Origin of the sequence: Streptomyces sp. ITFR-6 (genome assembly GCF_031844725.1) — a bacterium.
Classification (GTDB): Bacteria; Actinomycetota; Actinomycetes; order Streptomycetales; family Streptomycetaceae; genus Streptomyces.
Window position 1 is genome coordinate 517,379 of record NZ_CP134612.1, and the last position, 56,043, is coordinate 573,421.

Annotated in this window: 53 protein-coding genes and 1 pseudogene (1 of these 54 running past the window's edge); 22 read left to right on the forward strand and 32 right to left on the reverse strand. The window is 71.0% G+C overall.

Features of this window, described 5'->3' with window-relative positions:
- Positions 1-111 precede the first annotated feature (111 nt).
- From RLT59_RS02170 to RLT59_RS02180, 3 genes are all read left to right on the forward strand, one after another.
- On the forward strand, positions 112-243 hold the full coding sequence (locus RLT59_RS02170) for a hypothetical protein (protein ID WP_311301772.1): 132 nt from the start codon (positions 112-114) through the stop codon (positions 241-243).
- A 15-nt stretch (positions 244-258) separates the two neighbouring features.
- Positions 259-1,026 (forward strand): bestrophin-like domain, encoded by a 768-nt coding sequence (locus RLT59_RS02175; RefSeq protein ID WP_311301773.1) that lies wholly within the window; start codon positions 259-261, stop codon positions 1,024-1,026.
- A gap of 164 nt (positions 1,027-1,190) precedes the next feature.
- Complete coding sequence (locus RLT59_RS02180; RefSeq protein ID WP_311301774.1) at positions 1,191-1,745, forward strand: hypothetical protein; 555 nt, start codon at positions 1,191-1,193, stop codon at positions 1,743-1,745.
- 92 nt (positions 1,746-1,837) lie between these two features.
- On the opposite strand, the gene RLT59_RS02185 is transcribed toward RLT59_RS02180, so the two are convergent.
- The gene (locus tag RLT59_RS02185) at positions 1,838-2,488 is read right to left on the reverse strand and encodes a hypothetical protein (RefSeq protein ID WP_311301775.1); all 651 of its coding nucleotides are present in this window, start codon (positions 2,486-2,488) and stop codon (positions 1,838-1,840) included.
- 314 nt (positions 2,489-2,802) lie between these two features.
- On the opposite strand from RLT59_RS02185, the gene RLT59_RS02190 reads away from it, so the two are divergent.
- Together RLT59_RS02190 and RLT59_RS02195 are read left to right on the forward strand one after the other, a co-directional pair.
- Positions 2,803-3,462, forward strand: a complete 660-nt coding sequence (locus RLT59_RS02190) for a class F sortase (protein WP_311301776.1) — start codon at positions 2,803-2,805, stop codon at positions 3,460-3,462.
- Positions 3,463-3,755: 293 nt separating this feature from the next.
- Positions 3,756-4,974: pseudogene (locus tag RLT59_RS02195) on the forward strand (IS110 family transposase).
- 89 nt (positions 4,975-5,063) lie between these two features.
- Here RLT59_RS02195 and RLT59_RS02200 read toward each other — a convergent pair.
- On the reverse strand, positions 5,064-5,906 hold the full coding sequence (locus tag RLT59_RS02200; RefSeq protein WP_311301777.1) for a polysaccharide deacetylase family protein: 843 nt from the start codon (positions 5,904-5,906) through the stop codon (positions 5,064-5,066).
- A 165-nt stretch (positions 5,907-6,071) separates the two neighbouring features.
- Between RLT59_RS02200 and RLT59_RS02205 the strand changes: the two genes are divergently transcribed.
- Both RLT59_RS02205 and RLT59_RS02210 read left to right on the forward strand, forming a co-directional pair.
- On the forward strand, positions 6,072-6,533 hold the full coding sequence (locus tag RLT59_RS02205) for a universal stress protein (RefSeq protein WP_311301778.1): 462 nt from the start codon (positions 6,072-6,074) through the stop codon (positions 6,531-6,533).
- Between the two features lie 177 nt (positions 6,534-6,710).
- Positions 6,711-7,280, forward strand: a complete 570-nt coding sequence (locus RLT59_RS02210; protein ID WP_311301779.1) for a sigma-70 family RNA polymerase sigma factor — start codon at positions 6,711-6,713, stop codon at positions 7,278-7,280.
- Here the strand turns inward: RLT59_RS02210 and RLT59_RS02215 are convergent.
- The gene (locus tag RLT59_RS02215) at positions 7,214-7,411 is read right to left on the reverse strand and encodes a zf-HC2 domain-containing protein (protein WP_311301780.1); all 198 of its coding nucleotides are present in this window, start codon (positions 7,409-7,411) and stop codon (positions 7,214-7,216) included. The genes RLT59_RS02210 and RLT59_RS02215 overlap by 67 nt on opposite strands.
- Positions 7,412-7,535: 124 nt before the next feature.
- On the opposite strand from RLT59_RS02215, the gene RLT59_RS02220 reads away from it, so the two are divergent.
- The gene (locus RLT59_RS02220; RefSeq protein ID WP_311301781.1) at positions 7,536-8,051 is read left to right on the forward strand and encodes a hypothetical protein; all 516 of its coding nucleotides are present in this window, start codon (positions 7,536-7,538) and stop codon (positions 8,049-8,051) included.
- 39 nt (positions 8,052-8,090) lie between these two features.
- Here the strand turns inward: RLT59_RS02220 and RLT59_RS02225 are convergent, their stop codons facing one another.
- The 10 genes from RLT59_RS02225 to RLT59_RS02270 form a co-directional block, all read right to left on the reverse strand.
- A complete protein-coding gene (locus tag RLT59_RS02225) occupies positions 8,091-9,281 on the reverse strand; it encodes a sensor histidine kinase (RefSeq protein ID WP_311301782.1) in 1,191 nt (396 codons plus the stop codon).
- On the reverse strand, positions 9,278-10,759 hold the full coding sequence (locus tag RLT59_RS02230) for a sodium/solute symporter (protein WP_311301783.1): 1,482 nt from the start codon (positions 10,757-10,759) through the stop codon (positions 9,278-9,280). The genes RLT59_RS02225 and RLT59_RS02230 overlap by 4 nt, the downstream gene beginning before the upstream one ends.
- Positions 10,756-11,118 carry a hypothetical protein gene (locus RLT59_RS02235; RefSeq protein ID WP_311301784.1) on the reverse strand — a complete coding sequence of 121 codons (363 nt, stop codon included), beginning with the start codon at positions 11,116-11,118 and terminating at the stop codon, positions 10,756-10,758. The genes RLT59_RS02230 and RLT59_RS02235 overlap by 4 nt, the downstream gene beginning before the upstream one ends.
- Before the next feature lie 65 nt (positions 11,119-11,183).
- Positions 11,184-11,936 carry a LytR/AlgR family response regulator transcription factor gene (locus tag RLT59_RS02240; RefSeq protein WP_311301785.1) on the reverse strand — a complete coding sequence of 251 codons (753 nt, stop codon included), beginning with the start codon at positions 11,934-11,936 and terminating at the stop codon, positions 11,184-11,186.
- 28 nt (positions 11,937-11,964) lie between these two features.
- The gene (locus tag RLT59_RS02245) at positions 11,965-12,825 is read right to left on the reverse strand and encodes an Fpg/Nei family DNA glycosylase (RefSeq protein ID WP_311301786.1); all 861 of its coding nucleotides are present in this window, start codon (positions 12,823-12,825) and stop codon (positions 11,965-11,967) included.
- A gap of 33 nt (positions 12,826-12,858) precedes the next feature.
- Positions 12,859-13,716, reverse strand: coding sequence for an amidohydrolase family protein (locus RLT59_RS02250; protein ID WP_311301787.1), 858 nt, complete (start codon positions 13,714-13,716; stop codon positions 12,859-12,861).
- 1 nt (position 13,717) lies between these two features.
- The gene (locus RLT59_RS02255; RefSeq protein WP_311301788.1) at positions 13,718-14,029 is read right to left on the reverse strand and encodes an L-rhamnose mutarotase; all 312 of its coding nucleotides are present in this window, start codon (positions 14,027-14,029) and stop codon (positions 13,718-13,720) included.
- Between the two features lies 1 nt (position 14,030).
- Complete coding sequence (locus RLT59_RS02260; protein ID WP_311307585.1) at positions 14,031-15,014, reverse strand: aldo/keto reductase; 984 nt, start codon at positions 15,012-15,014, stop codon at positions 14,031-14,033.
- A 120-nt stretch (positions 15,015-15,134) separates the two neighbouring features.
- Complete coding sequence (locus RLT59_RS02265; protein ID WP_311301789.1) at positions 15,135-16,556, reverse strand: wax ester/triacylglycerol synthase family O-acyltransferase; 1,422 nt, start codon at positions 16,554-16,556, stop codon at positions 15,135-15,137.
- A 153-nt stretch (positions 16,557-16,709) separates the two neighbouring features.
- Positions 16,710-18,776 (reverse strand): SpoIIE family protein phosphatase, encoded by a 2,067-nt coding sequence (locus RLT59_RS02270; RefSeq protein ID WP_311301790.1) that lies wholly within the window; start codon positions 18,774-18,776, stop codon positions 16,710-16,712.
- Between the two features lie 319 nt (positions 18,777-19,095).
- On the opposite strand from RLT59_RS02270, the gene RLT59_RS02275 reads away from it, so the two are divergent.
- Complete coding sequence (locus RLT59_RS02275) at positions 19,096-20,463, forward strand: FAD-dependent oxidoreductase (RefSeq protein WP_311301791.1); 1,368 nt, start codon at positions 19,096-19,098, stop codon at positions 20,461-20,463.
- 69 nt (positions 20,464-20,532) lie between these two features.
- Here the strand turns inward: RLT59_RS02275 and RLT59_RS02280 are convergent, their stop codons facing one another.
- Both RLT59_RS02280 and RLT59_RS02285 read right to left on the reverse strand, forming a co-directional pair.
- Positions 20,533-21,585: a chitinase gene (locus tag RLT59_RS02280; protein ID WP_311301792.1), complete on the reverse strand. Its 1,053-nt coding sequence runs from the start codon at positions 21,583-21,585 to the stop codon at positions 20,533-20,535.
- Between the two features lie 157 nt (positions 21,586-21,742).
- A complete protein-coding gene (locus RLT59_RS02285) occupies positions 21,743-22,885 on the reverse strand; it encodes a DUF6777 domain-containing protein (protein ID WP_311301793.1) in 1,143 nt (380 codons plus the stop codon).
- A 198-nt stretch (positions 22,886-23,083) separates the two neighbouring features.
- Here RLT59_RS02285 and RLT59_RS02290 point away from each other — a divergent pair, with 198 nt between their 5' ends.
- From RLT59_RS02290 to RLT59_RS02300, 3 genes are read left to right on the forward strand one after another with little or no spacing between them, the layout of a single operon-like run.
- On the forward strand, positions 23,084-23,935 hold the full coding sequence (locus tag RLT59_RS02290) for a YndJ family protein (protein ID WP_311301794.1): 852 nt from the start codon (positions 23,084-23,086) through the stop codon (positions 23,933-23,935).
- A complete protein-coding gene (locus RLT59_RS02295) occupies positions 23,932-24,456 on the forward strand; it encodes a DUF1990 domain-containing protein (RefSeq protein WP_311301795.1) in 525 nt (174 codons plus the stop codon). Before RLT59_RS02290 ends, RLT59_RS02295 begins: the two co-directional genes overlap by 4 nt.
- A 37-nt stretch (positions 24,457-24,493) precedes the next feature.
- Positions 24,494-25,366, forward strand: coding sequence for a lipase maturation factor family protein (locus tag RLT59_RS02300; RefSeq protein ID WP_311301796.1), 873 nt, complete (start codon positions 24,494-24,496; stop codon positions 25,364-25,366).
- Here RLT59_RS02300 and RLT59_RS02305 read toward each other — a convergent pair.
- The 10 genes from RLT59_RS02305 to RLT59_RS02350 form a co-directional block, all read right to left on the reverse strand.
- Positions 25,344-27,698 carry an alpha-L-fucosidase gene (locus tag RLT59_RS02305; RefSeq protein WP_311301797.1) on the reverse strand — a complete coding sequence of 785 codons (2,355 nt, stop codon included), beginning with the start codon at positions 27,696-27,698 and terminating at the stop codon, positions 25,344-25,346. The two genes, RLT59_RS02300 and RLT59_RS02305, sit on opposite strands and share 23 nt — an antisense overlap.
- A 143-nt stretch (positions 27,699-27,841) precedes the next feature.
- Positions 27,842-29,191, reverse strand: a complete 1,350-nt coding sequence (locus RLT59_RS02310) for an ammonium transporter (protein ID WP_311301798.1) — start codon at positions 29,189-29,191, stop codon at positions 27,842-27,844.
- Between the two features lie 46 nt (positions 29,192-29,237).
- Positions 29,238-30,197, reverse strand: coding sequence for an urease accessory protein UreD (locus tag RLT59_RS02315; RefSeq protein ID WP_311301799.1), 960 nt, complete (start codon positions 30,195-30,197; stop codon positions 29,238-29,240).
- A 1-nt stretch (position 30,198) separates the two neighbouring features.
- Positions 30,199-30,819 (reverse strand): urease accessory protein UreG, encoded by a 621-nt coding sequence (gene ureG, locus RLT59_RS02320; RefSeq protein ID WP_073734604.1) that lies wholly within the window; start codon positions 30,817-30,819, stop codon positions 30,199-30,201.
- Between the two features lie 30 nt (positions 30,820-30,849).
- A complete protein-coding gene (locus RLT59_RS02325) occupies positions 30,850-31,596 on the reverse strand; it encodes an urease accessory protein UreF (RefSeq protein WP_311301800.1) in 747 nt (248 codons plus the stop codon).
- A gap of 5 nt (positions 31,597-31,601) precedes the next feature.
- On the reverse strand, positions 31,602-33,326 hold the full coding sequence (gene ureC, locus RLT59_RS02330; RefSeq protein ID WP_311301801.1) for an urease subunit alpha: 1,725 nt from the start codon (positions 33,324-33,326) through the stop codon (positions 31,602-31,604).
- The gene (locus RLT59_RS02335; RefSeq protein ID WP_311301802.1) at positions 33,326-33,829 is read right to left on the reverse strand and encodes an urease subunit beta; all 504 of its coding nucleotides are present in this window, start codon (positions 33,827-33,829) and stop codon (positions 33,326-33,328) included. The genes ureC and RLT59_RS02335 overlap by 1 nt, the downstream gene beginning before the upstream one ends.
- Complete coding sequence (locus RLT59_RS02340) at positions 33,826-34,677, reverse strand: sirohydrochlorin chelatase (RefSeq protein ID WP_311301803.1); 852 nt, start codon at positions 34,675-34,677, stop codon at positions 33,826-33,828. Before RLT59_RS02340 ends, RLT59_RS02335 begins: the two co-directional genes overlap by 4 nt.
- 5 nt (positions 34,678-34,682) lie before the next feature.
- On the reverse strand, positions 34,683-34,988 hold the full coding sequence (locus RLT59_RS02345) for an urease subunit gamma (protein WP_024492193.1): 306 nt from the start codon (positions 34,986-34,988) through the stop codon (positions 34,683-34,685).
- Between the two features lie 68 nt (positions 34,989-35,056).
- Positions 35,057-36,019, reverse strand: coding sequence for an urea transporter (locus tag RLT59_RS02350; protein WP_311301804.1), 963 nt, complete (start codon positions 36,017-36,019; stop codon positions 35,057-35,059).
- Between the two features lie 196 nt (positions 36,020-36,215).
- On the opposite strand from RLT59_RS02350, the gene RLT59_RS02355 reads away from it, so the two are divergent.
- Positions 36,216-36,686, forward strand: coding sequence for a fluoride efflux transporter FluC (locus RLT59_RS02355; protein WP_311301805.1), 471 nt, complete (start codon positions 36,216-36,218; stop codon positions 36,684-36,686).
- A complete protein-coding gene (locus RLT59_RS02360; protein WP_311307586.1) occupies positions 36,683-37,057 on the forward strand; it encodes a fluoride efflux transporter FluC in 375 nt (124 codons plus the stop codon). Before RLT59_RS02355 ends, RLT59_RS02360 begins: the two co-directional genes overlap by 4 nt.
- A 77-nt stretch (positions 37,058-37,134) precedes the next feature.
- On the opposite strand, the gene RLT59_RS02365 is transcribed toward RLT59_RS02360, so the two are convergent.
- The 3 genes from RLT59_RS02365 to RLT59_RS02375 form a co-directional block, all read right to left on the reverse strand.
- Positions 37,135-37,311 carry a hypothetical protein gene (locus RLT59_RS02365; RefSeq protein ID WP_199884350.1) on the reverse strand — a complete coding sequence of 59 codons (177 nt, stop codon included), beginning with the start codon at positions 37,309-37,311 and terminating at the stop codon, positions 37,135-37,137.
- Between the two features lie 349 nt (positions 37,312-37,660).
- Positions 37,661-39,181, reverse strand: a complete 1,521-nt coding sequence (locus tag RLT59_RS02370; RefSeq protein WP_311301806.1) for an SDR family NAD(P)-dependent oxidoreductase — start codon at positions 39,179-39,181, stop codon at positions 37,661-37,663.
- Between the two features lie 191 nt (positions 39,182-39,372).
- Positions 39,373-40,881, reverse strand: coding sequence for an MFS transporter (locus RLT59_RS02375; protein WP_311301807.1), 1,509 nt, complete (start codon positions 40,879-40,881; stop codon positions 39,373-39,375).
- 212 nt (positions 40,882-41,093) lie between these two features.
- On the opposite strand from RLT59_RS02375, the gene RLT59_RS02380 reads away from it, so the two are divergent.
- The 5 genes from RLT59_RS02380 to RLT59_RS02400 all read left to right on the forward strand — a co-directional run bounded on the left by RLT59_RS02380 (position 41,094) and on the right by RLT59_RS02400 (position 46,023).
- On the forward strand, positions 41,094-41,996 hold the full coding sequence (locus RLT59_RS02380) for an RNA polymerase sigma factor SigF (RefSeq protein WP_311301808.1): 903 nt from the start codon (positions 41,094-41,096) through the stop codon (positions 41,994-41,996).
- A gap of 199 nt (positions 41,997-42,195) precedes the next feature.
- Positions 42,196-43,416 (forward strand): PP2C family protein-serine/threonine phosphatase, encoded by a 1,221-nt coding sequence (locus RLT59_RS02385; RefSeq protein ID WP_311307587.1) that lies wholly within the window; start codon positions 42,196-42,198, stop codon positions 43,414-43,416.
- Entirely contained in the window at positions 43,406-45,025 is a 1,620-nt protein-coding gene (locus RLT59_RS02390; protein ID WP_311301809.1) for a sensor histidine kinase, read from the forward strand. Before RLT59_RS02385 ends, RLT59_RS02390 begins: the two co-directional genes overlap by 11 nt.
- A complete protein-coding gene (locus RLT59_RS02395; RefSeq protein ID WP_024492202.1) occupies positions 45,022-45,465 on the forward strand; it encodes a response regulator in 444 nt (147 codons plus the stop codon). The genes RLT59_RS02390 and RLT59_RS02395 overlap by 4 nt, the downstream gene beginning before the upstream one ends.
- A gap of 102 nt (positions 45,466-45,567) precedes the next feature.
- Positions 45,568-46,023: an ATP-binding protein gene (locus RLT59_RS02400; RefSeq protein WP_311301810.1), complete on the forward strand. Its 456-nt coding sequence runs from the start codon at positions 45,568-45,570 to the stop codon at positions 46,021-46,023.
- Between the two features lie 52 nt (positions 46,024-46,075).
- Here RLT59_RS02400 and RLT59_RS02405 read toward each other — a convergent pair whose 3' ends face one another.
- Positions 46,076-47,251 (reverse strand): PP2C family protein-serine/threonine phosphatase, encoded by a 1,176-nt coding sequence (locus tag RLT59_RS02405; protein ID WP_311301811.1) that lies wholly within the window; start codon positions 47,249-47,251, stop codon positions 46,076-46,078.
- Between the two features lie 80 nt (positions 47,252-47,331).
- Between RLT59_RS02405 and RLT59_RS02410 the strand changes: the two genes are divergently transcribed.
- Complete coding sequence (locus RLT59_RS02410; RefSeq protein ID WP_311301812.1) at positions 47,332-47,829, forward strand: MarR family winged helix-turn-helix transcriptional regulator; 498 nt, start codon at positions 47,332-47,334, stop codon at positions 47,827-47,829.
- Positions 47,830-48,159: 330 nt separating this feature from the next.
- Positions 48,160-48,492, forward strand: a complete 333-nt coding sequence (locus RLT59_RS02415) for an STAS domain-containing protein (protein ID WP_311307588.1) — start codon at positions 48,160-48,162, stop codon at positions 48,490-48,492.
- A gap of 72 nt (positions 48,493-48,564) precedes the next feature.
- Here RLT59_RS02415 and RLT59_RS02420 read toward each other — a convergent pair whose 3' ends face one another.
- The 3 genes from RLT59_RS02420 to RLT59_RS02430 all read right to left on the reverse strand — a co-directional run bounded on the left by RLT59_RS02420 (position 48,565) and on the right by RLT59_RS02430 (position 54,630).
- Positions 48,565-50,928 carry a GH92 family glycosyl hydrolase gene (locus RLT59_RS02420; RefSeq protein ID WP_311301813.1) on the reverse strand — a complete coding sequence of 788 codons (2,364 nt, stop codon included), beginning with the start codon at positions 50,926-50,928 and terminating at the stop codon, positions 48,565-48,567.
- Positions 50,929-51,056: 128 nt separating this feature from the next.
- The gene (locus RLT59_RS02425) at positions 51,057-53,738 is read right to left on the reverse strand and encodes a PA14 domain-containing protein (protein ID WP_311301814.1); all 2,682 of its coding nucleotides are present in this window, start codon (positions 53,736-53,738) and stop codon (positions 51,057-51,059) included.
- A 190-nt stretch (positions 53,739-53,928) separates the two neighbouring features.
- Positions 53,929-54,630: a (2Fe-2S)-binding protein gene (locus tag RLT59_RS02430; RefSeq protein WP_311301815.1), complete on the reverse strand. Its 702-nt coding sequence runs from the start codon at positions 54,628-54,630 to the stop codon at positions 53,929-53,931.
- A gap of 232 nt (positions 54,631-54,862) precedes the next feature.
- On the opposite strand from RLT59_RS02430, the gene RLT59_RS02435 reads away from it, so the two are divergent.
- A protein-coding gene (locus RLT59_RS02435; RefSeq protein ID WP_311301816.1) for a DMT family transporter crosses the window boundary here: on the forward strand, positions 54,863-56,043 show its 5' portion. The gene runs 175 nt beyond the window's last position; 1,181 of the gene's 1,356 nt are visible here — the first part of the coding sequence; the start codon lies at positions 54,863-54,865; its stop codon lies off the right edge, out of view.

Consider the following 56,043-nt stretch of genomic DNA (forward strand, 5'->3'; position numbering starts at 1 on the left):
GCGCCGGAGCCGGCACCACCGCCTCCTCCGCCTCCTCCGCCACCGCCGCCGCCTCCGTCGCCGGTCCCCTCACCCTCACCCTCGCCGTCCGCGCGCCCCACGCCCCGGCCGGTGGCCCTGCCCGCCTACCGCAGGCCGGTCCGGAAGGCCCCGGAGCGCCATACCTCCCTGGTCACGCTCACCTTGATGATCACGGCCCCCGCGGTGTTCGCCGTCGCCGTGCTGCGGCCCCGTTCCCGATGACCTTCGGAGACCCACATGTCGGAATGGCTTGTTCTCACCTTCGCCATGGTCGCGGCCACCGCCGTGGTGCTGACCATCGCCGTACTCAACAACCGCCGGCTTCCCGAGGACGACGACCCGTCCGAAACCCCTGACGTCATCGAGTACATGACGATGATGATCGGCGTGGTCTACGCGATCGTGCTGGGCCTCGCCATCGCGGGCGTCTGGGAGGGCCGCGGAGCCGCCCAGGAGTACGTCCGCCAGGAGGCACAGGCGCTCCACGAGGTCGACGCACGCTCATCCGTCTACCCGGTCGAGGTACGCACCCGGATCCGCGCGGACGTCGACGCCTACGTCAGCTTCGTCGTGCACGACGAGTGGCAGACCATGATCGACCACGGCAGGCTCGACGACCGCGGCTCGCAGCTCCTTGACCGGGTGCGCGCCGATGTCACCGACTACAAGCCGAAGACGGACCACGAGGGACAGGCCTACCAGCCGCTCGTCGACCAGATCGCCGCGGCCGACGACGCCCGCAGTGCACGCGGGCAGAGCGCGGGGGCCACCATGCCGGGGGTCGTCTGGTTCGGGCTGATCATCGGGGCGCTGGTGACCGTGGGGCTGATCTTCGCCCTGCAGATCCGGCGCACATTCCGGGAACTCCTGCTGGCCGGCCTCTTCAGTGTCCTGATCGCCTTTCTGCTCTTCCTGATCTGGGACTTCGACTCGCCCTTCGGCCGGGGGCTCTCGGCCACCGCCGCACCGTTCCTCGATCTGTTCCCCCGGGCCTCAGGGGGTTAGGGGGTTGGGGTCGTGCGCCGCTCGGGGGACAGCGGCGCCCCATTGGACGACTCCGATCGCGGGCGAAATGCGCCACTTCTAGCGTTGGCGGCATCGAGGCGCATTTCTGATGCTTTGCGGGAATCCGTTCCGCAACTGCTCCTCGGGGACCCGGAGGAACCACCATGCGCGCAATACGTGTCGCTCCCCTCGCGCTGCTCGGCGCGGCGGCACTCGCCCTGACCGCCCCCGCCGTGACCGCGTATGCCGCGACCGAGGGCGGACCGCCCGGCGGCGGGAGCGGATACACCGTCACGCCCTCGGTGATCGCGCCGGGCGGTCAGGTGACCCTGGCCGCCAATGGGTGCTCGACGACGGCCACGACGTCCTCCGGGGTGTTCGACACCGTCACCATCCCCAGGGGCGGCGCCGCCAGGGCAACGGTCGACTGGGATGCCAAACCGGCCGCCGCGTACGAGGTGACGTTCACCTGCAACACATCGCCGAGCTCCACGGCGAAGATGAACCTCACGATCAGCGCGGCCACGAGCACGCCCACCACCAGCTCCACGAGCACCACGAGTTCGACGGCCTCGCCCGCCGGCGTTCAGGGTGGTCTCGGCGGCAGCATCGACAGCCCGGACATGGCGATGGTCGTGGGCGGCACCGCGCTGGCCGTGGCCGCCGCGACCAGCACCGTCTTCGTGGCGCGGCGGCGCAGGGAGAACCGCTCGCACTGACCGGCACCGCCGGCGGGAACGGAAGTCGCCCCGGGTCCTTTCACAGGACTCGGGGCGACGTGGTTATCGGTCCGGCTGGTATGTCCGCGCGGTCAGACCGCCCCATGACCGTTCCTCCGGCGGCGCATGATGTACATGCCTCCGCCGAGGGCCGCGGAGGCGACCAGGCCCGCGCCCACACCCATGTCCGCCGGGCTCGCGGCCATCGAGCCGCCGAGGCCGCCCTGTGCGCCACGGCTGTTGAGCACGGTGAACCGGTGCCCGGCCGTCCGGTCGGTGCCGTCGCAGCGCACCGTCAGGTTGTAGGAGCCGGGCGTGGCGTCGTTGAGGATCCGGACCCTGGCGTGACCGACCCGGCCCGCCGAGAGCCGCGTGGTCCGGAAGGCGTTGGACGAGACGCTGCCGCCCCGGCCGCAGCCCTCCGCGCTGACCTGCATGGCCGCGCCCTGGTGCACGCGCTCGGGATCGACGGTCACGTTGTTCGGACCGTTGTTGCGGCCGTTCCCGTTCCCGTTGTTGTTCCCGTTGCCATTGCCGTTGTTGTTGCCGTTGTTGTTGTTGTTCCCGTTCCCGTTTCCGTTGTCATTGCCGTTGTCCCAGTTGCCCGGGTCGTTCCAGTCGTTCTGGCTGTTCCCGTTGTTCTGGCCGTTCCCGACATCTCCACCGGCCGCTGCCATCGGGGCGCCGATCCCGAGGGCGGCGACGGCGGTCGCGGCGACAACGAGAGCGCGTGTAGAACGCATCGTTCGAACCTCCAGCGGGAAGCGCCCCCGGAGCTCGGTGCGCCGGGATGGATCGACGAGAACGCCTCCCATGACGAACCCTCACCAGATCCTTGATCCACCGCATTTCGGCGCTGCTCCACCCCGGTGATCCGACACACCGTGCGCACACCGGTGAAACTGATGGATTCGCAGGTCACAGAGCGTCAGAACTTTTATCCGCGCACTACTCCTATGCGCAGCCGCCCGCCCGGCCGCCACCCGTTCGCCCCTCCCTGATCGCCGCCCGGCCGCCCCGCGCCTAGCGTTCCCCTCGTCGCGACGAAGGGAGAACCATGGGCCGGGACAACTGGCACCCCGAACGGATCAGACACTCGCCCTGGGGCGCGCTCGCCTTGGTGATGCTCACCGGTCTCGCGCTGATGCGGAACGGCGCGGACCTCTCGCCGGGACCACCGCAGCCGGTCGCCGCCACGTCCGTCGGCCACCAGAAGGCGGTGCCCGCGGCGTCCACGTCGGGGCCGGTGGTCAAGCCGCTGGCGTACGCCCCCGTCGACCGCGTCGCCATCCCGTCGATCCAGGTCGACGCGCCGGTCATCGACGTGAACCTGGACCCGGACGGCTGGATCGAGACGCCGCCCCCGCAGGACCCCAACCTCGCGGGCTGGTACCAGAACGGCATCGCGCCGGGACAGCTGGGCACCTCGGTCGTCGTCGGCCACGTGGACAACGAGGCGGGTCCGGCCGTCTTCTACAGCCTGGGTTCGCTGAAGAAAGGCAACCGCGTCGAGGTCACCCGCAGCGACGACCGGGTCGCCGTGTTCGAGGTCTACGGGGTCGAGGTGTTCGCGAAGAACGACTTCCCCGGCGCCCGGGTGTACGGCGACACCGGCAAGGCGGAACTGCGGGTCATCACCTGCGGCGGCGGATTCACCAAGGCCAACGGCTACGACGGCAACGTCGTGGTCTTCGCCCGGCTGATCGCGACGCGCTGACGGCCGCGGCCCCCGGGGGGGCGGTCCCGTCCCCGTTATGTTTTTCGCGGTCCTGCAATGGGGCCGCTGGCCTCCGGGCCCGGCATGACTGTGTCCCCCTGTCGAAGACATGACCTGGGGGGTGGTGTCACCGGGCCCGGGGGTGTTCGTCGGAGACGCTGATCAGAGGTCCGGCCACCGTCCGGTCCGGCGCAACGCCGGACAGTTCGCGGGCGGCAGGTCTGCATAACGTGGATGCGCGAGCACGACACCCGAGCCGAGGCCAGCACCGTCAAAACCCCTGGAAGGGCGCGATGTTCGAGATCGAAGACGTGGGCGTGTTCCTCGGCCTGGACGTCGGCAAGTCCGCCCACCACGGACACGGACTCACCCCGACCGGGAAGAAGGTTTTCGACAAGCCGCTGCCCAACAGCGAACCCAAGCTGCGGGCCGTGTTCGACAAGCTGACCGCGAAGTTCGGCACCGTCCTGGTCATCGTGGACCAGCCCGCCTCCATCGGCGCCCTGCCCCTGGCCGTCGCCCGCGACGCAGGCTGCCGCGTCGCCTACCTGCCCGGCCTGGCCATGCGCCGCATCGCCGACCTCTACCCAGGAGAGGCCAAGACCGACGCCAAGGACGCAGCCGTCATCGCGGACGCCGCACGAACCATGCCGCACACCCTGCGCTCGCTCGAACTGACCGACGAGATCACCGCCGAGCTGACCGTACTGACCGGCTTCGACCAGGACCTCGCCGCCGAGGCCACCCGCACCAGCAACCGGATACGCGGCCTGCTCACCCAGTTCCACCCCTCCCTGGAACGCGTCCTGGGACCGCGCCTGGACCACCAAGCCGTCACCTGGCTCCTGGAGCGTTACGGCTCCCCGGCCGCCCTGCGCAAGGCCGGCCGCAGCCGGCTTCGTGGAACTGATCCGCCCGAAGGCCCCACGCATGGCCGCTCGACTGATCGATGAGGTCTTCGACGCGCTCGACGAGCAGACCGTCGTCGTCCCGGGCACCGGCACCCTCGACATCGTCGTCCCCTCCCTGGCCGCTTCCCTGACCGCCGTGCACACCCAACGCCGGGCTATGGAAGCCCAGATCAACGCCCTGCTGGAGGCCCACCCTCTTTCCCAGGTCCTGACCTCGATGCCCGGCGTCGGCGTCAGGACCGCCGCTGTCCTGCTGACCACCGTCGGCGACGGCACCAGCTTCCCCACCGCCGCACACCTGGCCTCCTACGCCGGCCTCGCACCGACGACAAAGTCGTCGGGCACCTCGATCCACGGCGAACACGCACCCCGAGGCGGCAACCGCCAGCTCAAACGCGCGATGTTCCTCTCCGCCTTCGCCTGCATGAACGCCGATCCGGCCTCCCGGACCTACTACGACAGACAACGAGCCCGCGGCAAAACCCACACCCAAGCCCTCCTCCGCCTCGCCCGCCAACGCATCAGCGTCCTGTCCGCCATGCTCCGCGACGGCACCTTCTACGAATCCCGGACACCGAAGGACATCGAGCTCGCCGCATAACCCCGGCAACCCTGAATCACCCCAAACCCGATAGGGCGCCTTGACGAACGACATAGAGGCACCCCCCCGGGCGGCGGCCGCCGCACGGCTCAGCGGCGCCGCGGCACGGTGAGCCGGTAGCCCTCGTCCAGCAGCTCGGGCAGATAGCGCTCCAGCGCGGCCACGCTCTGCGAACGGTTGCCGCCCGCGTCGTGCGACAGCACCACGACGCCGGGTGCGGCACCCTCCCTCACCCGGCCGACGATGCTGTCGGTGCCGGGAACCGTCCAGTCCAGCGTGTCCACCGTCCAGGCCATCGGTTCCATGCCCATCGCCGCGCCGATCTCGAACGAGTTGCGGTTCCAGGCCCCGTAGGGCGCCCGGTACCAGAGCGGCGGAGCGCCGGTGATCTTCTCGATCACCTCGCTGGTACGCCCCAGTTCGTCGGTGATGCCCGCCCGGGAGAGCTTGGTGACCAGCGGATGCGTCCACGAGTGGTTGCCCACCGTGTGTCCGTCCTCGGAGATCCTGCGCACCAGGTCCTGGTTGTCGTTGGCCATCTCCCCGCAGAGGAAGAACATGGCCCGTACGTCGTGCTTGCGCAGCGTGTCCAGGATATGCGGGGTGTAGAGCGGGTCCGGGCCGTCGTCGAAGGTCAGCACCATCGCGTGCCCGATGTCGGGCAGCTTCTCGAACGGCCGAGTACGGACGGGCGGCGCCGCGGGGCGGTAGTGGGGCGGAGTGTTCACTGTCATGGGGCTCAGACGATAGGACAGCGGTCCGGTCCGGAGAGCCGCGGGCGGCCCCGCCGCGGCGTCGGACGGCCCCACGGGCCGCCGGAAGGGAGTGCCTGCGGTGTCCGCGGCGACCAGGCGCACGAGGGAGGCCCCGCCCAGTCCGGCGGCCAGCCTCAGCAGCGTCCTGCGCATGGGTGACCTCTGATCATTTTTCATGACCAACTGCTCGCACGTCCGGGCTCCCACCTGCCTCAACGACACCGGTCACGCGGGGTTTTGCACCCAATGGGGGGAGCCCTTCCGTGGCAACCGGCGCCCGCGCGCAGCCGCGGCCGAGAGCCCGGACGGGCGGGCCGCACGGCAGCGGATAGCCTCACTGCCGTGACAGACCAGCAGCCTCAACAGTTCGAACGTGGCACAGACGGCCCAAAAGTGATCGTCGCGGGCCTCGACGGTTCGGAGTCGTCCATGCGTGCCGCGGCCTATGCGGCCGGGCTCGCCCGGCGGCAGCGGGCCATGCTCGCCCTCGTCTACGTACAGCCCGTGCTGCCCGCGGGTGCCGCGCTCGGTGTGCCGGTCGGTGATACGACCGGAGAGGTCGCGGAGGGGCTGGTGAACGAGATCCGGGAGTCGACCGAGCGGATGAAGGACATATGGGATGTGCGCTGGGAGTTCCACACCTTCCGCGGTGATCCGTACAACGGCCTGGTGACGGCGGCGGAGGAGCTGAAGGCGGATGCCGTGGTGGTGGGCGCGTCGGAGTCGGCGGGCCACCGTTTCATCGGCTCGGTGGCCGTCCGTCTGGTGAAGGCGGGGCGCTGGCCCGTCACCGTCGTCCCGTAGCGCCCCTCCCCCGCACTCCCGCCCGCGCCGCCCGACCGCTCACCGCACCATTCGCCGCCCCGTGCGACCGCTCGTCGCACGGGGCGGCTTTTGTCCTGTTGCCAGGGGCCCGGATGCGTTCGTATACGCGAGTCAGCAGCGAGGCGGCAGGGACCTCCGCGGGGAAGGGCGTTCACCATGACCACGACGACGACCGACGAGCGGGCCCTCGCGGATCTGCAGCGTCAGCACGGCCCGGCCCTGTTCCACTTTCTCCTCGGTCTGACCTTCGGAGACCGGCAGCGGGCCGAGGACCTGCTCCAGGAGACCCTGGTGCGGGCCTGGCAGCACCCGGAGGCCTTCGACGGCCCGTACGAGTCGATGCGGCCCTGGCTGTTCACCGTGGGCCGCCGGCTGGCGATCGACGCCCGCAGGTCGCGGCTGGCCCGGCCCGCGGAGGTGGGCGACGCGGTGCTGGAGAGCGCCCCGTGCGGCGAGGACACCGCCGAGTCCGCTGTCGCCGCCCTCGATGTGCGCGAGGCGGTGCGCGGTCTCAGCCCGGAGCACCGGGCGGTGCTGGTCCAGATCTACTTCCGGGGGCTGAGTGTGGGCGAGACGGCCGAGGTGCTCGGGATTCCGGCTGGGACCGTGAAGTCCCGGTCCTACTACGCGCTGCGTCTGCTCTCCCGTAATCTGCCGGGCTACTCAAGGAGGTCCTCCTCGCTCAGCAGCGGGAGCATGGCCGCGGCCTCCGCCACCGCCACGTAGTCGGCGGCGCAGCGGTCGCAACTCCGCAGATGGCGGGAGACCTCCAGCGCCTCCGGGGCCGGGAGCGCGTCCAGCACATAGGCGCCGAGCAGTTGCCTCATGTGCGGTCCCTCCCCGGGCTCTGCGGTCATCGCACCCTCTTGTCTGTGACGCATCCGGTCCGACGGATCCTGTCCTTCTGGCCACGCGGGGCGCGCTCCCCCGGTTCAATGCTGCGTGTGGGGGCGTGCCGAGAACGGAATGGGGCGAGACGCGATGCGTCCGGAACGTCAGGACGGATCCAGTGGCGGCGGACTGCTGATCCCGATGGCCTGGATGTACGCGGAGTACATCGCAGACGAGCTGCTGCGGACCGGGGAGCTGATGGAACCGGCCACGCTGGAGTACCGGGCGGGGCGTGACGCGCTCGCCCTCACGGTCTTCCTCTCGGACGGCGCGGTGGCCGAGGCGCTGCCCGCCACCCGGGTGGATGAGCTGCGGCTGCTGACGGCGTACGGGACGCCGTGGCGCGGCTGGGTCTGCGAGCGGCTCGACGCGCTGGAGGCGGCGCGGGGCGGCCCAGAGCCGGATCTGGCGCTGGCACGGGCGGCGTGGCGGTGGCTGGAGGACACCGAACTGCTGGCGGCCGACCTCGACGCGATCGGCCCGCCGCCCGGGGAGCCGGCCGACGGCCCGCGGGACCCGGAGGAGGAGGGGGCGGCGGCCCAGGTGTGGACGCCGGCCTGGCAGCTGGGGCTGCCGCTGGGTCACCTCTCGATCCACCTGTACTGAGAGCACGTCCGTCCGTACGGAGAGCCGGTCGGCCGCCTCTCAGGAACCGTGCACCCCGGCGCGGTACTTCGGCAGCCGTACCGTGATCCGCATTCCGGCGCCGATGCCCGTCTCGATGACGAGCCCGTAGTCGTCGCCGTACACCTGGCGCAGCCGTTCGTCCACGTTGAGCAGGCCGACCCCGGTGGACTTGCCGCCCTCGCCGCGCAGGATGTGGCGCAGCCGTTCGGGGTCCATGCCGATGCCGTCGTCCTCGATGACCACCTCGGCCTCCGAACCTGCGTCCAGGGCGCTGATGGTGATGCGGCTGGTGGTGACCGCTCCTTCGAGTCCGTGTTTGACGGCGTTCTCGACGAGGGGCTGGAGGCAGAGGAACGGCAGGGCGACGGGCAGCACCTCCGGGGCGACCTGGAGGGTGACCGCGAGCCGTTCACCGAAGCGGGCCCGGACCAGGGCCAGGTACTGGTCGATGGAGTGCAGTTCGTCCGCGAGGGTGGTGAAGTCGCCGTGGCTGCGGAACGAGTAGCGGGTGAAGTCCGCGAACTCCAGGAGGAGTTCGCGGGCCTGCTCGGGGTCGGTGCGGACGAAGGAGGCGATGGCGGCGAGCGAGTTGAAGATGAAGTGTGGCGAGATCTGCGCGCGCAGGGCCCTGATCTCGGCCTCGATGAGCTGGGTGCGTGAGCGGTCGAGCTCAGCGAGTTCCAGCTGTACGCAGACCCAGCGGGCGACCTCTCCCGCGGCTCTCGCCAGGACCGCCGACTCCCTCGGCGCGTAGGCGATCAGGGCGCCCAGGACCCGGTGGTCGACGGTGAGCGGTACGGCGACGGCCCACCGCAGCGGGCAGTCCAGATCGTCGCAGTCGCTGCGGAAGGCGGTGTCGCGGCCGCTGGCGAGCAGTTCCGCCACCTGTTCCATGACGTGTTCGCCGTGGTGGCCGCCCTCGCCGTCCCAGACCAGGACCCGCTCCCCGTCGGTGAGGCACAGGGCGTCGGTGCCGAGCAGCGAGCGCAGCCGCCGGGCGGACTTGCGGGCGCTGTCCTCCGTGAGTCCGGCGCGCAGCGGGGGCGCGGCCAGCGAGGCGGTGTGCAGGGTCTCGAAGGTGGCGTGCTCCACGGGGGTGCCGACATCGCTGGTGCGGACGGGGCGGGCGGTGCGGCGTCCGGCCAGCAGCCCGGCCCCGAACAGCAGGACGCCCAGGAGCACGATGACGGCGTATCCGGCCCCGGTCACCGGTGCCTCCCGGAGGTGAGCGCTTCGGGCAGGTGGAAGCGGGTCATGGCGGCGTTGGTCCCGGCGGGTATCCGGCCAGGCGTGGCCAGCGACACGAGGATCATGGCGAGGAAGCCGACGGGCACGGACCAGACGGCGGGCCAGGCGAGCAGGGCGTGCGGCCAGCCGGGCGTGCGCACCGCGCCGCTGACGGTGATCGCGACGGAGAGCAGTGCGGAGCCGCCGCCGAGCAGGAGTCCGGCGACGGCGCCGGGCGGGGTGAGGCGGCGCCACCAGATCCCGAGGACCAGCAGCGGGCAGAAGGAGGAGGCGGAGACCGCGAACGCCATCCCCACGGAGTCCGCCACCGGCACCCGGCTGACCAGCAGGGAGCCGGCCAGCGGGACGGAGATGGCGAGGACGGTGGCCAGCCGGAAGTGCCGTACGCCGCGCGAGGGCAGCACGTCCTGGGTGATGACTCCGGCGACGGCCATGGTCAGTCCGGAGGCGGTGGACAGGAACGCGGCGAAGGCGCCGCCCGCGATGAGCGCGCCGAGCAGGTCGCCGCCGAGGCCGCCGATGACCCGGCCGGGCAGCAGCAGCACGGCGGCGTCCGCGTCGCCGCCGTGGATCAGCTCGGGGGCGTACAGCCGGCCGAGGGCGCCGTAGACGGGCGGCAGCAGGTAGAAGACGCCGACCAGGGCGAGGACGGCGACGGTGGTGCGGCGGGCGTCGCGGCCGTTGGGGCTGGTGTAGAAGCGGACGACGACGTGCGGCAGGCCCATGGTGCCGAGGAAGGTGGCGACGATGAGCCCGTAGGTGGCGTACAGCGGGTGGTCGGCGCGGAAGACGGACAGCTGCTCGTCGAAGGTGACGCGGGGCCGTCCGTCGCCCTGCCAGGCCAGCACCAGGAAGAGGGCGGGGACCAGGAGTGCGGTCAGTTTCAGCCAGTACTGGAAGACCTGGACGAAGGTGATGGAGCGCATGCCGCCCGCGGCGACGGCCAGCACGACCACGGAGGCGACCAGGACGTCCCCGAGCCAGCCGGGCGCCCCGGTGAGGATCTTCAGGGTCAGTCCGGCGCCCTGGAGCTGCGGCACGAGGTAGAGCCAGCCGGCTCCGACGACGAGCACGCTGACGAGCCGGCGCACCTGCCGGGATTCGAGCCGCCCTTCGGCGAAGTCGGGCAGGGTGTAGGCCCCCGAGCGGCGCAGCGGCGCGGCGACGAAGACCAGCAGGACGAGGTACCCGGCCGTGTAGCCGACGGGGTACCAGAGCATGTCGGGGCCATGTACGAGCACCAGTCCGGCGATGCCGAGGAAGGAGGCGGCGGAGAGGTACTCGCCGCTGATCGCGGCCGCGTTGAGGCGGGGGCGTACGGTGCGGGAGGCGACGTAGAAGTCGGACGTGGTGCGGGATATGCGCAGTCCGAATCCGCCGACGAGGACGGTGGCGGAGACGACGGCGGCGACCGCCGTCACCGCGTAGGCGCGGCTCACTGTGCGGGGCGGCCTTCCACGAGCCGGGCGAAGTCGTGTTCGTTGCGCTCGGCCCGGCGCACGTACCACCAGGCGATCAGGGTGATGGGCGGGTAGGCGGCGAAGCCGAGGACGGCCCATACGACGGCGTCGCTGCGCAGTGCCGCGAAGACCAGCGGCAGGGTGCCCGCGACGACGGCGAGCGCGGCGAAGGCGGTGAGCCCGGCGCGCAGTTGGCCGCGCATCAGCGAGCGCACGTAGGCACCGCCGAGCGCGGTCTGTTCGTCGATCTCCGACTGGGTGCGGTAGCGCGGCAGCGGCCGTACCCGCCGGGGCTCCCCCGTCACCACTTCGCGCCGGGGCGTTGACTCTGCGGACATGGGGCCGGAGTGTACGCAGCACCGGACCCCGCTGGGAAGGGCTTCGAAAGGCGGGTAGCCGCTGGTCAGCGGCCGCCCTGCCCCATCAGCAGATCGCGCAGCGCCCGGGTGTGGCGGCGGCTGACGGCGAGTTCGGCGGTGCCGATGCGCACGCTCATGCTGCCCGCGTCGAGGCGCAGTTCGTCGATCCGGCCCAGCGCCACGAGGTGGCGGCGGTGGATGCGTACGAAGCCGCGGGTCCGCCAGCGTTCCTCCAGGGTGGTCAGGGGCACCCGGACCAGGTGGCTTCCGGTGGCGGTGTGCAGCCGCGCGTAGTCGCCCTGGGCTTCGGCGTAGGCGATGTCGTCGACCGGGACGAAGCGGATGACGCCGCCCAGTTCGACCGGGATCTGGTCCTGTGCGGTGTCGTGGACGGGTGCGGAGCGCTCCCCGACCTGTTCGGCGGCGCGGCGCACGGCTTCGGCCAGGCGCTCGCGGCGTACCGGTTTCAGGACGTAGTCGACGGCCTTGAGGTCGAAGGCCTGTACGGCGAAGTCCTCGTGGGCGGTGACGAAGACGATGAGCGGGGGTGCGGCGAATCCGGCCAGCAGCTGGGCGACGTCGAGGCCGGTCAGCCCGGCCATGTGGATGTCGAGGAAGACGACGTCGATGGCGGCGGGATCCTCCGGCCCGGCGTCGACCGCGCCGCCGATGCGGCGCAGCGCCTCGGTGGCTCCGGTGGCTCCTTCGGCGCTGCGGATGCGGGGATCGGCGCGCAGGAGGTACAGGAGCTCCTCCAGGGCGGGTTCTTCGTCGTCGACGGCGAGTACGCGCAGCATGAGGCCGGAGTGTAGACGGGCCGGGCGGCTACTTGAGCAGTTTGGAGAGCCTGCGGTCGGCGAGTGGTTTCCCGCCGGTCTGGCAGGTCGGGCAGTACTGGAGCGAGGAGTCGCTGAAGGAGACCTCGCGGATGGTGTCGCCGCAGACCGGGCAGGCCTCTCCGGTACGTCCGTGGACCCGCATCCCGCTGCGTTTCTCGGCCTTGAGCTTCTTCGCCGCGAGGCCGCTGGAGCGGGCGACGGCGTCGTCGAGGGTGGTGCGCAGGGCGGTGTGCAGCCGGGTGATCTCGTCGTCGGTGAGGTGCGCGGTGAGTTTGAAGGGTGACATCTTCGCGACGTGCAGGATCTCGTCGCTGTAGGCGTTGCCGATGCCGGCGATGAGCGACTGGTCGCGCAGTGCGCCCTTGATCTGGCGGCGCTCCCCTTCGAGCAGCCCGGCGAAGGTGTCCCGGTCGAAGGACGGGTCGAGCGGGTCGGGTCCGAGGCGGGCCACGCCGGGCACCTCGGCCGGTTCGTGCACCAGGTAGACGGCGAGGCGCTTGGTGGTGCCGGCCTCTGTGAGGTCGAAGCCGTCGCCGCCGCTGAGTTCGGTGCGCAGCGCCAGTGGCCCCTTGCCGGGGCGCGGCGGGGTGGCGGGGAAGCTGTCCTTCCACTGGAGCCAGCCGGCCCGTGCGAGGTGGGTGAGCAGGTGCAGGGGGCCCACCGCGATGTCCAGGAACTTGCCGTGCCGCCGGACACCGGTGACCGTGCCGCCGTGCAGGGCGGTGAGCGGCGGGTCGTACGTCTTCAGGACGCTGATGGCGAGCGGGAGGACGCGGTCGATCTCCCTGCCGACGAGGCGCTCGTCGAGGAAGACCCGCAGGGCTTCGACTTCCGGCAGTTCTGGCATGGTCCCAGCCTGCCGCAGGCGGCGCCGGGGTGGCTACCGGAGGCCGTAGACCCGCTCGGCGGTGGTGGCGAGGACGGCGGCCCGTTCATCGGGCCCGAGACCGCTGACCAGGGTGTGGGCGGCCTCGACGACCTCGGTGTACGTGGCCGCCAGCCGGCACACCGGCCAGTCCGAGCCGAACATCAGCCGGTCCGGCCCGAACGCGTCGATGACGGTGTCCGCGTAGGGGCGCAGGTCCTTGACGGTCCAGTTGTGCGGATCGGCCTCTGTGACCAGTCCGGACAGTTTGCACACGGTGTTGGGGAGGGCGGCGAGGGCCGGCAGGTCATTCGCCCAGGGGCGCAGGCCGCCGGTGGCGATGGGCGGTTTGCCCGCGTGGTCGAGGACGAAGGTGAGGCCGGGCAGCAGTTCGGCGGCCCGGACGGCGGCGGGCAGCTGGTGCGGCTGGACCAGCAGGTCGTAGACGAGTCCGGCGCCGGCCACCGCCGCCAGGCCGCGCAGGACGTCGGCGCGCAGCAGCCATTCGGGGTCGGGTTCGCCCTGGACCTGGTGGCGCAGCGAGACGAGCCGGTCGCCGCCGGGCAGCGCGCGCAGGGCGGCGAGGGTGTCGGCGATGTCCGGCGCGGTGAGGTCGCTCCAGCCGACGACTCCGGCGACCAGATCGCTGCCGTCCGCCAGCGCGAGGAACTCGGGGGTCTCCTCCGGGACGGTGACGGTCTGGACGAGCACGGTGGCGGTCACGCCGTTGGCGCGGGCCTCCGGTTCCAGGTCGCTGAGGGAGAAGTCGCGGCGCAGGGGCGCCAGTTCCTCGCCGGTGATCCACTCCTGGTCGCGTACCGAGAGGTCCCAGACGTGGTGGTGGGCGTCGACGATCCGTGGGGTGGCGGTCATCTCACAGCTCCCAGGCGACGGGGAGCCCGGCTTCGGCACCGTCCGAGGAGTAGTCGTGCGTCACGTCGAGGAGCTCGTCCATCCTGGCCTGCCAGGCGACGTTGACGGGGAGCTCCTCCAGTTCCGCGAGGAGGCGGGCGTAGTCCTCGCACTCGATGACGTGGAACAGTTCGGTGCCGCTGCGCCAGATCGTCCAGGAGGTGGCGCCCGCCGCGCGGATCGCCCGGGTCAGTTCGGCGGGGACCTCGCGGTGCGCGGCCTCGTACTGGGCTATCCGGTCCGCACGGACCTTGGTGTGCAGGGCGATGCGCATGTCAGTTTCCGTTCTCGGGCAGCAGTCCCGCTTCGCGCAGCTCGTCCCAGAGCGCGTCGGGGACCGGTTCGCGCAGCAGGGCGGCCGCGTCGCGCACCTCGTCCGGGGAGCGGGTGCCGACGAGGACAGCGGCGACGGCAGAGTGGGTGAGCGGGTAGTGCAGGGCGGCGGCGCGCAGCGGTACGCCGTGGCCCTCGGTGACGGCCTTCAGGCGCAGGGCCCGGTCCAGGAGGGTCAGGGGTGCGGCGGTGTAGTCGTAGGTCGCGCCGGGGCGCGGGTCTGCGAGGAGGCCGGAGTTGAAGACGCCGCCGACGACGACGCTGCGCCCGCGAGCGGCGGCCTCCGGCAGCAGGGTGTTCAGGGCGGACTGGTCGAGGAGGGTGAAGCGGCCGGCGCAGAGCATCACGTCGGCGTCGGTGTCGCGGACGAAGCGGGTGAGCATCGTGGTCTGGTTCATGCCGGCCCCGATGGCGCCGATCAGGCCCTCGGCGCGCAGTTTCTCCAGCTCCGGGTAGGCCTCCTGGAAGGCGGCTTCCGCGTGGTCGTCCGGGTCGTGCAGGTAGGCGATGTCGATGCGGTCGAGGCCGAGCCGTTCCAGGCTGTCCTCGATGCTGCGGCGGACACCGGCGGCGCTGAAGTCCCAGCGGCGGCGGTGGGTGGCCGGCACCGCGAAGCCCTCGGAGAGCTCTTGCGACGGGGCGGATCCGCCGTCGGGCAGCGGGTCGAGGACCCGGCCGACCTTGGTGGACAGCACGTACGAGTCGCGGGGGCGGGCGCGCAGCGCCTCACCGAGCCGCCGCTCCGAGAGGCCCAGTCCGTAGTGCGGGGCGGTGTCGAAGTAGCGGACGCCCTCGTCCCAGGCCGCGTCGACGGCGGCCGCGGCCTGCGCCGGTTCGACGGCGGTGAAGAGATTGCCGATGGCGGCCGCCCCGAAGGACAGCTCGGTGACCTCTACCGCGCTGTTTCCCAGCCTGTTGCGCCGCATCGCTGTGCCGCCCTCCCCGATGATCGATCTGTCCTCTCCGGACATATTCATCGGATCACTCGGCTGCGTCAACACCTCGGAGGCGATCAACTACGGCGTTTACTCAGGCATCTGTCCGACCTATGGCGCCGCACTCGGCCGGACGACCGGGACTCCGGCCGGTCGGTGGACGGGCAGCGCCGCGAGCAGCTCCGCCACCTCTTTCTCCGCACAGCGTCCCAGCCGCTCCAGATCGGGCAGCGCCTTGCCGTCGGCCACCAGCCCGACCTGCACCCGGCCGCCGTACGTCGTGAGCGACACGGCCAGCGACTGGCCCCGGGCCAGTGGCGCCATCGGGTACAGCGCGCGCAGCGGGCAGCCGGCCAGGGAGAGCGCGGAGCGCGGTAGCGGCACGCTGGTGACCAGGACGTCGAAGAGCATCCGGGCCGCGCTGCCGGCGAGCGGGGCGCCGAAGCGGTGGGCCAGCGAAGGAAGCTGATCGGCCAGTACGGCGACCGCCCCGGCCCCGCGCAGCGGCCCGGCGGACTTGTTGCGGTCCATGGCGCCGCGTACCGCCCGCAGCCGCTCCCATGGGTCGGGTTCCGAGACGGGGAGGCCGAGCAGATACGCGGACAGCCGGTTCCCGGTGGCGGCACCCCCGGGGCGGCGCCGGGAGACGGGGACCAGGGCGCGCGGATCGGCGCCGGGCAGCGGCTCGCCGCGCTCCAGCATCCAGCGGCGCAGCGCTCCGGCGACCACCGCGAGCAGCACGTCGTTGGACGTGCCGCCCGCGACCCGGCGGACGCGCTGCACGTCGTCGAGGTCCAGATCGGCGGTGGCCAGCCGCCGGGTGCCGCTGGAGCTGGCACTGAGCGCCGTCGCCCCGCGCAGGTCGAGGCGGCTGGCCCGTACCAGCGAGGCGCCGACGCCGAACGCCCGGCCGAGGTCCTCGATCCGGCCGAGCGCGAGACCGGCGACCTGGCGCGGACCGGGCATCCAGGAGCGCGGCGGCACCGGCCTGGTCCGGCCGGCCGGCGCACCGGTCCGGCCGCGGCCCGCGACGGAGGCGATCTCGTCGAAGATCCCGGCCCCGATGGCGACCGCGCGCATCCCGTCGGCGAGCGCGTGGTGGAGCTTGACCAGGACGGCGAAGGGGCCGTCGGCGGCGCCGCCGATCACGTACATCTGCCAGGGCGGCAGCCCCCTGCGCAGCGGCTGTTCCATCAGTTCGCCGGCGAGCCGGGTGGCCGCCGCCATGAACGCACCCTCGCCGCCGGTCTCCGCAGCGGGCAGCTGCACCCGTCCGACGTGCCGGTGGACGTCGAAGTCCTTGTCGACCGACCAGGCAGCGCCGCCGACCGGCAGCAGCACGTCGCGCACCCGCATCCGCAGCCGGGGGATCGCGGCGGCACGGACGCCGAGCAGCTCCAGCAGGGCCTCCGGGCCGGGCGAGGGGCCCGCGTCCGGGGAGAAGACGGCGAGCGCGCCGAGGTGCATGGGGTGGGCATCGGACTCAAGGTGCCAGAAGGCCAGATCGAGGGGTGCCAGTAGCTCAGTGCCCAACGGGTCCTCATGTCATCGAAGACAATTGACTGAAGGAAATCACGAAATCACAGTCAATCTCTCTCGGTCGGTTACGGTCAAGTACAGACATGTTACGTTCTGTTACTTTGCAGTAGCGTTCATCTCCGCTCCCTGCCGCGTCGCTCCGGTGGCTCAGTCGCGGGGCGGGATGCTGAATTCGCACCAGACGCACTTGCCGGTGCCCCGGGACTCGACGCCCCAGGCGTCCGCGAGCTGGTCCACCAGCATCAGCCCCCGGCCCGACACCCCGGATTCGCCCGCGTCCCGGCGGCGCGGCAGCGCACTCGACCGGTCCTCGACATCGACCCGGAGCCGCCGCCCGGCCCCGGTGAGCACCCGGATGGTGACGATCGCGCCGCCGTCGGTGTGCATCAGCGCGTTGGTGGTCAGTTCGTCGGCGGCCAGCTCGACCTCGTCGGCCCGATCCTTCGCGCCCCAGGCCCGCACCGCCGCACGGATCATGTGGCGCGCCGAGCTCAGCGCCTCGGGGTCGTTCTGCGCCACGTGCTGCTGGAGCCGGCCGCCGGGCTGCGGCGCGTGGGCGGCCCGGCGCCGCAGCAGCAGCACGGCGACATCGTCCTCGCCGCCGCGCTCGTCGACCCACTCGCAGAGCCGGTCGGCCAGCTCCTGGAGGTCCTGCGGACCGTTCCTGACCATGTCGGCCAGCAGCTGTGTGCCCTCGTCGAGATCGGCTCCGGGCAGCTCCACCAGCCCGTCGGTGAACAGCACCATGGTCTGGCCGGGATCCAGCTCGACCGTGCTGACCGGGTACTCCAGCCGACCGAACATCGCGGAGAGCCCCAGCGGCAGCCCGCCCTCGACGGGCACCTTGCGGCAGGTCCCGTCGGCCTCCCGGACCAGCGGGTCCACATGACCGGCCCGGACCAGCTGGACGACCCCGGTGGTCAGGTCGGCCTCCGCGTAGGTGCAGGTCGCGAAGCGGTCGGTGTCCAGTTCATGCAGGAAGACGGAGGCCCGCGCCATCACCGTCGCCGGGCTGTGGCCCTCGGCCGCGTAGGCGCGCAGCACGATGCGCAGCTGCCCCATGACGGCCGCGGCGTGGGTGTCGTGCCCCTGTACGTCTCCGATGACGGCGCCCACCCTGCCGCCGGGCAGCGGGATGACGTCGTACCAGTCGCCGCCGATGTCCCGGCCGAGGCGGGCAGAGCGGTAGCGGACGGCGGTCTGCGCACCGGGCACGTCGGGAATCCGGCGCGGCAGCATGGCCTGCTGGAGCCCCTCGGCGAGGTCGTGCTCCTGCTCGTAGAGCATGGCGCGCTGCAGGCTCTGGGCGATGGAGGTGCCGAGGGCGACGAGCAGATTGCGTTCGTCGCCGGTGAAGCCGTCCCTGTCGCTGTAGAGCAGTCCGAGCGCGCCGATCGGCCGGGCCTGGGCGATCAGCGGCAGATAGGCCGCGGAGGTGATGCCGAGATGGCTGATGTGGGGCCACAGGAGCGGGTAGGAGGCCGCGAAGTCCTCGGCGGACTCGATGAAGCGGGGGGTGAGCGTGCGCACGACCTCGCTCATCGGGTACGGCTCGTCCGTCCGGGTGTAGCGGGTGCCCGGGACGAAGGAGCCCTCCGGTCCGTCCGCCACCAGATGGATGCGCCCGGCCTCGATCAGTCCCATGACCAGGCTCGTCGCGCCCAGGTGCGCGAGCCCCTGGGAGTTCTTGAGCACGTCCGTGACGTCCCGGACGGTACGGGCGTGCGCCAGCGCGGCCGTGGTGGCCTCCACCAGACTGGTCCGGCGCCTGCGCTCCCGGTCCAGCTCACGGCGGGCGGTGGAGTCGGCCAGCTCCTGGGTGGCGTCCCGGACGATGCCGATGATCCGGCGGGGCCGCCCGGTCGCGTCGCGCTGGACGAAGCCCTGGGTGTGCGTCCAGCGCAGGCTCCCGTCGCGGCGCAGGCTGCGGAAGTAGGCCCCGTAGTTGCTCCGGCCGCTCTTGAGCGCCTGCGCGACCAGCGCGTCCAGCCGGACACCCTCGTCCGGGGGCACCCGCACGGCGAGCGACTCCGGCCGGCCGTCGTACTCCTCGGCCCGCAGGTCGAACACTTCGAGCGCGGGCTCGTCCATGTGCATGAGGCCGCTGTCGAGGTCCCAGTCGAAGCTGCCCATACGGTTCAGGGCGAGACTGAGGTCCGGGTGGGCGGGCCAGTCGTCCGGGAGTGACAGGGCACCCGCTACCCGATCATTCATGCGGATCACTCTGCCACCATTTGTCCGATTCTTCGAGCGAGCTGTCCACCAGCTGAACGTGCGATGGGACACATTTTCCGGGTCGGCCCGCAGGCCCGTATCCCAAGGAATCGGCGCGCGGAGCCCCGTCCGGGAGTGCCGGATACCCCCGCAGAACGCCGACCCGCCCCGAAACCGGGCGCGGGCAGCGGCTAACGTGTGCGGGGGTGAACTAAGCCAAGCCTTACCAAGGCAGGTCCTGCCCGTGTTCGCCCACTGTTCGCCTGATCGCTCTTCCGTCCTCCGCCCGCTCTTCGCCCGTTCTAAGGAACAGCCCTCCATGACACGCCCCGTCCGCGTAGCCATCGTCGGAGCCGGTCCCGCCGGAATCTACGCAGCGGACGCGCTGCTCAAATCCGAGGCCGCCGCGGAGCCGGGCGTGTCCATCGACCTGTTCGAGCGGATGCCCGCCCCCTTCGGCCTGATCCGCTACGGCGTGGCGCCGGACCACCCCCGGATCAAGGGCATCGTGCAGGCGCTGCACCAGGTCCTGGACAAGCCGCAGCTGCGGCTCTTCGGCAATGTCGACTACCCGAACGACATCGGCCTGGACGAGCTGCGGTCCTTCTACGACGCCGTGATCTTCTCGACCGGCGCCGACGCGGACCGGGCCCTGGACATACCGGGCAGCGAGCTGGACGGCTCGCACGGGGCGGCCGACTTCGTCTCCTGGTACGACGGCCACCCGGACGTGGCGCGCACCTGGCCCCTGGAGGCCGAGAAGGTCGCGGTCCTGGGCGTCGGCAACGTGGCCCTGGACGTGGCCCGGATGCTCGCCAAGACCGGCGACGAGCTGCTGCCGACCGAGATCCCCGCCAACGTGTACGAGGGCCTCAAGGCCAACAAGGCGCTGGAGGTGCACGTCTTCGGGCGGCGCGGTCCGGCCCAGGCCAAGTTCAGCCCGATGGAGCTGCGCGAGCTGGACCACTCGCCCAACATCGAGGTCATCGTCAACCCCGAGGACATCGACTACGACCAGGGGTCGATCGAGACCCGGCGCGGCAACAAGCAGGCCAACATGGTGGCCTCCACGCTGGAGAACTGGGCGATCCGCGACATCGGCGACCGGCCGCACAAGCTCTTCCTGCACTTCTTCGAGTCCCCCGTCGAGATCCTCGGCGAGGACGGCCGGGTCGTGGGTCTGCGCACCGAGCGCACCGAGCTGGACGGCACCGGCAACGTACGCGGCACCGGCCGCTTCAACGACTGGGACGTGCAGAGCGTCTACCGCGCGGTCGGCTACTACTCGCAGGAGCTGCCCAAGCTCCCCTTCGACGTCGCCTCCGGCACCGTCCCGCACGCCGCCGGACGGGTGCTGGCCGGTGACGAGCCGATGGACTCGGTGTACGTCACGGGCTGGATCAAGCGGGGCCCGATCGGCCTGATCGGCCACACCAAGGGCGATGCCAACGAGACCGTCGCCTGCCTGCTGGAGGACCACACCACCGGCCGGCTGCCCACTCCGGCGCAGCCCGAGCCGGAGGCCGTCACCGAGTTCCTGCGGGCCCGCGGCGTCCGCTACACCACCCGTGAGGGCTGGTACCGCCTGGACGCCCACGAGCGCGCCCTCGGCGCGGAGCAGGACCGCGAGCGGATCAAGGTCGTGGAGCGCGACGCCATGCTCGACGCCTCCGAGCCCGGCAACTGACACGACGGCGAAGGCCCCGGAGCCCCCCTGCGCGGGGATGGTTCCGGGGCCTTCGCCGTGGCCCGGATGTCAGCGGCCCTGGAGCGCCTTCACGTTGTCACCGAAGGTCCAGTTCTTGGACCCGTCCCAGTTCAGCGACCAGTCCATCAGACCCTTCAGGCCGCCGCCGTAGTGGCTCCAGGCCTGGGACACCAGCCCCGGCGCCATGTAGCCGCCGCCCGCGCCCGGCTGGGCGGGCAGCCCCGGGACCTGCTTGTCGTAGGGCACCTTGACGGTGGTGCCCTGGATGACGAGCCCCTTGTCGAGACAGTCCGTCTGCGCGGTGAATCCCTCGACGGTGCCGGCCTCGTACGAGTCGCCGGAGCAGCCGTACATGCTGCCGTTGTAGTACTGCATGTTCAGCCACCAGAGCCGGCCGTTGTCCGCGTACTTCTTCACGATGGGCAGGTACGCGCCCCAGATCGAGCCGTACGTGACGCTGCCTCCGGTGACATAGGCCGTCTCCGGAGCCATCGTCAGGCCGAAGTTCGACGGCATCTGCGCCAGCACTCCGTCGATGATGCGGATCAGGTTGGACTGCGAGGCCGACAGCTGATTGATGTCGCCGCTGCCGCTCAGGCCGGTCTCGATGTCGATGTCGATGCCGTCGAAGTTGTACTTCTTGAGGATCGGCACCACCGTCTCGACGAAGCGGTCGGCCACCGCGCTGGAGCTGAGGTCGATCCCGGCCGCCGCTCCGCCGATGGACATCAGGGTGGTGAGTCCGGACGCCTTGGCCTGGCACATCTCGGCCGGGGTGGGCACCTTGACGGTCGAGTCCATCCCGTCCTCCCACAGCACGGTGCCGTCGGAGAGGATGACCGGGAAGGCCGCGTTGATCACGTTGTAGCCGTGCTGCGTGATGCGGCTGTCGGTGACGGGGATCCAGCCCAGCGGCGGGTGCACCCCGTTGGAGGCGCCGTCCCAGTTCTCCCAGTACCCCTGGAGCACCTTGCCCGCGGGCTTCGACTTGACGGCGCAGGTGTCGTCCTGCGCGGAGCTCGGGGTCGCCGCGACCAGCATCTGTACGACGCATGCCGCCGCGATGCCGACGCCCAGCAGACGTGATGTCCGACCGAACATTTCCGGTTCCCTTCGTGGGGTGGAGACCAGAGAAGCCGAAATTGCCATGATCCTGACAAGTCAGAGTCCTGGCATCCCGGCCGCCACAACGCGGCACACGCTAAAGTGGTCCAGACCTTCCGTCAATAGGTCTGGACCATACGCGCGAGCGTCGGGCTCACCCGGTGACGGGCCCCGCGTCCTCCCCCTCGTCGTCCGGCCACGGCAGCCGGATCGCGGTCTGCGGCTCCTGCGTCATCGACGGCACCGGCTCCCCGGGCGGATCGTCCGGCTCCGCCGGGGTACCGGTCGGCTCCTCGGTCGGGAGATCCGGGGGTTCGGTCGCCTCGCCCGAGGGCACCCCGCTCGGACAGCCCGCCGCCGGCCCGGCTTCCCGCGCCCCCGAGGGGCTGGCGGTCACGGCGGCCTCCTCCCCCGGCGGAGTCGGGACGCCGGGAGTGGGGCAGTCCGTCGGCTCCCCGGGCGGCACCTTCGGCAGCGGTCCGGTGATGTCGGCGTCCGGGGGGTACGGCGGCGGCACCCGGGGGGTGCGGTCCCGGGCGCCCTGGTCCCCGGTCCGCCGCTCGATCCAGGCGTCGTTCACGACATCGACGATCACCAGGCCGGAGATCTCGCGCGGGGCCGGCCCGACGGCGACGATGCGCGCCGGGTCGTAACCGGTCCACTCCCCCGCCCGGCCGGCCGGCACGCGCGCACGGTCCGGCGCGGTCAGCGGGTTTCCGCAGCCGCACCTCACCCTCGGCAGCCCGTAACCGTCGGCCAGCACGGCGGTACCCGCCTGGAGCACGGACTGGAACGTGGTCACGGACCCCCCGTCGAAGCCGTGGTTGGCGACCCGGGTGTCGGCGCGCAGCAGAACCGGGGTCAGCCCGCGCAGGAAACCGGGGATCCCGGCCGTGGAGACGCCCGCCGCGTGCGCGAACGCCGCTCCCTTGGCGTGATCGGCGGTGAGCAGCCGGATCTGCCTCCCGACATCGCAGGAGGCCACGGACCGGACGCCGCCGTAGAGACCGGGGGTGGTGCCGGTGATCTCGTGGACAGCGCCGCCGCCGGAGCCGGGGGACTTCTGCGGGGCGGTGCGTGAGGGCGTCGGCGCCGCACCGGACGGCCGGGCCGTCGACGCGGTGAAGGGGTGCGGCCCCCGCGACGCGGCAGGCTGGAGCAGGACCTCCTGGACGTCGGCCGTCCCCTTGGTGCCGTTGCTGCTGCCGTGGGTGGCCTGTGCGCAGCCCGCGGCGAGGAGTATCCCGGCGGACAGCGCGGCGCCCGCGGCGCGGCGCAGGCGTATGGGTGAGCGCACGAAGAGGCCTCCTGCCGGTTCACCGGTCCCGAGTGGTCCCCTCATGTCTGCCGCAGTTGCCCCCGCCCCGCAAGCCGGGGGCGGACCACGGGCGCGGCAGCGGGGCGGCACAGGAACCATTCACTTGAACACGTTCAAGAAAGTCTCTAGAGTCGGCACAGACAAACAGTTGAACGCGTTCAACAGGGGGTGTGGGTCATGTCTGTTCTGGTCGGCCTGATCGTGATGCTCGGCATGCTGGTGATCGTGCCGGCCGGGCTGCGGCTGGCGGACGTACCGGAGCTCGACCGGATCCGGCGGCTGTGGCCGGCCTTCGCCGTGCCCGGAGCCGTCTCCCTCTGGCTCCCGTGCGGCCCCGCCGCCACGGCCCTCGCGCTCTGCTACGCGCTCGGGGCCGTGCTCCTCGCACTGCACGCCCCGCCCCGGCTCGTCCGCCGCTCCGCACCGATCCGTACCCGGCGTGGGGCACCGGCCGAGATCGCGCTGCTCACCGCCCTTGTGACGCCCGCGATCGCCGCCACCGCGCTGGTCGCGGAGCGCTCCGGCAGTGCACTGTTCGGATTCGGCCCCGGCATCCTGGCGCTGACCGTGCCGCACTTCCACTTCGCCGGGTTCGCCGCCGCACTGGTCTCCGGACTGCTCTGCCGGCTCGTGGACAGCCCGGCGGGCCGGTTCGCGGCGATGAGCGTGCCGCTGGGCACCCTGCTCGTCCTGATCGGCTACTTCGTCGGGGACTGGGCCGAACTCGCCGGCGCGGTCGTGCTGACGGCGGGGATGTGGACCACCGCCCTGCTGACCTGGCGACGGCTGCGCACCGGCCGCGACCGGGCCACCCGGCTGCTGCTCGGCACCTCGGCCGGCGTGCTCGCGGTGACCATGGCGCTCGCGCTCAGCTGGGCCCTGGGCGAGGCGACCGGACTGCCCCACCCCACCCTGACCTGGATGGCCGCCACCCACGGCGTCGGCAACGCGCTGGGCTTCGCGCTCTGCTCTGTGCTCGCCTGGAAGCGGCTCCGTAACCGCACCGACCACGAAGGACGCATCGCATGAGCACCCTGACCTACCCGGAGGCGGGCGCCACCCGTCTCGGCCCGCTCCCCGACGGCTACCACCACCTCCACCACCGGAACCGGGTCGGCCACGGCCGCGCGGACTTCGAGGCCGCCGGGGCCGCCGTCACCGAGTTCCGTATGCACCGGGCCTCCGGCGCCGGGGTCGAGGCTCCGGCACCACGCGCCGAGCCCGGTGGGGCCGTTCGGGTGTCCCTCGGGGTCGGCCCGGTCCGGTTCGCCGCGCCCTGCCGGGTCGTCTGGACCGAGTACGGACCTCAGCGCATCGGATTCGCCTACGGGACGCTGGCCCGGCACCCCGAGTGCGGTGAGGAGTCCTTCGTGGTCGACCTGGCCGACGACGGGACGGTGTCGTTCACCGTCATGGCGTTCAGCCGCCCGGCCCGCTGGTACACCCGGCTCGCGGGTCCGCTCGTACCGGTGGCCCAGCGCTGGTACGCGCGCAGGCTCGGCCGCACCCTGCGCCGGATCGTCACGCGGGCGCGCCAGCAGCCGAACTGACGCGCCGAAAGGCGCCGCGGGCCCGATACTGGGGGCGATGGAGTGGTACACCGCAGACGGGTACTGGCTCAGCCGGCTGATCTTCCAGCGGGCGCTCGCCGTCATCTATCTGACCGCCTTCCTCACCGCCGCGCTCCAGTTCCGGGCGCTGACCGGTGAGCGTGGCATGCTGCCCGTCCCCGCGCTGCTGCGGCGCACCGACTGGCGCACCGCCCCCGGGCTGTTCCGGCTCCACTACTCCGACCGGTTCTTCGCGCTGGTGGTGTGGACCGGCTGCGCGCTCTCCGTCGCCCTGATCGCGGGCGTGGACGCCCGGCTGCCGCTGTGGTACGAGGTGGTCGTCATCGCCGTCACCGCTCTGGTCCTGTTCCTCAGTTACCTCCCGGCCCGCAATCTGGTCTCGCGCCGCCAGGTGATGAACCGCTCCTTCGACCCGCTGCACCTGGTCAACACCTACGGCGCCTTCGGCAGCATCAGCCGGGTCCGGCTGGAGGTGGTGGTGGAGGGGACGGTCGAGCGGACCGTGGGTCCGGACACGGTCTGGCGGGAGTACGGATTCCGGGGGAAGCCCGGCGATCCGCGGCGGCTGCCGCGCCAGTTCGCCCCGTACCACCTGCGGCTCGACTGGATGATGTGGTTCGCCGCGCTCTCGCCCGTCTATGCCCGCCCCTGGTTCGGGCCGTTCGTCCTGCGGCTGCTGGAGAACGACCGGGACACGCTGCGGCTGCTGCGGCACAACCCGTTCCCGGACGCGCCGCCGGAGCACGTCCGCGCCAGGGTGTACCGCTACCGGTACACGACCTGGCGCGAACTGCGGGACACCGGGCACTGGTGGCACCGCACCTATGTGCGGGAGTTCATGCGCCCGGTGCCACGCCCGGGACCGGTCAGCCCTTCCAGTCGATCTTGAACACCCAGGCGTGCTCGCCGGTCCTGCGGGCCGCCGCCGGTACGTCGATCACCAGCGAGTCTCCGGTGGTGCGCCAGCTCAGCGGCCGGTCGTACCCGAGCAGCGTGATCCGGTCGCCGCTTCGGACCGGCACCGGCGCCTGGACCGTCAGCTTCGCGCCGGGCCGGACCAGCGAGTGGATGTAGAACGCCCGGTCCGGCCGGACGGTGAACCGCAGGTCCTCGCCCAGCTGCGGCATCCGCGACCAGTACGTGGTGTCGTAGATCGCCTCTCCGTTGGTCCTGAGCCACTGCCCCGTCTCACGCAGCCTGCGCTGCATGATGCCGGGGATGGTGCCGTCGGCCTTCGGCCCGATGTCGAGCAGGAAGTTGCCGTTCTTGGAGACGATGTCGACGAGCGAGTGCACGATCTCCTCCGCCGTCATGTACTTCTCGTCCGGGGTCTGCGCGTTGTAGCCGTAGCTGAACGGGTCGAGGCCCCGGCTGGACTCCCACTTGGCGGTGACGATCTGGTCGTACGTCGTGTACTCGGGCGTGGTGAAGTCGTGCGAACCGATACCTGACCTGTCGTTGACCGTCACGTCGATCGGCCGGGCCCGGTTCTTGGCGTGGTTGAAGTACTCGGCGAGCACCCGGTGGCTGTCGTTGTCGCCGCCGATGTCGCACCAGATGATCTCCGGGTCGTACCCCTCGATCAGCTCCAGCATCTGCGGCCCCTGGAACTCGGTGACGTAGTCCTTGCCCGCCGTGTGGCCGGTGTACGGGACGGGCTCCAGGGTGTACGGATTGCGCGGGGCGTGGCCCATCCACGGGTGGTCCGGGTTGAACCACTCGGGCATGGAGAAGTACAGCCCTCGGTGGAGTTCGGGGGCGTAGCGCCGTGAGGCGTCGAAGAGTTCCCTGATCACATCGCGTCTGGGGCCCATCTTCACCGAGTTGCGGTCGGAGAGCTTGGTGTCCCAGAGCGCGAAGCCCTCATGGTGTTTCGAGGTGAGGACGTGGTACTGGGCGCCGGCGTCCCGGAACAGCTCCACCCAGGCGCGGGGGTCGAAGTGCTCGGCGCGGAACCGCGGGATGAAGTCGTCGTAGGCGAAGGACTCGCCGTAGGTGTCGCGGTGATGGGCGTAGGTGGGGTTGGCCGGGTCCTGCATCTGGTTCCAGTACCACTCGGCGTACTGCGTGCCGACCGGTGCCCAGGCCGGGACGGAGTAGACGCCCCAGTGGATGAAGATCCCGAACTTCGCGTCCTGGTACCAGTAGGGCGCCTGGTGGGTGGAGAGGGAGGCGTCCGTGGGGGTGTAGTCGGGGACGCCGAGGGTGAGCGAGCGCCGGACCGTCGCCGCCTGCTGTCCCCGGCCGCGTGCGACGATGCTGCCGTCCCGGGCGGTCCCGGCGGCGGTGCCCGGTCTGTTGCGGATGCCGATGCGGACGCGGGCCTGGTCACCGGGGGCGAGCCGGGTGATGCGGGCGGGTGCGACGGTGCGCGCCCCCGGTACGTCCACCGAGAGGCTGAGTCCGTCGGCGGCGAGGATGCCCACGGTGCCCGCGTTGACGACGGTGGCCTCGACGCTCTGTGCACCGTTGTCGAGCAGCGAGGTGGTGGAGTGCGCGTCCCGTACGGCCAGCGCCCGTCCCTCGGCGGCCGGCTGGAGGGAGAGCGCGAAGATGTGCAGGGCGGACTTGTTCTCCTGTGCGGGCTGGGTGGTGGGGAGCGTCAGCGCGACGGCCTGCCTCGCCGGGTCGAGCGGGATCTCGGACACGGCGATGGAGACCGGGTGCGGGTCCTTGGTGCCGTCGGGGGCGTAGCGGTAGGCGGAGGTCAGGTCGCCGCTGCCGGAGTACCAGTCGGGTCCGGCGAGGGCCGGTTCGGAGGTGGTGCCGTCGGCGTAGTGCACCGTCGCCCTGCCGGAGGCGGCTCCGTAGCTGCACGCGGTGAGGAAGAGACCGGACAGGTAGCGGCCCGGCGGGAGGTCGACGCGCTGGCCGAGGGCGACGACGTTGTTCTTCGCCCCTGCCCCGGCGGCCGGGAAGCGGAAGAGCGTTCCGGCTATCTCTCTTTCGCCTGCCGGGAGTTCCTCGCCGGGGAAGGTGTAGCCGGAGCCGTCGAAGCTGCCGCCCCGGTCCTGCGCGGTGTCGATGCCGTCGTTGTCGAACCAGTCGTCGAGGGGGACGGGCACGGCCGGGGGCACGGCCCCCCAGTCACCGCCGTGCCGGGTCTCTGGCGCGGTCCCGGTTCGTGGGGCCGCTTCGGCGGTGGCGGGGGTGAGCAGGGCGGCGCCGACTGCCGCCCCTGCCGTCATTCCGAGTACGTGGCGCCTGGGAAGTTCGGTCATGACGTCCGATGATTGGAGCAGGACGTGAACCTGTCAATGCAATCTTCCAGACAGAACGAAACTCCTCCCCCGCATCCATCGGATGACTCGGCGGAGAAAGCGGGGCGGTCCGGGCATCCGGCGTCCGCCCCGCCTGCCGTCGGCTACTTCTCCTGCTCGCGGGCCCGCAGCAGGCTCCTGATCTGCTTGACGAGTTCCTCGTCGCTGGTCACCGGCTTACTGGAGACCAGCGCGCCGAGGCGCTCCGCGGTCTGGAAGTCGTACGCCCGCTCCTGTTCCTCGCCGGGAACCCGGTCGTACTCCTCCTTGGCGCGGAAACCGACGGTCAGGTCCACGGCCTTGGCGATGAGCCAGGTCAGGATGAAGGAGAAGGCGATCACGGCGACGATCGCGACGAGCTGCTTGCCCAGCAGCCCCCAGCCGCCGCCGTAGAAGAGCCCCTTCTGTCCGCTGATGCGCGCGGTGGCGAACAGTCCGACCATGATCAGACCGATCAGCCCGCCGACCCCGTGCACACCCACCACGTCGAGTGTGTCGTCCACGTTGAAGCGGAACTTCAGGGTGATCGCGAACGCGCAGACCGCGCCGACCACGAGGCCGGTGATGACCGCGCCCAGCGTGTTGATCTCACCGCAGGCCGGGGTGATGGCAACCATGCCCGCGACGGCGGACGAGACGACCCCCATCGTGGTGACCCGGCCGGTGCGCCACTTCTCCACCAGCGGCCATGTGACCATCGCTCCCGCCGCCCCGAGCTGGGTGTTGATGAAGGCCGCGGCGGCGGTGCCCTGGTCGCTCAGCGCCGAGCCGGAGTTGAAGCCGAACCAGCCGAACCAGAGCAGGCCGACCCCGATGACCACAAGCGGAATGTTGTTGGGGCGCTCCTCGCGGCGGGCGAAGTCCCGCGGCGCCCGCAGGACGAGCGCGACGGCCAGGCCCGCCACACCGGAGTTGAGCTCCACCGGGAGACCGCCGGCGAAGTCGAGGGCGCCGAGGTGCCTGACGATCCAGCCGTCCGTGTCGAACACCCAGTGTGCGATGGGGATGTAGACGATGAGCAGCCACAGCACGACGAAGACCAGCCAGCCCCGCATCATCGCGCGGTCCGCGATCGAACCGCTGATCAGCGCCACCGTGATGATGGCGAAGCCCATCTGGAAGGTGCTGTAGACGTAGGTGGGGATCGACCCGCTCAGCGTGGTCAGGCCGATGTCGTGCATGAACACGTGGTCGAGGTTGCCGATGACTCCGGCACCGCCCACATCGGGACCGAAGGCGAGGGTGTACCCGATGATCCACCAGACGAGGGTGCCGAACGCGAGCGCGGCGAAGCTCATCTTGATCATCATCAGCACGTGCTTGGTGCGCACCATGCCGCCGTAGAAGAACGCGAGACCGGGCGTCATCAGCAGCACCATGGCGGTGGAGGCGAGCATCCAGGCGGTGTCACCGGAGTCGTACGCGGGTGGCATCGGCGCGGGAGCGGTGTTCATCGGCGGATACCTCTTGGGTGTCGTGGGGGCGGGCAGGGCGCGGGCGCTACGGCTTGCGCAGGTCGGGGACCGGATGGCCGGTGAGCAGCCGGCGCACGGACCGCCAGGCCGCCCGATGTGCCGCGGCGACCCGGATCGGGCTGTCGTCCAGCAGCCGCACCCAGGCGCCGCACTCCCGGGGCAGGACGCTCACCCCGTACAGGACGCCGAGCGGTGCCAGCGCCCCGTGCAGGGCGTCGGCCACTTCGGCGGCGGGGGCGCTGTCGGTCACCACGAAGAGCGAGGCGACATGGTCGTGGCCGGCGAACACCCCGGGGCCGAGGACTCCCGCACCGTCCGGGCCGGGGGCCAGGCGCAGGGTGTCCAGGGCGAGCAGGGTGCCGTCGGGCCTGCTGACGCGCAGGTCGGTGGCGAGGACCCGGTAGGCGTGGCGTTCCCCTCGGGCGAGCCGCCCGGCGGTGAGGGTGTCGCCCACGACAGCGGTGGCCCCGCTCGCCACCGTGACCTCGGTGCGCTGGTAGAAGCGCGCGTCCTTGAACGGGATCAGCGGGTCCGGCAGGTACTCGACGTAGCTCCCGGCCTCCGCCGTCAGGTGCACCCGCTGGCTCGCGTAGTCGTGCTCCATGCGGAAGATCTTGGTGGCGGCCTGGGTGGTCAGATGGACCTGGGTGTCCGGGCCGCAGCGGAAGTCCATCCGGTAGCGGTCGGCCTGGGCGTAGCCGCCGCCGGTCGCCATCAGGTAGACGTAGCTCATGCCGGGGAGCGCGGGGTCGATCCAGAGCGGCCGCATGATCTGCAACGGTGTCTTCTGGTAGCGCTCGACGAGTTCGGTGCGGCCGCCCCGCACGGCGAAGGCCAGGTCGAGGATGCCGACCTTGGCCGGGGATCCGGGCGCGAGCGTGTCGGGCACGGAGGCCAGGGCCGCCACGTCCGGCGGGATCCGGACGGCGGCGTAGTACTCCTCTGCCAGCCGGTCGGCCGGTGGCCGGTGCGGGGCGAGCGTCATCTCAGATCAGCACCTTGCGGCGCGATTCGAGGTAGACCGCGATGTCGTCGATACCGACGCCGGTCAGGCAGTCGGTGAGGACGACGGGGCGGTTGTCGCGGACCCGGTGGGCGTCGGACTCCATGACGTTGATGTCCGTGCGCACGTACTGGGCGATGTCGATCTTGTTGATGACGAGCAGATCGCACTCGGTGATGCCGGGGCCGCGCTTACGGGGCATCTTCTCGCCCTCCGCGGTGTCCAGCACGAAGAGGAAGAGGTCCACGAGGGCCGGGCTGAACGTCAGTGTGAGGTTGTCGCCGCCGGACTCGTAGAGGAGCGTGTCGGTGTCCGGGAAGCGCTCCAGCATCTCCGCGCCGGCCGCCAGGTTCATCGTGGGGTCGTCGCGTACGGCGGTGTGCGGGCAGGCACCCGTCTCGACGCCGACGACCCGTTCCGGTTCCAGCACACCGGCCAGGGTGCGCCGGACGTGCTGGGCGTCCTCCTGGGTGTAGATGTCGTTGGTGATGACGGCGGGGCGGTGGCCGCGCTCGATCAGCATCGGCACCAGCGCCTCGATGAGCGCCGTCTTGCCGGATCCGACCGGCCCGCCGATGCCGACCCGCAGTACGTTGTCGTCCATGGTGCTCCCTGTGTGTGAGGGGGATGGTTTTCAGCTGGCGAAGAGGCGGGCCTCGGCGCGCTCATGACGGCCCGACATGATGTCCGAGGCGAAGACGGTGGCCCCCACGTCGTCGAGTTCGCGCCGCAGCGCCGCCTCGACGGCCTCCTCGATGACGGGCGCGGCGCCCCGCAGGAGCGTCTGCGCCGAGCGGTGGTCGGTGAGCCTGAGGCGCAGGGCCGCGCCCGCGAAGCTGACGCAGAAGGCGAAGAGGTCGGAGGCGACGGCCTGCCGGGCCGGGACCCCGGTCGCCGCGTAGATGACGCCCGCCGCGACCGCCTGGGTGCCGGGGGCCTCCCGGCGCACCACACGGCCGAAGTAGTCGGAGATCTCCGGGTGGTCGAAGACCTCCTGCCCCAGGTCCAGCAGCTGGCGTCCGGTCCGGGTGGCGGCCTGGCGCATCTCGCGGCCCAGCTTGGCCGCGAAGAGGTGCTCGTCGATCCGGACCACGGCCGCCGGGTCGCCAGCCGCGGTGGCGCGGTGGGCGAGGGCGAGCGCCGTGGCGTCGGCCGGGCCGACGCCGTGCAGCAGCAGGTCATGGAGCAGGCGCGGAACGGTGGCGGCGTCGACGGCCCCGGACTGGGCGAAGCCCTCCAGGCTGTGCGACAGCGTGTAGAAGCCGCTCGGGAACGCCGAGTCGGTCAGCTGGAGGCTGACCAGCAGCGGCCCGAGGCCCGTTGCGCCCGCGGTCGCGGCGGGCGGGGGTTCGCCCAGGCTGTCGCCCTCGTTGCGGTACATCGGCCCTAGACCAGGAAGTACAGGTGGTTGAGGGGCAGCGTCTCGGCCGGGTCGATGGTGGCGACCTTGCCGTTGAGCGTGACCTTGAACGTCTCCGGGTCGACCTGGATGTCCGGCAGGGCGTCGTTGCGGACCATGTTGTGCTTGCCGATGGTGCGGGTGCGCCGGACCGGCAGGATCTTGCGTTCCAGGCCGAGTTCGGCGGGGACACCCGCGGCGATGCCCGCCTGGGACATGAAGGTGACGTGGGTGGACTGAAGCGCCTTGCCGTACTGGCCGAACATCGGCCGGTAGATGACCGGTTGCGGGGTCGGCAGTGAGGCGTTGGGGTCGCCCATCTGGGCCCAGGAGACGATGCCGCCCTTGATCACCATCTTCGGCTTGGCCGCGAAGGAGTGGATGGGCCACAGCACGATGTCGGCGATCTTGCCCTTCTCGATCGATCCGACGTGCTCGGCGATGCCGGAGGCGATGGCCGGGTTGATGGTGACCTTGGCGAGGTAGCGCAGCACCCGCTGGTTGTCGTTGCGCTCCGGGTCGCCCTCCAGCCTGCCGAGCTTGTCCTTGCAGTGGTGCGCGGTCTGGAAGGCCCGGGTGACGGACTCCCCGACCCGGCCCATGGCCTGGGAGTCGGAGGAGAACATGCTGATCACGCCGAGGTCGTGCAGCACGGACTCGGCGGCGATCGTCTCGGCCCGCACCCGGCTGTCCGCGAAGGACACGTCCTCGGGGATGTCATGGCTGAGGTGGTGGCAGACCATGACCATGTCCAGGAGCTCGTCCACCGAGTTCTTGGTGTAGGGCAGGGTCGGGTTGGTGGAGGACGGCAGGATGTTCGGCTCGCCCGCGACCCGCATGATGTCGGGCGCGTGGCCGCCGCCCGCGCCCTCGCTGTGGAAGGTGTGGATGGCCCGGCCGTCGATCGCGGAGCGGGTGTCCTCGAAGAAGCCGCTCTCGTTCAGGCTGTCGGTGTGGATGGAGACCTGGACGTCGTGGGCGTCCGCGACGTTCAGGGCGTTGTCGATGACGGCCGGGGTGGCGCCCCAGTCCTCGTGCACCTTGAGGCCGCAGGCGCCCGCCACGATCTGCTCGTTGAGCGCTTCCGGCAGGCTGCCGTTGCCCTTGCCCATGATGCCGAGGTTGACCGGGAAGCCCTCGGCGGCCTGGAGGAACCTGGCGATGTTGAACGGGCCGGGGGTGCAGGTGGTGCCGTTGGTGCCGTCCGTCGGTCCGGTGCCGCCGCCGATGAGGGTGGTGATGCCGTTGGTGAGCGCCTGTTCGGCCTGTTGCGGGGCGATCAGGTGGACGTGGGTGTCGATGGCGCCCGCGGTGGCGATGAGGTGCTCCCCCGCGATGGCCTCTGTACCCGCGCCGATGACCAGGTTCGGATCGACGTTGTTCTGGGTCTGCGGATTGCCGGACTTGCCGATGCCGACGATGAAGCCGTCCTTGATGCCGATGTCGCACTTGACCACACCGACCATCGGGTCGATGACCACGACGTTGGTGATGACGGTGTCGAGGGCGCCCTGGGCGGCGGTGATCTGCGGGTCGGAGGCCATGCCGTCCCGCATCGTCTTGCCGCCGCCGTAGAGGACCTCGTCGCCGTACTGGCCCTCGCTGTAGTCCTTCTCGACCTCGACGACGAGGTTGGTGTCGGCCAGGTGGAAGCGGTCCCCGACCGTCGGGCCGAACATGTCGGTGTACTGCTTGCGCGGCAGGATGGGCATCAGCGCGAACCCTTCATCTTTTCCTTGGCGGCCTTGGCGGCCTTGGCGGGTTTACCGGCGGGCTTGGCAGCGGGTTCGGCGGCCGGCTTCGAGGCGGGCGTGCCGGCTCCGGTGCTCCTGGCGGCGGTGCTCCGAGCGCCCTGGAAGCCCTGTTCGATAGCCTTGCGGACGGCTTCGACCCGGGCGGGGTGGGAGGCGAGGCTGCCGTTGAGCAGCCCGCTGAAGCCGATCAGCCGGCCGGTCCCCCCGTACGCGCACAGCTCGACCTCGCGCGAGCCGCCGGGCTCGAAGCGCACCGAGGTGCCGGCGGGGATGTTGAGGTGCATGCCGAGCGTCTCCTCGCGGTCGAAGGACAGCGCCGAGTTGACCTCGAAGAAGTGGTAGTGCGAGCCGATCTGCACCGCACGGTCGCCGGTGTTGCTCACGGTGACCTTCAGCGTGCGGCGGCCCGCGTTGATCTCGATGGGGTCCTTGCCGTAGAGGTACTGCTGACGGAACGTCATGCGATGCTCCTGATGACTTGGCCCGCTCCATCGGCGGACGGGTGCTGATGCGGGTGCGGATGGCCTGGGCCATGGCGGTGGTGACCATCGCCGTGGTCGTGTCCCCCGCCCGGTGGGTGGGTGTGGGAGTGACCGTGGTTCTCTGCCGCGCTCAGCCCGGCCGCGATGCCGTCGTCGCCGTGTTCGCGCAGGCGCCGCCGGGCGTCGGCCACCCGTTCGGCCAGTACCCGTCGCAGCGCGGACGCGGACACGAGGGGACCGGCGCCGTCCACCACAGGCCCGGCCGGGCCGGCGGGCTCGGGCACCTCGGGCGGCGCGAACCCGGCCGGAAGCAGCGTCACCCGCTCCGCGCCGAGCAGCCGGCAGCGCCGGACACCCTCGGCCGGGTCCGGGTCCCCGCCGGTGAAAGCCACCTCGACCAGGGCGTGCCGCCCGTAGCGGCGCACGAGTGCGGCGATCCGGTACAGCTCCGCGTCCTCGAACGGGTCGCCGGACGGGGCCGTGACCAGCAGGGCGGAGTCCTCCGGTACGCGTCCCGCCGCCGCGCGCAGCCAGCCGACGAGGTGTTGTGCGGTGCCGAACGGCTCGCTGAGCACGGTCGCCGCCGCGTCGCCGCCGGCAACGGCGCGCAGGGTCCGGGCGGTGTCCGCGACGAGTTCGGGGTCCCGGCCGAGCGTCATCGGGACGACCGCCGTCTCCTCACCCCGGCGCCGGTGCGCGGAGATGCTCCGGAACAGCTCGCGCCCGCTCGGCACGACGCTCACCCCGGGGTCCACGAGTCCCTCCAGCGCACGCCCGTAACCGGCTTCGTGGCCGCACACGGCAATGACTGCGCAGCGCTCGGCCATCGGGGTCAGCCCCCGATCGGGTCGTGGCAGGACACCAGCTTCGTACCGTCCACGAAGGACGCCTCGACCTGGAGCAGGCCGAGCATCTCCCGTACGCCGGGCATGGTGTCCGGCTCGCCCACGACATGGCGGCCCAACTCCATGCAGTCCGCGACGCTCCTGCCGTCACGCGCGGCTTCGAGGATCGCCTCGGTGATCAGCGCGACGGACTCGCTGTAGTTGAGCTTGAGGCCGCGCTCCTGGCGTTTGCGGGCCAGGTCGGCCACCACGTACACCAGCAGCTTGTCGATCTCGCGAGGGGCGAGGTTCATCGTCAGTACCTTCCTCGGGTTGTACGGGTTGTACGGGCTGAGGGCGCGGGGCCCGGGGGCCGGGACGGTCAGCCTCTCCGGCGGAGCCGGGGCAGCAGCGGCACGGCGGCCATCAGCGCCCAGGTCGTGAGAATGAACGGCCAGGTGAAGGTGTGGCCACCGAAGGTCTTGAAGACGGACGTCAGCGACGCCGTGAGCCCGGTGCTGACGGCCGCACCGAAGAGCGCGTACGCACCGTTCCAGACCGTGTTCGCCAGGAACACGGCGCCGAGGGCGATGGCCACGAGCACCGCGTTGTATCCGTAGATGCCGTTGGCGATCAGCGCCGTCGGGGCGCCGAGCACCCACGCGGCGACGATGCCGGCCACGCTGCCGCCCGCCGCGTAGAGCACGACGCGCGGGCCGGCCAGGGCGAGGCCGACGAGCATGATCAGCCCGACGTACCAGCTGTCGATCAGGAAGACCTGCGAGATGTTGTTGAAGAACGCGTGCCACAGGGCGGTCCAGGTCCACCCGGTCTCACCGGTGGTGGTGCTGGCGACGGAGGCCGGGTCGCCGTGCCAGACCCGCGCGAACGAGGGGGCGCCGACCACCATCACTCCGGAGACCAGGCAGAAGGGCGCGGTGAGCGGGGTGAGCCCGTAGGGCGCGAGGAGGGTACCCAGGGCGGCCATCAGAACGGTGCACATGACGGCGCCGACGACGGTCAGCACATAGGTGGCGAGATGGTTGCCGAGCGAGGAGACGAGGGCGATGCCCGTGAGGCAGCCCGCGTACCCCTGCAGTCCGAGCGCGATCCCCGACCGGTCGACGGCGAGGGCGTAGGCGGCCGCGGTGGCGATCAGGGTGCCGAGCGTGGCGTAGAGGCCGTTCTGCCAGCCCGACACCCAGAGCGCGACGAGGATCGCCACACCGGTCAGGAGCCCGGCCTGGAGATCGACCTGCCCGAAGCCCCGCAGGGAGGCCAGCACATACGCGGACGGCTGACGGCTCTCCAGCCGCCGGACCATTTCCGGCTCGGCGAGGGGCAAGGCTGACTCCAGCGGCTCGACGGCGAGGAGGCCTCCGTCCCGATGGGCCGGGAGCACATCCCTATATATGCCATCAAGGCACAGAGTGTTCGGATAATCGCGCTGCGGGGTCTCCGGTTGACCCAGCCGGGTACGGGCCCGGCGGGGCCGGCGCGCGGCGCTCCGGCCGGGCCCGCCCGTTCCATAGGTTCGCGGGATGTCATCCAGGATGAGGCTGCATCTGCACAGCCATCCCGACCATCACCCGGGGGTGCAGCTCTCCGTGGTCGGCGTCGTCGCGGTCGGCGGCGCAGCCGGAGCCGTCGCCCGGTACGGGGCCGACCGTCTCTGGCCCACCGGCACCGCGGCCTTCCCCTGGACGATTCTGCTGGTCAACACGGTGGGCTGTTTTCTGATGGGCGTCCTGATGGTCACCCTGAAGCTTCGTTTCCCCGGCGCGCCCCGGCTGATCAGTCCGCTGCTCGGCACCGGCGTGCTCGGCGGGTTCACCTCGTTCTCGCACTACACGGACAACGTCCGGCAGCTGTTCGAGAACCATCAGCCCGGGTACGCGGTCGGCTGCCTGGTGCTGACCGTGGTGGCCGCACTGGCCGCTGTGACGGTGGGCGCGTTCATCACCCACCTCGCCTTCGGGCGTTCCTACGCCACGGAGAACGGCGCGTCCTGACCGACTGGCTGCTTGTCATCGCCGGCGGACTCGTGGGCGCGCCCCTGCGGTACTACCTCGGGGTCGACGCGAAGTTCCGCCTGCACAGCGTCTTCCCGTGGGGCACCTTCGCCGCCAACTCCGGCGCCGCCCTCTTCCTCGGCTTCGTCGCGGAGGCGGTAACGGGCGGGGAGCTGGGCGCCCGGCTCAATCTGCTGCTCGCCACCGGGTTCTGCGGGGCACTGTCGAGCTGGTCGACGTTCTCCTACGAGCTGCTGACCCTGAGCTCCGCCCGCCGGCTGACCCTGGCGGCGAACTATCTGCTGCTCACCGTTGGCACGGGGGTCGGCCTCTCGTTCGCCGGGGCCGCCGTGGCCCGCGCGGCGCTCTGAACCTGGGCCCGCCACACGGCAGAACTCCGGCCCGCGTCCCGTTCACGGGTGCGGGCCGGAGCTCTGTGGTGCGAGGCTCAGTCGATGCCGGGCAGGATGTGCGGCTCGGCGAGGTCGTCCTCGTAGCCGGCCAGCCGGATCGGTGCGGACCTGGCCCAGACCTCGATGTTCCGGAGCTTCTCGGGCCTGCGGGCCCGCTCTCCGGACCGTTCGGCCGGTCGCTTCTCGTACTTCGTCAGTTCCGGTGTCGTCACCGCGCACTCCTTTGTGTCGCGTAACCCCGGGCGTCGCCGACGCTCCGGCTCCTATATCCGGCACGTCGACCGCCCGCCGGGGCGGGGGAAGGATCAGCTTCGGTCGCGGTGGCGCCGGGTACGGGGCGGGACGGCGGCCTGGTTGACAGGCCTGTCCCAGGGCGGCCGGGGAATCTTCGTGGATCCCTCGGTTGCGTCCGTTCCTCTCAGAGTAACCAAATGAGCGCCGCTACGCTCGATGGAACGTGTGCCCTGGGTCACTTTCAGCCACCGAGCACGGAAAAGACCCGGCCCGGGAGACCTCCCGGGCCAGGTCGGCGACTCCGTGAAGGGGCGCTGTTCCCGACCGCTACCAGTTCGCCGGGGCGTAGTCCTTGAGGAAGCAGCCGTACAGCGCCTCGCCCGCTTCACCGCGCACGATCGGGTCGTAGACGCGAGCGGCGCCGTCGACCAGGTCGAGCGGGGCGTGGAAGCCCTCCTCCGCCAGCCGCATCTTGTCGGGGTGCGGCCGCTCGTCGGTGATCCAGCCGGTGTCGACGGCGGTCATCAAAATGCCGTCCTTCTCGAACATCTCCTGGGCGCTGGTGCGAGTGAGCATGTTCAGCGCGGCCTTGGCCATGTTGGTGTGCGGGTGCCCCGCTCCCTTGTAACCGCGGCCGAACACGCCTTCCATCGCGGAGACGTTGACCACGTAGGAGTGGGCCGACGCCGTCGCGGCCATGGCCGGGCGGAGCCGGCTGATCAGGATGAACGGCGCGGTCGAGTTGCAGAGCTGGACCTCCAGCAGCTCGATCGGCTCGACCTCCTCGACTGTCTGGATCCAGCTGTTGCTGTGGTGCAGGTCCGGTACCAGACCGCCCGCGTCGATGGCGGTGCCGGCGGCGATGCGTTCGAGCGAGGCGGATCCGGTGACCAGCGCGAGATCGGTGACGTCCTGCGCGCTCAGCCCCTCCTTGCGGGCGGCGGGCAACGCGGCGACGCGGTCGACGGTGCCGCTGCCGAAGGTGCCGATCACCTCTGCGGCGGGGAGTTCACCCGCGGGCAGCGGGGCGGACTCGGCACCGAGCAGTTCGCTGTACGCCTGCGGTGAGCGGCGCACGGTCTGGGCGGCGTTGTTGATCAGGATGTCCAGCGGGCCCTCGGTGGCGACGGATTCGGCGAGCGCGACGACCTGCGCGGGGTCGCGGAGATCGATGCCGACGATCTTCAGCCGGTGGATCCACTCGTCGCTGTCCTCCATCGCCTTGAAGCGGCGGATCGCGTCGTTGGGGAAGCGGGTGGTGATCGTGGTGTGCGCGCCGTCCCGCAGCAGGCGCAGCGCGATGTACATACCGATCTTGGCGCGGCCCCCGGTGAGCAGCGCGCGACGGCCGGTCAGGTCGGTGCGCGCGTCACGACGGGAGCGGTTCTCCCGGGCGCACGGCTGGCAGAGCTGGTGGTAGAACGCGTCGACCTCGACGTACCGCGTCTTGCAGATGTAGCAGGACCTGGGGCGCTGGAGGACGCCCGCGATCTCCGCGGCGGCGGAGGAGGACGGCAGGACGCCCTGGGTCTCGTCGTCGATGCGCTCCGCCGAGCCGGTCGCGGTGGCCTCCGTGACGGCCTTGTCGTGCGCGGTCTTGGCGGCCCGGCGCTCCTGGCGGCGGCGCTGCTTCACGGTCCGGTAGATGCCGGCGGTGGCGCGGCGCACCGCGATGGCGTCCGGGTGGTCGACCTCGATGGCGTCGAGCTCGTCGAGCACACTCAGGCAGACGGCCAGCCGCTGCGGGTCGATACCGGGACCGAGCTCCCCGGCACCGGGACCGGACTCCTCGGTACCGGGCACGAGCTCCTCGGTACCGAGCTCGGGGCCGTCCTCTGTCACCGTCATTGCCGTTCCTCTGTTGCTTGTGCCGCCGGATTCTCCCGGCGACCTTGGCGCGCCGCCGAACCGGACTCACGAGGACCCGCATCCACGGGACTGAAGGTCCGGCCGCGGGCTTCCGCGCGAAGCCGCCGCACTGCGGGCCGAACGCCCTCACCAAGTTTGCCATGCTCCGGCGGCTGCTCCATTCGAGTGCGTCAGCCTGGTTCGCCCGAGGGCGCGGCCGAGGGCCGCGTCCCGCTTCCGCCCGCATCCTTCCGGGTGCTCAGCGGCGCGGCGATGTCCTCAAGGGACCGGCCCTCCGCCGCTACCGCGAAGAAGCAGGCCACCAGCCCGGCCGCGATCATGAGCACGGCCCCGATACAGAAGGCCAGCGCGGTGTCGGCCACCACGCCGCTCTCCGTGAGGTCGGCGAAGACGAGGGGCCCGGAGATTCCGCCGGCGGCGGTGCCGATGGCGTAGAAGAAGGCGATCGCCATCGCGCGGGTCTCCATCGGGAAGATCTCGCTGACGGTCAGGTAGGCGGAGCTGGCACCGGCGGACGCGAAGAACAGCACGACGCACCAGCACGCGGTCATGGTGACGGCCGAGAGCCACCCGCTGTTGAAGAACCACGCGGTGACCAGGAGCAGGACGCCGGACAGGATGTACGTCCCGGCGATCATGGGTTTGCGCCCCGCGGTGTCGAAGAACCGGCTGAGCAGGAGCGGTCCGAGGAAGTTGCAGGCGGCGATGACGGCGAAGTAGTAGCCGGTGGCGCCGCTCGACACGTCGAAGAACGTGACGAGGATCGAGCCGAAGCCGAACGTGACGGCGTTGTAGAGGAAGGCCTGCCCGATGAAGAGCGAGAAGCCCAGCACGGCCCGTTTCGGGTAGGACCGGAAGACGGTCCTGGCGATCAGCCCGAAGCCGATCCCGCCCCGCTGCTCGACGGTGATGCTCGTCTCTGCCTCCGGGAGCTTCCGTCCCGTCTGTGACTCCACCTCACGTTCCACCTCGGCCACGAGCTTCTCGGCTTCCTCGTCACGGCCGTGGATGAACATCCAGCGGGGGCTCTCCGGCACATGGCGGCGTACGAGGAGGATGACGAGTCCGAGGACGACCCCCAGGGCGAAGGTGAGGCGCCAGCCCACGTCCTTCGGGAAGATGGACGTGTTGAGGGCGAGCACGGAGAGCAGCGAGCCGGCCACGGCTCCGAGCCAGAAGCTGCCGTTGATGATGAGGTCGACACGTCCCCGGTACTTGCTCGGGATGAGTTCGTCGATGGCCGAGTTGATCGCGGCGTACTCCCCTCCGATCCCGAAGCCGGTGAGGAACCGGAAGAGGAAGAACCACCAGACCGAGAAGGAGACCGCGGTGAGTGCCGTCGCCAGGAGGTAGACGGCGAGCGTGATCAGGAAGAGCTTCTTCCTGCCGTAGCGGTCGGTGAGCCACCCGAAGACCAGCGCGCCCGAACACGCCCCCGCGACGTACATCGCCGCGGCGATCCCGGTGACCTGGCCGCCGCTGATCGGCAGACCGCTGCCGTCCTCGGAGAGCCGGCTCGCGATGTTGCCGACGACCGTGACCTCCAGGCCGTCCAGGATCCAGACCGTCCCCAGCCCGATCACGATCATCCAGTGCCACCCCGACCAGGGGAGCCTGTCCAGTCTCGCCGGAATCCTGGTCGTGACCGTGGCAGGCCCTGTGGAATCTCTGTTCGCCATGGCATCTCCCTGCGTCGGATACAAGACAGTGCCCGCGAATGCGGGGCGGCAACATCCCGGATCCAAGCGGCACTGACACAAAAATGGGCATAACAGGCACTCATGTCCGTTGCCGCCACGACGGCGAGAAAGAATCGCACCCATTCGGCATGACCTCGCTGATGCGGGGCACACGAGGTCTGACGCACTTGGCTAGCAGGAGGGGCGACAACATGGCGGCCACGACGGAGCAGACCGGCGCAGTCCTTGGTTCCACCCGCACGTTCTCCGAGCAGACCGGCATCCGTTCGGAGCCCGGCACCTCGGAGCTGCCGTGGATCGAGGACACCGGGAAGGTGGCTCCGAAGGACGCCCGCGCCCTGTCGAAGCTGTTCCTCGACCGGCTCCAGGTCCTCGAAGAGGGCACTCACGAATACCAGTACGCGCGCAACACCCTCATCGAGATGAACCTCTCCCTGGTGCGGTACGCCGCCTCGCGGTTCCGCAACCGCGGTGGCGACGACACCGAGGACATCATCCAGGTGGGCACCATCGGGCTGATCAAGGCGATCGACCGGTTCGACCTCTCGCGTGACGTCGAGTTCGCCACCTTCGCGGTCCCCTACATCGTCGGGGAGATCAAGCGCTTCTTCCGGGACACGACCTGGGCGGTGCACGTGCCGCGGCGGCTCCAGGAGCTCCGTGTCGACCTGGCGAAGGCGAAGGAACAGCTCTCGGCGAAGCTCGACCGCGATCCGACGGTCAAGGAGCTGGCCGAGCTCATCGACCTGCCCGAGGAAGAGATCATCGAGGGACTCGTCGCGGCCAACGGCTATTCGGCGGGGTCCCTGGACTCCCCCTCGGCCGAGACCGATTCCGGCAGCGACCAGCGGTCGTTCGCCGAGATGATCGGTGAGGCCGACCCCGGGATGGAGACCGTCGAGAACCTCCACACGCTGGCGCCGCTGCTGGAACAGCTCGACGAGCGCGAGCGCCGCATCGTCCAGATGCGCTTCGGCCAGGAGATGACGCAGTCCCAGATCGGGGCCGAGCTCGGCGTCTCGCAGATGCATGTGTCACGGCTGCTCGCCCGCATCGTCAAGCAGTTGCGGGCCGGGATGTCCGTCGAGGCCTGAGGCCCGAAGCCTGAGAGCGTCCGGCAAGGCAACGCAAGTAGCGCATCGCACAGCAGCTGAATGGCGCCTACCCGCACTGGGGCGGGCGTCATACACATATGCTGCCTGGCGACGGCGGGCGGCCCGCTCGATCACAACGAGAGGGTGAGGCGTGGCTGAGACGCGTACTGGCTCCCACGCGCGGCATCCGGTCAGCGCGATTCTCCCGGCCCAGACCGGGGCACAGCCGGGCGGCCGGGCCTCCGTGTGGGACGTCAACGCCGCCATCCTGCTGGTGGAGGACGACGCGGGCGACGCCCTCCTCGTCGAGGAGATGCTCGCCGACGGCGAGCTGGACTCCGCGCTCACCTGGTGCAAGACGCTGACCGAGGCCCTGACCTTCCTGCGCGGACACCGGACACCCGTCTGCGTCCTGCTGGACCTGCATCTTCCCGATGTGCACGGGCTGAGCGCCGTCACGCAGATCGTGGAGACCACTCCGGACGCCGCGATCGTGGTGCTGACCGGGCTGGCCGAGGCCGAGGCCGGGCTCGACGCGGTGGCCACCGGTGCGCAGGACTACCTGGTCAAGGGCCGGCTCGACCCGCAGGCCCTGTCCCGCGCCGTCCGCTACGCCCTCCAGCGCAAGCAGGTCGAACGGGCGGCGGCGGCCCTGCGCGCCAACCAGCAGATGGCCCAGGAGAACGCCCGCCTCGAACGCGGGCTGCTGCCGGTACCGCTGCTGAACGACGACGGCTTCGAGGCGGTCGCCCGCTACGAGCCCGGCCGCGCCCACGGTCTGCTCAGCGGTGACTTCTACGACGTGGTCCAGACGTCCGACGGCACGGTGCACGCCGTGATCGGCGATGTCTCGGGGCACGGCGCGGCGGAGGCCGCGCTGGGGGTGTGCCTGCGGGTGGCCTGGCGCACGGCTGTGCTGTGCCGCACCGACCAGTTGGAACAGATCGGCCTGCTTGAGGAGATCCTGGTCGCGGAGCGGTCCGACCCGCATGTCTTCGCGACCGTCACCTCGCTCGTCTTCCCGCCCGGCGGGGACCACGTCCGGATCGTGCGGGCAGGACACCCGGGGCTGCTGCTGCGCCAGGGCACGGACATCGAGTGGGTGGAGCCCGAGGGCGGTATCGCGCTCGGACTGCTGCCCGGTCACGGTCAGTGGATCTCCACCGACCTGACGCTGGCGCCCGGCGCCCGTCTCGTACTCTTCAGTGACGGCCTGTTCGAGGGGCGCACCGGCCCCGACACCCGGCTGGGCGAGGACGGACTGCTCGCGATGGCCCGGAACCGGGCCGCGCTTCCCGCACGTCCGTTCATCGACGCCCTGGTCGACGGAGCCGCCGACGCGGCGGCTCCCCACGGCGGCCTCGCCGACGACGTGGCCGTGCTGCATCTCGCCTGGAACAGGACACCTCATGACCAGTGATTCACCGGCGGACGCCCCGCTGCTGCCGGGACGGCTGGCACGACTGTCGGTCCAGAACTGGGTCCATCTGATCCTGGGCTGCTTCGTCATGGTCGTATGCGGCTGCCTGGTCATCGGCGGACTCGTACTGGCCCGGATATCCGACCGGACCACCGAACTGGTGGACCGCATCCAGCCCGCCCGCTCCGCCTCCTTCCAGCTGCAGAACGCGCTGCTCGACCAGGAGACCGGGGTCCGGGGCTACGCCCTCAGCGGCGACCCCACCTTCCTCCAGCCCTACGCGACGGGCAAGCGCGACGAAGAACAGCGGCTGGCCCGGGTCCGTTCCGCGATGGGCGGCGCCGAGCCGTACGCCCGTGATCTGGACCGGATCGCCGCGGCCTCCGCGCAGTGGCGCAAGGAGCACGCGGAACCGCTGATCGCCGCCGTCCGCCGCGACGGCCGGCAGGGCCGCGCTTCCGCCCGGACCTCCGAGAGCAAGACCGCTTTCGACACGCTGCGGCGGCTCTACACCGCACAGCAGTCGCATCTCGACACGGCCCGCGACCATGCCCGCGCCCAGCTCAACGACGCACGCGTCACCCGCGACCGGACCCTGATCGCGCTCGTGGCCTGCTTCGTGATGTGCGTGATCGCCCTCAGCCTGCTCCTGCACCGGGTCGTGGGAAGGCCGCTCCACTCGCTGGCGGAGGCCTCCCGGCACGTACAGTCCGGCTCCTTCCGCCGCCGGATCGAGGTGCGCGGCCCGTCCGACGTGAGGGCGGTGGCGGCTGCCGTCGAGGACATGCGGTGCCGGCTGGTCGAGGAGCTCGACGCCGCCACGGAGCGGGAGGAGCTGATGGCCCAGCAGACGGAGGAGCTCCGCCGGTCCAACTCGGAGCTGGAGCAGTTCGCGTACGTCGCCTCGCACGACCTCCAGGAGCCGCTGCGGAAGGTCGCTTCCTTCTGCCAGCTCCTGGAGAAGCGTTACGGAACGGAGCTGGACGCGCGCGGCAAGCAGTACATCGACTTCGCGGTCGACGGCGCCAAGCGCATGCAGGTGCTCATCAACGACCTGCTGACCTTCTCCCGGGTGGGCCGGGTCCACGACAGCTGGAACACCGTCGACCTGGACCGCTCGCTGGACCGGGCGCTCGCCAATCTGACGCTGGTCATCGAGGAGTCCGGGACCACGGTCGTGCGCGAGGACGCGCTGCCCGAGGTGAACGGCGACGGTACGACCCTCGCCATGATCTGGCAGAACCTGATCGGGAACGCCGTGAAGTTCCGCCGCGCGGACGAGCCGTGCGTGATCACGGTCGGCTGTGTCCGGGAGGACGACGTCTGGCACTTCACCGTGACGGACAACGGGATCGGGATCGCCCCCGAGTTCGCCGAGAAGGTCTTCGTGATCTTCCAGCGTCTGCACGCCCGCGACGAGTACGACGGCACGGGGATCGGACTGGCCCTCTGCCGCAAGATCATCGAGTTCCACGGCGGCCGGATCTGGATTGATCCCGAACCCCGCCGGGGCACCCGCATCCACTTCAGTCTGCCGGCCGAGGACGACGATTCCTCTGCCGAGGCCGAGGCCGCCCCACCCGCCGAGATCTCCGGAGATACCGCGTGACCCATCCCGCACAGCCCATCGAGGTCCTGCTCGTCGAGGACGACCCCGGTGACGAGCTGATGACGCGTGAGGCGTTCGAGGACAACAAGATCCGCAACACCCTCCACGTGGTCCGTGACGGACAGGAGGCGCTCGACTTCCTCTACCGCCGCGGCGAGCACGGCGAGGCGCCGCGCCCCGACCTGATCCTGCTCGACCTGAATCTGCCCAAGTACGACGGGCGCCAGGTGCTGGAGCAGATCAAGCAGGACCCCGAACTCTCCCTCATTCCGGTGGTCGTGCTGACGACGTCCTCCGCGGAGGAGGACATCCTGCGCAGCTACAAACTGCACGCCAACGCCTATGTCACGAAGCCCGTCGACCTCGATCAGTTCATCGCGGCGGTCCGCCAGATCGACGAGTTCTTCGTGACCGTGGTCCGGCTTCCCGGACGTGCCTGAAATCTGCTGACACCGGCCGGGAGTGGGATCTCCCGGCGCGGGTACACGAGCAGCGAGAAGAGAGGCCCCCACGGCCTCCCCGCAGCGCCCTGGCTGGAGCACATGAACGAACAGGCCATCTCCCGGCCGGACGACTCCCCGATGAGCCGTCCCCCCACGGAGACACTGCACGCCGCCGAGGTGTTCGACGGCGAGCCCGGGTGCATCTCTCTGGCGCGGAGTCTGGCCGACCGTTTTCTCGCGCGGCTCGTCTCCGAGTGGACGGCCGTGCTCGGCACCCACACCCGCAACGATCTGATGCTGGCCGTGAGCGAACTGGTCACCAACGCCGACCGCTACAGCCACGGCCCCTATCTGCTGGAGCTGGAGGGCACGGCCGAGCGGATCAGCGTCACCGTGTACGACAGCAGCAGCGCGCTCCCGGTCTTCTACTCCCCCGACCCCAGCCGGCTGGGCGGTCACGGCATGGAGATCGTGGTGGCCCTGTGCGACCGGCTGACGGCCGAGCGGGTGCCCGTCGGCAAGCGCATCCGCGCCGAATTCACGCTCAGCAGCTGATCCGGGCCGCCCCGGCGGTCTCCGGTTCCGACGGCCTGCGGGCCCGCGGCGGTCAGCCGCCGCTGTCGTGTCCGCCGAACCAGTCGATGCAGACGACCAGCGCGTCGTCGAGCGGGTCCGATTCGCGGTAGTCCGCGAGTTCACGCAGCACGGCGCCCGGCACAGAGGCGGCGGGCAGCAGCCGGGTCGCCAGGACCGCCCTGGCGAGACCCCGCTCGACGTAGGGCTCACCGAGCGGCGAGACGGTGTCGTACACCCCGTCGCTCACGAGCAGCAGCCGGTCGCCGGGGACCAGCTGGAGGTACTGGACGTCGTACCGCGACTCCTCGAACATGCCGAGCGGCAGCTGCGCGTCCAGTTCGATGCGGGCGACCTTTCTGCCGCGCAGCCGCCACAGCTGCGGGGAGCCGGCGTCCACCGCGCCGACCGTTCCGGTGGCGAGGTCGAAGCGGAGCAGCAGGGTCGACACATGGGCGGCGCCGCGGTGCTGGTCGTAGAGCGCCTGGTCGGCGAGTGCGGCCTGGTCCGCGATGCCGATGCCGGCCCTTCTGGCGTTGCGCAGGGCGTTCACGGCGAGGTTGGTGAGCAGGGAGGCCTGGATGCCCTCGCCCATGCCGTTGGTCACGGAGACGGTCAGCTGTTCGCCGTCCGCGGCCCAGTCGAAGTTGTCGCCGTGGATGGCGTAGGCAGGCTCCAGCTGGGCGCCGATGGCGTACTCGGCCGCGGTGAACGCGCGGGCGGGGAGCAGCTGCCACTGCATCTCGGCGGCCAGGGTGAGCCGGGCGATGCGGCGGGCGCCCTGGTACAGGTCGGTGTCCCGTTCGGCGACGATGATCTCGTGGCCCAGCAGGTCGGCCACCTGGGCCAGCTCGTCCATGGTCCGCGGGGTGGAGCCTCCTGCCGGGAGGCGGACGGTGAGGATGCCGAGGCGCTCGCCCCGTACGGTGACGGGGAAGTGGTGGTCGACTGCGCCGTCCCGGCCGGCCGGCTCCTCGTGCGGGAGCTGGCTGCCGAACGTCCGGCCCTGCGGACTGTTGTGCATCGACAGGGTGCGTTCACGCCCCGGCGTGGAGCCGACCGGCTTGAGCACCGTCATTCCGTAGTCCGCCAGCAGCAGTTCCACCGACCGGGCGTCGTACGCCGCGGCGAGTGCGCCGCGCACCGTCTCGACCAGGGCGTGCGGTGCGGCCGCGCGTACGGCTCTCTCGATTTCGGTACGGACGTTCACGGTCTTGCGCTCATTCCTCTTCGGGTCGTGGGGTGTGGGCCGGGCTGACAGGAGGGTGTGCCGGATGAAAGAGTGGATGGATGCGCCACCGTACCGACCCTCCTCACCGCCTTGAGCGGGTGTCCGAGGACGTGTGTGCCGCATCGGAACTGCTTGAGGTGTTGTGGGGCCGCGGCCAGGAGGCCGCGCGTCCGGGCACGGTGTCGACCTCGCAGCTGCGGGCCCTCCTCGTCATCGAGAAGCAGGAGGGCAGCAACCTCCGCTCGCTCGGTGAGGCGCTCGGCTCGCGGGCTCCGTCGGTGAGCCGGCTCTGCGACCGGATGGAGGCCATGGGCCTCGTCCAGCGGGACCCGAGCCAGACGAGCCGCCGTGAGGTCGAGCTGCGGCTGACGGGCCGGGGCCACACCCTGCTGGAGGAGTACCGGGCGATCCGCACGCGGGAGCTCTCCGCCGTGCTGGAGCGGATGCAGCCCGCCGACGTGGCGGCGCTCGCCGGGGGGCTGGCCGCCTTCCGTTCGGCCGCGGCGCAGCGGCTCACCGCCGACCGGCTCCGTGACGACATCGCGGACAGCGCCTAGGGTCCGCCCGGCGAATCCCAGGCGTCGCGGGCCCACGAGGATTCGCCGGACAGACCCTAGCCCAGGCTGACGCGGCACTAGCTTCATCGGGCCTCTGCTTCAGCGTTTCCGAGGTACGCCCCGAGGGGATGCGCCCATTGATCGTTCAAGTACAGATTGTTGCTCCACGGAGAATGTTGGCAAATGGCAACTATTACTTCTATCGTTGGCCTCCACCCGCCGCGAGCAGGACGGACATGCACCGGACCGTCCGCGTCAGCCGGTGTTCTCTCCCGCCGTCCAGTGCGTCATGAGGTGATCGTGCTCCCATCCCCCAGTGCCGGCAGAGCCCTGAGAATCGTCCCACGCGAGGACCGGGGGGCGCTGGTGCTCGCCGTGACCGGCGACCTCGACATCGACAACGTCGCCCCGCTCGGCGCCGCCCTGGAGAGCGCGGCCGCGGACGGCGAAGGCCCCGTCGTCGTCGACCTCTCGGACGTGAGTTTCGCGGACTCGACGACGGTGAACGTGCTGCTCCAGGGGCAGACCCTGCTGGGCCCCCGGCTGCGGCTCGCGGAGCCGTCCCCGTTCATGGAGCGGCTCATCGGGGTGCTGCGCCTCGACAGCGCCCTGCCGGTCTTCGCGACCGTCACCGAGGCGATCGACCCCCCGCTCCCCCGCTGAATCCCGAACGCCGGGCGCCCTTCCCCCGTGGTGTGGGGGAAGGGCGCCCGGCGTTGCCGCGGAACGGCCGGGTCAGCCGAGCGCGGGCGGAGCGTCCTCGGGCGAGGTGCCCCAGGCCGACGGCGTGTCGCCCACCGTGAAGGAGAGCGAGCGGGCCGAGCGGATGTCGTCCGTGGTCAGGTAGGTGCGCGACTGCTTCGCACCGTCGAGCCGGGCGGACTGGATGTAGCGGTCGGTGTCAGAGGCGCCGGGAGCGCTCACCGTGAGCGAGCCGCGCGGGTAGTACCGGCGGTCGAGCTTGATGTCGACGCGCTCGAACGCGGGCGTGGACAGCCCCCAGGTGTCGGTGCCGGGCTGGACCGGGAAGACCCCGATCGAGGACAGCACCATCCAGGCGGACATGGTGCCCAGGTCGTCGTTGCCCGTCATCCCGGTGGGACCGTTGGTGAAGAGCGTCAGGGCCGCGTGGACCACATCGGTCGTCTTCCACGGCTGGCCGGTGGAGAGATAGGTGTACGGGGCGATCAGGTCGGGCTCGTTCTGCGGGTTGTACTTGTCGGCGTTGTAGTACGCGTACGGGCCGTTGACCCAGACCTCACGGGCGGTCTTCGCGGGGTCGGCCAGCAGCTTGTCGTACGCGAAGAACGAGTCGAGCCGCTGGTTGGCGGCGTCCTTCCCGCCGATCAGGTCGACCATGCCGGGGATGTCCTGCGGCACCATCCACTGGTACTGCCAGGACGTGCCCTCGTGGAAGCCCTCGCTCTCGGCCGGGTCGACCGGGCCGGTGAAGGCTCCGGCGGCGTCGCGGGCGCGGAAGAAGCCGGTCGAGGGGTCGAAGATCTTCCGGTAGTTCTGGGCGCGGGCGTCGTAGCGGGCGGCGTCCGCCTTGTGGCCGAGGTCGCGGGCCATCTCGGCGAGCATTCCGTCGGACAGGGCGTACTCCAGGGTGGCGGAGGCGCCGTGGTCGAAGTCGGAGTCACCGGGCTTGGCGTGCTCACGGTCCTTGAGGTACGGGGCGAAGCCGTCCTTCAGGTACTCGGCGTTGGCCTCCCGGCCGACCGGGGCGGAGTCCGTGGGCGGCACACCGTCCGCGTTCTTCTTCAGGGCGCGGTACGCCTCCTCCTCGTACCCCTTCAGCAGTCCCTGCTGGTAGGCGTTGGTGAGGAAGGGGGTGACCGGGTCGCCGGTCATGATGTTCGTCTCGACCGTGCCGTAGCCCCACTTGGGCAGCCAGCCGCTCTCCGCGTCGATCCGCAGGACGGATATCGCCATGTCGCGGGACTCGCGCGGGGCGAGCAGCGAGAGGAGCTGGGCCTGGGTGCGGTAGGTGTCCCAGAGCGACCAGTTCTGGTAGTAGGTGAACGTCCCCTTGGCGGAGACAGCGCGGTGCTTCTTCTGGTCCCAGCCGGTGTAGCGGCCGTCCACGTCGCTGCCGACGTTGGGCGCGAGGAAGGACCGGTAGAGGGAGGAGTAGAAGGTGCGGCGCAGTTCGTCGCTGCCGCCCTGGGCCTTCACGCCTTCGAGGCGGTCCTCCCAGGTGTGCTGCGCGGCGCGCTCGACGCGGTCGAAGCCGAGGCCGCCCTCGGCGCGGAGGTTGAGCGCGGCGCCCTTGGCGTCGACGTAGCTCAGGGCGGTGGTGGCCTCGACGGTGCGGTCCTTGCTGGTGTCGAAGCGCAGCCAGGCGCCGTTGCGGGCGTCGGTGGCGGAGGACGTCTTCGAGCCCTCGGTGACGGTGTCGCCGTTCCAGGTGCCGGAGGTGGTGAACGGCCGGTCGAAGTGGGTGACGGTGTAGACCGTGTACGGCTTGGTGTCCTGGCAGAAGCCGCTGCCGGTGATCGCGGTGCGCACGGTGCGGCTGTCCAGGATCTCGACCTTGGACGAGAGCGTCTTGTGCAGCGACTGTCCCGCGTTGAGCAGGACGTTGGCCTTGTCGGTGGCCGGGAAGGTGTAGCGCTGCACGCCGGTGCGCTGAGTAGCGGTCAGCTCCGCGTCGATGCCGGTCTTGAGCCCGACCTTGTAGTAGCCGGGGCTCGCCTTTTCGTCGTCGTGGCTGAACTCGGCCGCGTACTTTGCGTAGTCGGTCTCGGTGACGTCGCCGGTGGTGGGCAGAGTCGGCAGATCGCCGCCGAGTCCGCAGCCGACGCCGGAGAGGTGGACGGCGGAGAAGCCTCGGATGTGGTTCTCGCCGTAGTCGTAACCGGTGTTGTGGCCGGTGTCCGGAGAGAGCTGCACCATGCCGAAGGGCACGGAGGCGCCGGGGTAGGTGTTGCCCTCGTTCTGGGTGCCGATGAACGGGTTGACCAGATCGGTCAGCCGGCCGTCGTTGCGCGGCGCGGCCTCGACCGTGGCCCCCGTGGTGAGGACACCGCCCAGGAGGGCTGCGGCCGCGAGTGCGGCCGCCGGGCCGCGCAGTCGCGGCCGTGGGGTCCGGTGCATGGGAATACTCCTTCGGACAACGTTGTCAGAGCGCGATCATTCTTGGTTCCCCGTCTGCCCCCGTCAAGAGGGCGGACGGACCCGGTCCGGCCCGCCCGCGAGGGCCGGACCGGAGCGGATCACGTGGTTCAGCCGGCGGGGCATCCCGCGACGGCGGGCTGCGAGGCGTCGCGGATCAACGCCTGCTGGGCGTCGTGCACCCGCTTCACATCGGGCTTGACGACCCTGCGGTCGTAGGTGAGCAGACCGTTCAACTCACCCTCCACGTCGGAGATCTGCGTGTACACGGCGCCGTTGCTGCCCTTGCAGGCGAGCGCGTGCACCTCGTCGAGCTTGGCGAGGTAGTCGTCCGTGTAGGTGGCGGGGTCGACGGCGATGTACGACTGCTGCACGGCCCAGGCGTGGCCGGGGACCGCGAGTCCCAGCCCGCCGTACTCGCCGCTGATCAGGGCACGTTGACCGTCCGGCTTCGGCAGCGCCGGGCTCGGGTAGCCGTGCTCGTCGATGATGTCCCCGGTGCCGCCGTCGACGCCCAGGTTGATCCCGGACATGCTGTTGACCAGGCGGGTCGGGTCCCAGGCCTTGGCCTGGTCGGCGATACGCGCCTCGTCGTACTGGCCCCAGCCCTCGTTGAAGGTGACCCACATGACGACGGACGGGTGGCTGGAGTGTTCGTCGATCATCTCCTTCATCTCGTGCTCGTACCCGGTGCGGGCGGCGGCCGACGGGTTCACGGTGTTCATCGCCGGCATGTCCTGCCAGACCATCAGGCCCAGCTTGTCCGCCCAGTAGAACCAGCGGTCGGGCTCGACCTTGATGTGCTTGCGCACCGAGTTGAAGCCCATCGCCTTGTGCATCTTCAGGTCGTACGCGAGTGCCTCGTCGGTGGGCGCGGTGTGCAGCCCGTCCGGCCAGAACCCCTGGTCGAGGGTGGCCATCAGGAAGACCGGCTTGCCGTTGAGGACGGTGCGCGGGGTGCCGTTCACCTTCTCGACGGAGATGGACCGCATCCCGAAGTAGCTGCCGACCCGGTCGGAGCCGACGGTGACCTTGAGCTGGTAGAGGTGTGGATCGTCGGCGGACCACAGGTGCGGGTCCGGGATCCGCACCTTCAGGGCCGATCCGCTCCGCCCGGTGGCCGTGCCGACCTTGCGCTTGCCGTCGTACGCGGTCGCGGTGACGGGGACGCCGTCACGTACTCCGCGTACCTCGACGGCGACGCTCCTGCCCGGGACGTCCGGGGTGATCTTCAGCGAGTCCGCGTGGTCTGCGGCGACCGGCTCCATCCAGACGGTCTGCCAGATGCCCGACGACGGGGTGTACCAGATACCGCTGGGGTCGAGGCGCTGCTTTCCCATCGGCGGGTTCTCGCCGTCCTTGGCATCCGTCGGGTCGTAGACGCCGACGATCAGCTCCTGGGTGCGGCTGGGCTTCAGCGCGTCGGTGACGTCGGCGCTGAACTTGTCGTAGCCGCCCTTGTGTTCGGTGACCTTGTGCCCGTTGACGTACACCTCGGCCTGCCAGTCGACGGCGCCGAAGTTGAGCTGGAGCCGCTTGCCCGAGCCGACCTTCCAGTTCTTCGGAACGGTGAAGGTACGGCGATACCACATCCGGTCCTCATGCCGTTCGATCCCGGAGAGCTGGGATTCGACCGGGTACGGGACGAGGATCTTCTCGCCGAGCTTCCTACCGACCGGGGGCCGTTCCCCCGCCTTCGCCGAGGCGAACTCCCAGGAGCCGTTGAGGTTCTGCCAGTTGTCGCGGGTGAGCTGGGGGCGCGGGTACTCGGGGAGCGCGTTCTTCGGCCCCACCTCTTCGGCCCACTTGGTGCTCAGCTCGTGCGTGGAGTGGTTCGGCCCGCTGGACCAGAAGGCACCGACCCGCTTGCCGTCCTCACCGGCCAGTGCGCCTTCGCCGTCGTAGCGGATGTCGGCCAGGCCGGTGGCGTTCCCGGCCTTGTTGCCGACGACCGGCTCCTTGAGGGCGACGGTCAGGCTGCGCGGGTCCTTCGGGTCGGCCTTGGCCGCGCCGAGCGGCCACTCGGCGCCGCCGATCACGGCGTCGAGGTGGTTCACCAGGCCGGCCGGGAGCTTCCCGAGCTTCTGCGCGAAGTCCAGCTTGAGGGTGCGGCCGTCCGCGAGCACGGTGGCGGCGATCGCCCCGTCGTACGCGAAGTCGTCGGGCAGCCGGAAGGCGGACTGCGGCACCGGCACCTTCGTGCCGCCGGGCTCCGTCCACTTGAGGTGGAGGTTCGAGCCGCCCTCGTGCTCGAAGTACTCGACCTTGAGGTCGTAGGCCTTGCCCGCGGTCAACTCGACCGGCTCGGAGGTCTGTTCCTTCTCCCAGTCGTCGACCCAGTGGTCGATGACCGGCTTTCCGTCGATCCAGAGGCGGAAACCGTTGTCCCCGATCATGGAGAAGGTGTGGGCGCCGGACTTCTCCGGCACGATCTTCCCGGTCCACCGGATGCTGGCGTCGTCGGCCTGCCCGGTGGCCGAGGACAGCCGCGACTCCAGGCTCTGGAAGTCGATACCCGGGTCGAATCCGGTGGCCTTGAGCTTACCGAAGTCGAAGGCTCCCGGGGCGGACTGGGTGTAGTACTCCCCCTTGAGCCCATGCACGTCGGCCGGGCTCCCGGGGTCCTGGTCCGCCGCGGAGGCGACGGGTACGGCGGACAGTCCCGCGGCGCCGACGACGGCGGCGAGCAGCAGGACAAGCTTGTTTCTGATGCGCACGGATCCTCCTTGTGAGGAAGGGTGGCGGCTCGTTGCAACAGGATGTACAACGTTGGAAGGAACGGCAGTTGGCATGACAGCACGACCGATACGGCCCTGTCCAGGTGCATGACATTCGACTCTCCGGAGGGAGCAACACCGGGAAAACCGGCGGCACATCGGCATGGCACCGGGCAGGAGACGCCTCCGCCACGCTGCCCTTAGGCACGCCCGCGACCAGGCCTTTCCGACCCTGGTCCGCCCGTTAGGGGTTACGGGCCGGCCCTTAGGGGCGCGCCGCCGTGCCGGGCGCGCTGTCGAAGACGCAGTCACCGCACAGGCCGCCGCCCGGAACGCGGTAGTAGAGACAGCAGGTGGTCCGGCGGAACCCGGGGCCGTGCGGGGCGCCGGTGTCGCGCAGCTCGGGGTGGTCGAAGAGTTCGGCCGCCAGGGTGCTGGTGCGGGCGGCGACGTCCGGCCTGCCGTGCGTGCGCGCCCAGCCGGTCAGCTGGCGTACGGTTCCGGCCAGTGCGGATCCGGCATTGCCCCGCAGGAGCCGGGACGAGACCGCCGTGTCGCGGCGGATCGCCGCCGCGAGCGGTTCGAGATGGCCGTACTGGACGACGTCCCTGATCCGGGCCGCGGTGCCCGGCAGCGGCTCGGCGGAGTCCGTCCACAGGTCCTCCGGCGCCGGCCGGCTCGGGTCCCAGTGGAGGTTCTCCGGCCGCAGGTCGGGGAAGCGGCCCGAGAGTGCCGCGGGGCCGAGCGCGCAGGACCACAGCCGTGCGGCCAGGCCCAGCTGCGCCACGGAGGCGGCCACCCGGCGCTCGGTCGTGCCGAGCCGCTCGGCGACGGTGTCGATGCGGGAGGTGAGCGGCGCGGTGCCGCCCGCGTACAGGCGGGCCAGCGCGCGGTGTCCCCCGTCCTGCGGCGGGGCCGCCCCGAGCGCGAAGAACACGCTCACCGAGGCCGCTCGCGGCTCGTCCATCGCACTGCCCCCTCCGCTCTCCCGGCCACCTGTCGTGACGCCGCGGACACCAGGAGTGCCACGGCTCGCGGTCCACCGTATCCGTACGGGATGATCGTTCTGACGCCGGTCACCGGGGGGACTACCGTCGGGAGGAGGACACCGTAACCACTGTCGTACTACCAAAGCAGTACGCCGGATCGCCGTCTCAGGGACGACGACGCGGCGGCTTTGAAGGGCCATCGTGGTGTACATGAGTTCCCTCGCGCTGTCCGTGCTGCTGTCACTGGTCTCCGCGGTCGCCTACGCGGCCGGCGCGATCGTCCAGGAGCGCGTCGCCACGGCCTCCGACGGCCGCTCGTTCGCTCCGCTGCGCAATCGGGTCTGGTGGGCCGCGGTCGCCCTGAACGGGGTGGGAGCGCTTCTGCACGTGGTGGCGCTGGCCTACGGCCCGCTCAGCCTCGTGCAGCCGTTGGGCGCCCTGACCATCGTCTTCGCCCTGCCGATGGCCGCCCTCTTCGTCCACCGCAGGGCCGGGGCGACGGCCTGGCGCGGCGCGGTGATGGCGACCGTCGGGCTGGCGGGTCTGCTCGCCCTCACCGGAAGCTCCGACGCCCACACCCTGGGCGGCCCGCAGCAACTGATGCTCGGCACGATGACGTCCGGCGCGGTGGCGGCGCTCGTCCTGCTGTCGAAGGCGATGCGCCGGCCGGTGATGCGGAGCGTGGTCCTGGCGGCGGCCGCCGGTGTGGCGTTCGGTATCGCCTCCGTGTTCACGAAGACCGTGGCCATGGAGTGGACCTCGGGCTCTGTCGGAACCGGGCTGCCTGCCCTGCTGGTGATCGCGGCCCTCGCCGCCACCGGGCTGCTGCTGTCGCAGGCCGCTTACCGGGGTGCGGGTCTGACCGCCCCGCTCGCCACGGTCACCGTGGTGAATCCGGTGGTCGCGGCCGTCGTCGGCCTCACGCTGTTCGGTGAGTCGTTCCGGCACGGCACCGCGGGCGCCATGCTCGCCCTCGTCTGCGGGGTCGTCGCGGCCGGCGGGCTGATCCTGCTCACCACGGAACGGATGGGCGCGGAGCGCCGGCGGGCCCAGGAGGCGGCGGACGGCGGGGCTCGGCAGGCCGGGAAGAGCGCGGACGAGGCCCCGGGCGCCTCCCGCTCACCCGCCGTACCCGGATCCGATGCCTCACCCGGACCCGGTGGCTCAACCGTCGCCGGACCCGGTGGCTCAACCGTCTCCGGCGGGGAGGCCGGGGATTTCGGCGGGCCCGCCGGCTCCCCGGACCCGGCGGGCGCAGCACGGCGGCAGGCCGGGGCGGCTCGGGGCGCGGTGGCGTTCCCCGGTCCCGCGGGGCCGGAGCACTCGATTCCGGAAGCGCTTCCCAGCCGGCTGTCGCCGCCTGTCCGGACCCCGCCGGGGCTCCGGTCGGT

Bases quoted from the DNA above. Each gene is read 5' to 3' on its own strand.
- RLT59_RS02175 (WP_311301773.1), top strand. From the start codon at position 259: ATGTCGGAATGGCTTGTTCTCACCTTCGCCATGGTCGCGGCCACCGCC.
- RLT59_RS02180 (WP_311301774.1), top strand. From the start codon at position 1,191: ATGCGCGCAATACGTGTCGCTCCCCTCGCGCTGCTCGGCGCGGCGGCA.
- RLT59_RS02185 (WP_311301775.1), bottom strand. From the start codon at position 2,488: ATGCGTTCTACACGCGCTCTCGTTGTCGCCGCGACCGCCGTCGCCGCC.
- RLT59_RS02190 (WP_311301776.1), top strand. From the start codon at position 2,803: ATGGGCCGGGACAACTGGCACCCCGAACGGATCAGACACTCGCCCTGG.
- RLT59_RS02200 (WP_311301777.1), bottom strand. From the start codon at position 5,906: ATGAAAAATGATCAGAGGTCACCCATGCGCAGGACGCTGCTGAGGCTG.
- RLT59_RS02210 (WP_311301779.1), top strand. From the start codon at position 6,711: ATGACCACGACGACGACCGACGAGCGGGCCCTCGCGGATCTGCAGCGT.
- RLT59_RS02215 (WP_311301780.1), bottom strand. From the start codon at position 7,411: ATGACCGCAGAGCCCGGGGAGGGACCGCACATGAGGCAACTGCTCGGC.
- RLT59_RS02220 (WP_311301781.1), top strand. From the start codon at position 7,536: ATGCGTCCGGAACGTCAGGACGGATCCAGTGGCGGCGGACTGCTGATC.
- RLT59_RS02235 (WP_311301784.1), bottom strand. From the start codon at position 11,118: ATGTCCGCAGAGTCAACGCCCCGGCGCGAAGTGGTGACGGGGGAGCCC.
- RLT59_RS02240 (WP_311301785.1), bottom strand. From the start codon at position 11,936: ATGCTGCGCGTACTCGCCGTCGACGACGAAGAACCCGCCCTGGAGGAG.
- RLT59_RS02245 (WP_311301786.1), bottom strand. From the start codon at position 12,825: ATGCCAGAACTGCCGGAAGTCGAAGCCCTGCGGGTCTTCCTCGACGAG.
- RLT59_RS02250 (WP_311301787.1), bottom strand. From the start codon at position 13,716: ATGACCGCCACCCCACGGATCGTCGACGCCCACCACCACGTCTGGGAC.
- RLT59_RS02255 (WP_311301788.1), bottom strand. From the start codon at position 14,029: ATGCGCATCGCCCTGCACACCAAGGTCCGTGCGGACCGGATAGCCCAG.
- RLT59_RS02260 (WP_311307585.1), bottom strand. From the start codon at position 15,014: ATGCGGCGCAACAGGCTGGGAAACAGCGCGGTAGAGGTCACCGAGCTG.
- RLT59_RS02270 (WP_311301790.1), bottom strand. From the start codon at position 18,776: ATGAATGATCGGGTAGCGGGTGCCCTGTCACTCCCGGACGACTGGCCC.
- RLT59_RS02275 (WP_311301791.1), top strand. From the start codon at position 19,096: ATGACACGCCCCGTCCGCGTAGCCATCGTCGGAGCCGGTCCCGCCGGA.
- RLT59_RS02280 (WP_311301792.1), bottom strand. From the start codon at position 21,585: ATGTTCGGTCGGACATCACGTCTGCTGGGCGTCGGCATCGCGGCGGCA.
- RLT59_RS02290 (WP_311301794.1), top strand. From the start codon at position 23,084: ATGTCTGTTCTGGTCGGCCTGATCGTGATGCTCGGCATGCTGGTGATC.
- RLT59_RS02295 (WP_311301795.1), top strand. From the start codon at position 23,932: ATGAGCACCCTGACCTACCCGGAGGCGGGCGCCACCCGTCTCGGCCCG.
- RLT59_RS02300 (WP_311301796.1), top strand. From the start codon at position 24,494: ATGGAGTGGTACACCGCAGACGGGTACTGGCTCAGCCGGCTGATCTTC.
- RLT59_RS02305 (WP_311301797.1), bottom strand. From the start codon at position 27,698: ATGACCGAACTTCCCAGGCGCCACGTACTCGGAATGACGGCAGGGGCG.
- RLT59_RS02310 (WP_311301798.1), bottom strand. From the start codon at position 29,191: ATGAACACCGCTCCCGCGCCGATGCCACCCGCGTACGACTCCGGTGAC.
- RLT59_RS02315 (WP_311301799.1), bottom strand. From the start codon at position 30,197: ATGACGCTCGCCCCGCACCGGCCACCGGCCGACCGGCTGGCAGAGGAG.
- ureG (WP_073734604.1), bottom strand. From the start codon at position 30,819: ATGGACGACAACGTACTGCGGGTCGGCATCGGCGGGCCGGTCGGATCC.
- RLT59_RS02325 (WP_311301800.1), bottom strand. From the start codon at position 31,596: ATGTACCGCAACGAGGGCGACAGCCTGGGCGAACCCCCGCCCGCCGCG.
- ureC (WP_311301801.1), bottom strand. From the start codon at position 33,326: ATGCCCATCCTGCCGCGCAAGCAGTACACCGACATGTTCGGCCCGACG.
- RLT59_RS02335 (WP_311301802.1), bottom strand. From the start codon at position 33,829: ATGACGTTCCGTCAGCAGTACCTCTACGGCAAGGACCCCATCGAGATC.
- RLT59_RS02340 (WP_311301803.1), bottom strand. From the start codon at position 34,677: ATGGCCGAGCGCTGCGCAGTCATTGCCGTGTGCGGCCACGAAGCCGGT.
- RLT59_RS02345 (WP_024492193.1), bottom strand. From the start codon at position 34,988: ATGAACCTCGCCCCTCGCGAGATCGACAAGCTGCTGGTGTACGTGGTG.
- RLT59_RS02355 (WP_311301805.1), top strand. From the start codon at position 36,216: ATGTCATCCAGGATGAGGCTGCATCTGCACAGCCATCCCGACCATCAC.
- RLT59_RS02370 (WP_311301806.1), bottom strand. From the start codon at position 39,181: ATGACGGTGACAGAGGACGGCCCCGAGCTCGGTACCGAGGAGCTCGTG.
- RLT59_RS02375 (WP_311301807.1), bottom strand. From the start codon at position 40,881: ATGGCGAACAGAGATTCCACAGGGCCTGCCACGGTCACGACCAGGATT.
- RLT59_RS02380 (WP_311301808.1), top strand. From the start codon at position 41,094: ATGGCGGCCACGACGGAGCAGACCGGCGCAGTCCTTGGTTCCACCCGC.
- RLT59_RS02390 (WP_311301809.1), top strand. From the start codon at position 43,406: ATGACCAGTGATTCACCGGCGGACGCCCCGCTGCTGCCGGGACGGCTG.
- RLT59_RS02400 (WP_311301810.1), top strand. From the start codon at position 45,568: ATGAACGAACAGGCCATCTCCCGGCCGGACGACTCCCCGATGAGCCGT.
- RLT59_RS02410 (WP_311301812.1), top strand. From the start codon at position 47,332: ATGCGCCACCGTACCGACCCTCCTCACCGCCTTGAGCGGGTGTCCGAG.
- RLT59_RS02420 (WP_311301813.1), bottom strand. From the start codon at position 50,928: ATGCACCGGACCCCACGGCCGCGACTGCGCGGCCCGGCGGCCGCACTC.
- RLT59_RS02425 (WP_311301814.1), bottom strand. From the start codon at position 53,738: ATGCCAACTGCCGTTCCTTCCAACGTTGTACATCCTGTTGCAACGAGC.
- RLT59_RS02430 (WP_311301815.1), bottom strand. From the start codon at position 54,630: ATGGACGAGCCGCGAGCGGCCTCGGTGAGCGTGTTCTTCGCGCTCGGG.